Below are 57,671 nucleotides of genomic sequence, written 5' to 3' on the forward strand. Positions count from 1 at the left end.
ATACTTTATTAGGGATCTGAATACTCAGATCCCTTTTTTATTTCAACGTGAAATCAAATGCTTAGCCATCAAGATATGTCGAAAATTACATTCGAGAGCAGGTATATCCTCATTAAAAACAATAGGTTAGTAGGTCTACTGTAATTAATGGTGTGAGGTGTAGTACCAATTGTCTGCGTATTTTATTATTTGAGTTACATCTTCTTCATCTAAATCCGCATAGCTCCTTGGGTCGCCGCCGTCAGGGACATATAAAAAACCAGAATAGTTGTCCAATATCCCTCTAAAGGTGTAGAAGAAAACGTATTTCGAACCGTCGATATCTTGAACCACAATCTCATTTCCGCCCATTGATATTTTTGAATACTCAGAGCCTAGTGCTATTAACGATGAATTATGTTGTACATTAGAGACAAGCTCGCCAGAGTAAACCCTTGCGACGACTTCTTGACGTTGAGATTCATATAAGTGGAAATCTGCATTTATCCAGAGCTTCGTAAACGGAACAAACTCTAGTACAGCAAGGGCAACCAATTGGACTGCTAAGGGAATTGTTGCCAACCACCTAATTTCTTTGAACTTAAAAAGACATGAAATGCTAAAACCGAGTCCCGTTAAAAAGACAATAAATACCACAAGCATCAACGGCATCATCAAGAAAGGAGTTATCCAATCAATGATTGACCATTGAAATGCCATTATTAATATAGCGAATGCCGACACCCCGACAGCTAGCTTAGCTCTGTTCTCTATTCCTTTAATCATTGACTTCCTTATTGTAAGTTTTTAATTTTGCTCGCGACTGTAAAGTCTAGAATATCTTCTATTGTATATTTCTTATCTGTAATGCCAAGCTTTTGAGCTGGTGTTGTTGCTTCCTGATACAGTCCTTTGTTTTTAAGTGACTTTTCGTCGGTCAATACGTAGTTGTTGTAGACCCTCAATATCTCAATAATCATAACCGCCCATTTAGGGTTGTATGAAGCGTAGCCATTCCATCGTTTACTGTTTGTGGCTGATGTTATTGGTCGCTCGAACATATTGATTCGGCGGCGTATCATTTGAAAGTAGTTATCAACTCCATATGTAGATACATCTAACAAATTCTCAGATAGCGTTTGGCTAACAGATATAGCGCCATGAAAGCCTACTAATGGTTTTACTTGAACAGAATGTCTAGATTTAGGAAATGGATGAACTAACCACTCTGATTTAGCCGATCCTGATTCAATAGTACGTTTGTGCATCTCGGCAGCCCAATATTGTTGCGATATTTGAGCTAGTTTTTCTCTATCAACTTTGGCCCTCTTTATGTCGCTCATAGTAATCCCATGCTTAAGAAGAACTTGTTCTGACCAGGCACGCTTGTCTTGCATTTGGCTGGCATTGTTCCTTTCTGCTTTTACAAGCACAGGGTAGAGTTTGCTGGCCGCAATCTGTTCTTTCATCACTAACCCAATACCAAGTTCAAAGCCTTCGTCGGCATCTGCGAATAAACGAGTGTAACGCGCCTCATTTACGTACTGTTTTATCACTTCAAGGTGTGCCATGAGAGAATAAGTTTGTTGCACTAGTAAATTTTTATTTGGTGCTTTCAGAGGCAGGGTATCATCAACGTCATCAGTTTCGACTTCTTGATTGGATAGAACGTACTGACCATACCTTCTCTTGTGTTCAGGCTTCTTAAGATCACTACATCTGCTAATGTCTCTTTTAATTACTTCCCAGTCTGAGGTGGTGTCGAAGTTAACTGTACTAGCAAATACAAATCGAGTTTTATTGTCTACCGTTGAAGTATTTACCAGTTTCGTAGGGCGACTGTCCTTCTTATCACTCCAGTTAGACAGGTAGTGCTGCCTGTCCATACTAACTTCTAGGGTTTTGCCTTTTAAAGCCTGAATGTTGTTCTGTATGTGCCAACGGTCAAACTCAACACACTGGTTAAAGAAAAACTCGATACGGTGGTAAATTAAAGTGATAGGCACATCCAAAATTTCTTCCATTCTGTTGACGATACCTTTGTTAATAAGCATTCTGAACAATATTCCATTGATATCAGCTCTCTTTTGACCATACTCAGCGTTCAACGGTACGTTGAAAGGATTGTGACAGGCATTGCATTCAATCCTTTGGGCTTCTCGATACTTCAATGACTCTACTGTTGACGGTACTGTGCCTCTTAAGGTGTAACGCTTAGGCTTATCTAACCAATTTACCACCGCATTTCGACATGGCCTAGTTCGTCGTCGTGATGTTTCAAGTTTCTTATCAGGGCAACAAATCTCTTTATTGGAAAATATTTGCTTTTGCCTATTTGACTCTTCAACGAAAGCTTTGTTGTTTATCAGTTTTGTACTTGTGCCGCAGATGATGCAAGTTAACACGCGACCTATCTTTGTTTTAGTAAACCTATAATCATTACCTAACCCTCGCATTATAGAGCCATCAGCTTTGCGTTTGGGATTAAGTGCGGCTACACCATAGTTTCGGCAGTTTGGGTTCTTACAGTAGTTAAGCTGAATAGCTTTACCAGTGATAGGATCTTTGTAGGCTCTTGGGATTGGAAAGGCTGTAGGCTCGACACGTTCATTTTGATGCGGTGTCTTCGCAAGTGGTTTGTCACTCGAATAATGAAACTTCAGGTACAGCTCCGCTGTAATAAAGGCATCTATTGCGGCACCGTGTGATTTTCTTTCAGTAATGTCTATACCATAACGTATGCAAGCATTATCTAATTTGACCCATTTCCCATAGTTTTCCCTATTGGCAAAATCCCTCATCAAGCAAGATACGTCGTAATCTCTATTGAAGACAATATCTAGTCCACATCGATCAATTTCTGATTGCAGGAAATCAACATCAAATTCTGAATTGTAAAAGGAAAGTCGTGCACCATCTATGAACTCTAGAAATTCTTCAGCTATTTGGCAGAACGTTGGCTTATCAAGCAAAAATGAATCTTCAATTTGGTGTACCGCGTGGGCTTCCGACGTACTCTTCTTACCTTCAGGGTTTTAGAAGTAGTGGAAGATGCTGCCTGTGATATCGCCATCAATTATTTCTACGGCAGCAAGGTTAACAATGCGATGCTTGCCCTTGCGTGGAGACAAGCCAGTTGTCTCTGTATCTATTATTACTACTCTGTCCATTGATCCCCCTAGCGATCAATTCTAGTAATAATTAGAAAAATTTCAATTAACTACTTAAGCTATTGAATATATAGAAAATACATCTGCTCGCGAATGTTTTTTTTGCGTAAGTTTTAATGTTAACCCTATGATTTTATGTACATAAATAAAAAGGGATCTACATATGTAGATCCCTAATAAAGTATCAGCCCAATGTTACATCGGCTTTTTTGTGTCTGGAATTTTGCGGTAGTTAGATCTGCGTTGCATTACGCTGGCGTAACACTTCAAATAAACAAATCCCCGTCGCAACTGACACATTTAAGCTAGATACCGTACCAGCCATTGGGATTTTAACTAATAAATCACAATGCTCACGAGTTAAGCGGCGCATACCATCCCCTTCTGCACCCATAACAATCGCCATTGGCCCTGTTAGATTTGCATCGAATAACTCAGTATCTGTTTCACCTGCAGTGCCGACAACCCAAACACCTGCGTCTTTAATTTCGCGTAATGTGCGTGCCAGATTAGTGACTTGTACCAGTGGTACTGTTTCTGCCGCACCACATGCTACTTTACGCGCTGTACCATTGAGTTTTGCTGATTTATCTTTAGGAACGATAATCGCGTGCACGCCTGCAGCATCAGCACTACGTAAACACGCCCCTAAGTTATGCGGATCAGTTATGCCATCAAGTACCAGTAAGAAAGGCGTTTCCTCACGGGCAATGATCTCATCTAGATCTTTCTCGTTATACATACGGGCTGCTTTTACATTGGCAATAATGCCTTGGTGCTGCTCACCGTCGGCTTTATTATCAAGCGCTTTACGCTGCATAAATTGTACAGAAATACCGAATTTACGTGCTTCATCAATAATCGGGTTTAAACGTTTATCTTCACGTCCTTTTAAAGCATAAATTTCTAAAAAGCGCTCTGGCTCTTTTGCTAAAATTGCTTCAACTGAGTGAAAACCAAAAATTAATTCATTACTCACGTATTATTTGCTCCTCGGCTATTACGTTTACGGGCATTCTTACCCGGTCTTTTTGCCTTTTTGGTGGCTTTCTTCTTGCTCTTCTTGTTGCCGGCTTTTACAGCATCGGCTTGTTTACCATTAGGTTTTTTACGCCCTTTAGAATGAGAAGACTTGCCACGTTTTTCGTTGTCTTTATCGCCTGACTTAGCCTCAAAACTGCCTGACTGCGGTTTTTTGCCAGGGATTTTACCGGCCTTAAGCTGGGCACGAACACTTGGTTTTGCAGGGGCACTACGACCACGACGACGCGCATAACGGTCTTGTTGCGCTTCACCTGCTAACACTAAGTTTATGCGTCGCTCATCAAGACTTACAGATGAAACCTGAACCGTTACTTTATCGCCTAAACGATAAACGGTATGTGTTTGTTCACCAATCAAGCAATGCTTAGCTCCATCATAATGGAAATATTCATTGCCTAAATTAGTTACATGGATCATGCCGTCGATTTGTAAGTCGTCTAAACGTACAAATAAACCAAAGTTAGTTACCGATGAGATCACCCCACCAAATTCGTCACCAACATGGTCTTGCATAAATTCACATTTCAGCCAATCTGCGACTTCGCGTGTCGCATCATCAGCACGGCGTTCAGTGGTTGAACACTGCTCACCTAAAATATCAACTTCGTCATCAGTGTAGGCGTACTCACCGGATGTTTGCTGACCTTGCGCTTTAAGCACGGCTTTAATTGCACGGTGCACCACTAAATCAGGGTAACGACGAATAGGCGACGTAAAGTGGGCATAGGCTGGCAAAGCCAAACCAAAGTGACCAATGTTATCTGGCTGATACACCGCTTGCTTCATCGAACGAAGCAACATGGTTTGAATAAGCTCAGCTTCAGGACGGTCGCCTAATTTTGCTAACACCTGAGTGATTTCTTTTGGTGTTGGCTCATCAGAAATCGCGGTTTCAATACCAAGCTCTGATAAAAAGTTTCTGAAGAAACCAAGCTTTTCACCATCCGGCTCATCATGCACACGATAAAGCGCACTTGCTTCGTGTTTTTCTAATAAACGGGCAGCTGATACGTTCGCAAGAATCATGCACTCTTCGATAAGCTTGTGTGCATCATTGCGAACCACTGGCACGATTGATTCAATCTTACGGTGTGCATTAAACACAAAACGCGTTTCTAACGTTTCAAATTCAATCGCACCACGTTCTTGGCGTGCTGCTTTTAGTGCCATATACATCTGATGCAAGTCAGTTAAATGCGGCACCATCTCGGCATATTCTTCACGCAGCTTTTCATCGCCTTGTAAAATCGCATTCACTTTAGTGTAGGTAAAACGAGCGTGTGAATTCATCACCGCTTCGTAAAATTTGTACCCAGACAATTTACCCGCATCTGACACTGTCATCTCAGCGACCATACATAAGCGGTCAACTTTCGGGTTTAGTGAGCATAAGCCATTGGATAACACTTTTGGCAGCATCGGAATAACTTGCTCAGGGAAGTACACTGAATTACCGCGTTCAATCGCTTCTTTATTCAGAGGCGTATTCATACCTACATAATGCGACACATCAGCAATAGCGACCCATAAACGCCAACCACCCGATGGTTTACGCTCACAATAAACGGCATCGTCAAAGTCACGGGCATCTTCACCGTCAATAGTCACCAGCGGTAAGTCACGTAAATCAACACGACCTAGCTTTGCTTGTTCATCAACAAACTCACCTAAATGAGCAACTTGCTTCTCAACCGCTTCTGGCCACACATGGGGAATATCGTGATTGCGTAGTGCAACTTCAATTTCCATACCCGGTGCTAAATGTTCACCCAGTACCTCGGTTACTTTACCTACCGCATTCATATGTCGGCTAGGGTTTTGGGTAATTTGCACCTGCACCATTTGATTGTGGCGCGCGCCATTTTCACTACCCGGTAGTATCATAATGTCTTGCGTTATGCGTGGGTCTTCCGCCACTACAACAGCAATACCATGCTCAACAAAATAGCGACCAACAATCGGTGCTCGTTCATTGGTTAATACCTTAATGATACGTGCTTCGCATTTGCCACTAGCGCCTTTACGATTGCCTTTTGCAAGCACAATGTCACCGTGTAACACCATATTCATTTGGTGCTTCGCGATAAACCAATCTTTACTCTCACCTTCAACTTCTAAAAAGCCGAATCCGTCACGATGACCAATGACCTTACCTTTAACGAGGCCAGATTCATCGATCAATGCGTAGCATTTAAACTTATTGAAATACAGTTGACCATCGCGCTCCATAGCACGTAAACGACGTTTGAACGCTATTTGGCGCTCTGTATCGTTCACATGTAATTCGTCACAAAGTTGTGTGAAGTTTGCTGGTTTGGCGCGAGATTCTAAGTGAGTAAGTATAAACTCACGGCTAGGGACGGGGTTTTCGTACTTTTCTTGTTCTCGACTGAGATTGGGATCCTGTTTTGACATTCACTATCTTGTTAGTTGGTTATGTTGTTATTTTAACCCATAACCTAACAATGAGACAGGCAAAAGCTATGAAACTTTTAAGAAATTGATTAATTCTGGCAAAAAGTGAGGCGTTGATATTCTTTGCAACAAACACTCTGTGTTAATATTTTCGGAAAATAACAACAAGCTAACAAATCTATATGGATATTAACTTAACCCATTACCTTTCGACTATGGCCTATAACAGCGCCTACATTGGCCTGTTCATTGCTATCATAGCCCTTGCAAAACTGTCGTATAACTTAGCAACGCCTTACAACACCACCAGTCAGTTAACCGATAATGCCAACAGTGCTTTAGGTTTATCGATAGGCGGTTATTTAGGAGCTATCACCATTATTTACGGCTTTGTTTTAGCTGGGCCTAGTAAAGGGCTTGTTAGCGACTTGATGAATGTTTCACTGTACAGCGTGTTAGGTATGGTACTACTGACCTGCTCACGTATTTTAAATGACAAATTACTGCTGCGCTTGTTCTGCAACCAAGAGCAATTAATTAACCAACAAAACGAGGCCGTTGGCTTAGTACAAGCAGCTAACTATATGGCAGCAGCACTTATCATTGGTGGCGCATTAACCGGCGAAGGCACCTGGTTATCAGCCATTGTGTTCTACTTTTTAGGGCAACTGATGCTGATCATTTTTGCCAAAGGCTATGATCACCTTACTGCATTCAACCTTCACGAGCAGCTAGAAAAAGGCAATAAAGCCGTTGCACTTAGCTTTTCAGGCACCATGTTGGCATTAGCTATTATCTTATGTCATGCGCTTATTGGTGGCTTTCATAGTTGGCAACAAAGCTTAAGCTTATTCTTTATTGACGCATTATTTGGCTTTTTAATTTTACCAATTGTGCGTTACCTCGTTGATAAAATTATTTTTAGTAAAATTTCTCTCGACCAAGCAATGCACGATAAAAACACCGCTGTTGCGGTTATCGAAAGCAGCATTGCCATTTGTGTTGCTGTTATCATCACTATCGCTATTTAAGCTTATATATGGAGTAATGGATGAACATCTATAAGCTTTTTATTATTGCTGCCATCTCGTTTTTGGCTTGCATAATAATACGTGCAGATCTACAAGCGCCACTTATCAGTGGCCAATATGGCAACTTTAAAGACTACGACGGACAAGATAAAGCCTACCTATTTAATGTGCCAGAAGATGGCCAGATGATGCGCTTAGAAATTAAAGGCAGACTGCCTTTAAATTCGTGGAAAGCCATTGACCTTGAAGTATTTGACCCTGATGGCAACTATTTATTTAGTTACGCAGATGAGCTATGGGCTGAAACCGGACGCGATTCAGAAGGAAAATGGACTGAATACCGTGATTATACTTATCACGATGTCCACTTCCCCAAGAAGGGGCAATATAGCGCCTACGTTAGTAGTACGTTTGGCCCAAATAAGCGTGCCGAACATTTTAGTTATACGTTTCGAATTATCCCAATCAAAGGGAATAGTAAAATACTTATTCCGCTAATGTGGATGTCAGGCATTATTGCTGGCTTATGCCTTTTTGTGATTTTGAATCGCTTAGAGGAAGGTAAAAATAAATCAGATATTTCTTTTCAACCTATCACCAAAAAAGGCTTACAGGCAAAGCAAGCGATGGAAACAACATTTCCTGTTTGGCCTATAGCCCTGCTGTTTTTTGTGCCTGTGCTACTTGTATCTCTGTTCGCCTATGGCAAAGATGATGATGAAGCTGACTGGCAAGTTTACGCCTATGGACACAGTAATATCTATGTAGATAAACAGCTTCGAGAGCAAAGTATTGGTAGTGCTGGTTTTCGTTCACGAGGCGGCCCGGGTGGTAAGTAAATCAATTCGCGAAAGCCACATTTTACTGTTTAGTATTTTTGTCGCTGGCCTTTGCTCTATTATCTATGAGCTGCTGATCGCAACAACGGGTGCCTACTTTTTGGGTGATAGCATCACCCAATTTTCTCTGACGATTGGCGTCTATATGGCGGCAATGGGCATAGGCTCTTATTTTTCGCGTTTTGTGCCCGATAAACCACTGCTAGCTTATTTTATAGGTTTTGAGTTAGCGCTTGCACTACTTGGTGGTTTGAGCGTGCCCTTGTTGTACTTCTCGTATGCCTATGGCTTACCACTACAAGCAATTAGTATTTTACTCACCACGCTAATAGGGATTTTGATTGGCTTAGAAATTCCGCTGTTAAGTCGCCTAATGGAAAAACATTATGCGCTAAAAGCAAACCTCGCCAATGTGTTATCTATTGACTACTTTGGTGCCCTGCTCGCGACTTTACTGTTTCCTTTTCTATTTTTACCTTGGCTTGGGGTTTTTAAAACGGCCCTAAGCTTTGGCTTAATGAATCTAAGTATTGCGCTGCTATTGCTTTGGTACTTTATCGACCATATCAGCCCAAACCGTCGAAAAGTACTGAGGCTCACACTTGTTTTAGTTAGCTTAATATTGGTGCTTTGCTTATTTGCTAGTAAACAGCTCACGTATCTTTGGCAAAGCCAAATTTACGATGATCGTGTTGTACATTCAGAGCAAACCCCCTATCAGCAAATCGTACTCACTCGTCATAAAGATGATATTCGCCTTTATTTAAACGGTGGCTTACAGTTTTCATCGATTGATGAATATCGCTATCACGAAGCGCTTATTCACCCAGCCATGGTGCGCCATGGCAATGCAAAACGAATTCTAATTTTAGGTGGTGGCGATGGCTTAGCAGCCAGAGAGCTTTTGAAATACCCGCAATTAGAGTCTATTACCCTGGTTGATTTAGACCCTGCTGTCGCTAGGCTTGCGCAAACTAATCACAACCTCACAACACTTAACAAGCACTCACTGAGTGATCCTAAAGTGACAATTATTCATCAAGATGCCTATGTGTTTGTTGAGCAAAGCGAACAACTGTTCGATATTATTTTTATTGATTTACCCGATCCAAAAGCAATCAACCTTGCACGGCTTTACAGTCAGCAATTTTATCAACTAGTAAAAACACGACTGCCAAATAACGGAATTGTGGTCACCCAAGCCACCAGTCCATTTTTTGCAAAACAGGCATTTTGGTCTATCAACAACACGCTCAGTGCAGCAGGCTTTGCTCATACTTTGCCTTATCATTTGAATGTGCCCTCTTTTGGTGAGTGGGGCTTTGTTATGGCTTGCAACTTAATGTGTAGCAACCACCAGTTATTGCCTGTTAACACCCGCTATTATCGCCCTGAAAATGACGCACAACTGTTTATTTTCACGCCAGACATTAGCGCTAACAACGAAAAAGTATCGACGCTTGATGAGCCAAATGTGCTGCACTATTACTTACAAGGGTGGAAATATTGGAACTAAACGAATGGATTAGCCCATTTGGGGAGTTTACAAAGTAAAGGATTACCGTTACAAAGAGAGTTAATAACAACAATAACAAGGTTTGTAATGCAGGCGCACAAACAGAGCCTAATATACTTACATATTGCAGTGCTACTCTTTGGTGGTACTGCATTATTTGCCAAGCTAGTCAGCCTAAGTGCATTAGATATTACCGTTTACCGAACAGCCATTGCGGGCTGTGCACTACTGCTGTTACTCACAATCCAAAAGAAAGCGATTAAGCTTCACTCACGTCGTGATTATTTCATCGCCTTGTTACTTGGTGTCATTGTTGGAATACATTGGCTTACCTACTTCGCAGGTATGCAATTGGCAGGTATTGCAGTCGGTATGATTGCCTTTTTTACTTACCCTGTTATCACGGTATTTTTAGAGCCTTTATTTCATGGCAGTAAACCACAGCTTAAAGATATTTTTAGCGCCTTGGTGGTAATGCTAGGGATTTACTTACTCATTCCAGATGCCAGCTTAGGTAATGATGTCACACTCGGTATTGCTATTGGTATTTTGTCAGCGTTCTTTTTTGCTTTTCGAAATATCGTTCACAAGCGTTACTTTAGCCAGTATGGCGGCCCACAAACCATGCTTTATCAAACCTGGATCGCCTGCATTATGCTGTGCGCCTTTGTCGAAGTACCGCCATTACAAGTTGATACAATAAATTGGCTGCTATTAATTACCGTAGGGGTTATTTTTACAGCAGCACCGCATTCACTGTTTGCAGCAAGCCTAAAAAACTTATCAGCCTCAACCGCTGGTTTGATATCGTGTTTGCAGCCTTTATACGGTACGTTTTTCGCTTTTTTAATTTTGCATGAGCAACCTTCAATTAGCACTCTTATTGGTGGCGCGTTAGTAATTAGTGCCGCTTTTTATGAAACATGGTCAGTGACTCGTAGGTATAAGCAATGATGAAAGTATTCGCTCACAGAGGTGCCAGTGGTACCTATCCAGAAAATACCAAGAGCGCCATTATCGCCGCTGTTGATTTGGCAGTAGATGGTATCGAAATTGATGTGCAAAGCTGTCTTGATGATTACATGATTATTCATGACACCTGGCTTGATCGTACAACCTCTGGGCGCGGCAAGGTAAACGCCTGCTCAAAAGAAAAAATTCAGCAATACGATGCAGGCAATGGCGAAGTCGTACCGACTTTACAGCAGGCAATCGATTGGGTTGATGATAAAACACTGCTCAATTTAGAACTTAAACATACTTTTTCGCTAGATAAATTTGTTGAGCTTATTGAGTCAAATGTCAGTGCAGGAAAGATATCTAGAGATAACCTGTTAGTCTCTTCATTCGATCATCACCAACTAATGTGGCTCAAGCAAAAACTGCCATGGGTAAAGATTGGCGCACTCACAGCTTCTATTCCAATTAATTACAGCGAGTTTGCGCAAAAACTGCATGCCTACAGCATTCATGTAGATAAAAACTTTATAAACCATGAGTTTGTTGCTGATGCAAAACAACGCGGCCTTCAAGTTTATGCTTACACGGTCGATAAAGTGGAAGATATCGAATTAATGCTAGAGTATGGCGTAGATGGTATTTTTACTAATTTTCCGTGTCATACACAAATGACACTGCAGTCACTGTAACTCAACAAAACTAAGCTATACTGTTGAATTATGTGAAATTGAATAATAAAAAAATACGCCAAAATGAATCAACACAACACCTTAATGAGTAGCTATATGCGCATTTATAATTTTATCGAACAAACATTCTTTTACACTCTTACACGTAAGATTGTCGGTAATTTAGGTTTTGTGTTTGCGTTTCAAGCTATCACATTAATCTGGCTTTATAGCAGCCTGTCAGAGCAACAAGCTGGTATGGGACTATTTTGGTTAATGACCTTTGTTATCGTCGCCAGCTTTATTTTTACTGTTTTCTACATGCGCTTTTTGATTGTGCGCCCCGTGCAAGCAATGCGCGACACACTTGAGCAAATCAATCGCCATGATGCTGATTTATCAGCCAAGCTACCGCATTTTACCTACGATGAATTTCGAGATTTAAGTGAGCAGTACAATACCTTTACCGTTCACCTAGCAAAACTATTAGCCACTACGTACCAAAGTGCACAAGCCAGTGCTGATAGTAGCTTAAAGATGACTCATTCTATGCAGCAAACCGCACAGATGAGCCACCAGCAAATAAAATTCAGTCAAACCATTACCGATTCAAGTAATCAAATTACTTCAAGCCTAGAGAATATCTCAGCGAATACAGACAGCGTACATCAAGTAAATAATGAACACTTGAGCTTTGTGCAGCACTCGGCTACTGAGTTATCGGCACTGGTTAAAAAGGTCGCGATGATAAGCCAAATTTTGGGTAACTTCTCAGCAACTGTGTCTGGTCTGAAAGAAAACAGCGAGAACATTCGCGCCATTTTGAAAATGGTCGAAGAATTTTCGGATCAAACCAATTTACTTGCCCTCAATGCTGCAATTGAGGCGGCACGTGCCGGTGAAGCTGGCCGAGGTTTTGCTGTGGTTGCCGATGAAGTCAGATCGCTCTCAGTTAAAGTAAACGATGCAACTCGCCAGATCAGTGATTTTATTAATCAAATGAACACGCTCGTTAGCGAAACCAATAAAGAATCTGAGCAACTCATTAGCCACTCGAGTGAGGCTGAAACGGCAATTAGCAATACCTCAACAGGCTTTAGCAATATGCTTGGTGAATTTGAGCAAAACCAACAACAGCTGCAGCAGATTGTCAGCGCGGTGCATTTACTAGAGCAAACCCAAACCCACACTCATCAAACGGTAGAGCAAATTGTGGCTTTGGGCGAGCAAGCTAAACAGCAAATTGATGAATCACTCGCTGATTGCCAGCAATCACACAAACTGAGCCAACAAACCCAAGAGCAATTAAAACGCTTTGTGTAAAAATTGACTTAATTCATTTAGTTACAGTACTGTATAAGAAAACATCTAAAGGGAATTTAAATGAAAAATGTTTTCTTTGCAGTACTCACGCTATGCACGCTTTTTATTACTTATAAAGTCGTTAACTTGCTTGAGAGTAACAGTACACACAATGTTATGGCTGTAGAAACAGCTGAAGAAACCGCACCCCTTACTATTGAGTCATCAGCGCTTCAAACAAAAATAAACCCGCAATCATCACAAGAGACTGATTCTCCAAGTTATAGCAATACATTTGCCAATACAAACGCCTCTAAAGATTCAATAAGCTCATTTGATGAACTCGTAACAAACACAGAAAACGGTCAAAAAGTGTTTAATACACAGCCATTAAACGAAATCGGATTTACACAAATTCAAGATTATGTTTCTAAGTTAGCGAATGGCTTAACTGATACCAACAAAGCGCAAATTAGAGAACTAGTTTACGATGAAACAGTGAAATACCAAGAAGAACACGCAGACATTACTGTTTATGATATGCAATGCTCAAATCAACTATGCGGCATTATTCTGCAAAGCAATAATACAGATGCCATTAGCCAGAGCCTTGATGATTTAATCAGCAACAACACTATGAAGCAAAACACTAGAGGTGGATTATCGCGTGCATTTTCTGAAAACAACGTCGAGTATGGCTTACTAATCGCTGTTATTACTGACGAAGGAATTACCCTACAATAAGTGAATATTTTTCAGGGCCTACCTCAAACTATGTTAAAGTAGCCGCTTCTTGGCTACTTTTTTATTGACCGTGACAACACCCGCTATTGATTATGAACAACTCGCGCTGCAAATAAAGCAATGGGGTAAAGACCTTGGCTTTGCAGAAGTCGGGATCACTGATATTGACCTAACGAAACACGAAGCGCAGCTACAACGCTGGTTAGATTTAGGCTATCACGGTGAGATGGAATACATGGCAGCCCATGGTATGAAGCGAGCGCGCCCCGCTGAGTTGGTACCTGGTACGCAGCGAGTCATCTCAGTAAAAATGAATTACCTACCGCCTGATGCAAGTTTTGCTAAAAACCTTAAACAAACCGACAAAGCGTACATCAGTCGCTATGCATTAGGTCGTGATTATCACAAGTTAATTCGTAACCGTTTGAAAAAGTTAGGCCAACAAATAGAACAGCATATCGGCCAACTCGGCTTTCGTCCTTTTGTTGACTCAGCCCCTGTGCTTGAAAGACAACTAGCCGAAAAGGCAGGCTTAGGTTGGCGTGGAAAACATAGTTTATTAATCAATAAAGAAGCGGGCTCTTGGTTTTTCTTAGGTGAGTTATTTGTTGATATACCGCTGCCTATTGATGAAGAAAATAGTTTTGAAGGCTGTGGTAAATGCGTTGCCTGTATGACGCTGTGCCCAACTGGTGCAATTGTCGAACCTTATGTCGTTGATGCCCGTAAGTGTATTTCTTACCTAACGATTGAGTTACAAGGCGCGATCCCAGAAGAATATCGTCCGCTGCTAGGCAATCGTGTCTATGGCTGTGATGATTGCCAGTTAGTGTGTCCATGGAATCGCTATGGTCAGATCACTGATGAAGCTGACTTTCACCCAAGAACACAGCTTAAAGAACAAGACTTACTGGTTTTATTTGCATGGGATGAAGCGACATTTCTTAAAAATACCGAAGGCAGCCCTATTCGCCGCATCGGTCATGAGCGTTGGTTAAGGAACCTCGCTGTCGGATTAGGTAACGCTGATTACAATGAGCTGATAATCGATGCTTTAGAGCAAAGATTAACAACCGCTAGCGCTTTGGTTGCTGAGCATATTGAGTGGGCGCTTGTTCAACAAAAAAATAAGCGCCAGTTAAAACTTCGTAAAACTGAGCGCTTAATTCGTATTGTTGAAAAAGGCCTCCCCAGAGATGCTTAATGCATAATAAAAACGATGTACCTATTGCTTTAATAATTGCGATAGGTCATTTTCAATTTCTTTGAAGGCCGCTTTAACCCCTTTTACAGACTCTTCTCGAGCTACTGAGTTTTGAATGGTTTCATCGACCTTTTGATAGATAAACACCTCTTGGTCTTCATCTAAGCCCATGGTCGGTATGCGCCTTTCTAAGTCTTCTTGAAGCTGCTTAAAAATTGCTTCGTTATTGATACGGTTTTCATTTAAAAGCTCAATTAAACCAGTAAATTTACTATGTACCTTACCGACGGCATCATTCAATTGTTGTTGCTGCTGAAGAAGCTCTTTTTTTGTGAGAATCGCTTTAAGCTGCTGCTCTGTAACACTGACTAAAAAGCAAATATGGTCTCGAATTCGGCCATGCTTATCTGGGTCTTGTCCCGGCATGTTTAAGATAAGCAAACTAATCATTTCATAGTTTACTAAAATCCGATTTGAGAACTCGTGCAAACGTCCTTTACTTTTGAGCATTTCAAACAGCTCGATCACTATGGGTGAACACACTCCCGACACAGAGAAATGTAACACTTCACCATCTAGCCTAAATTCCACGTTACTTTGTAAATCAAACGCACCTAAACAGTTTAAAAAGGCTTTACCGAGATCTTGCTCATTATCAATCGAACCAATATGTTCGATGTAATTAACGATTTGCCCCATTTCACTGCTGTTTGCCATGGCGTTAAACGCCGTTGAAGTCGCATCTTCAACCTGTTGCTCTAACGACTCTTTTTCAATGAGTACTTGATTCAAATGTTGTAATTTCAGTCTCAGTTCTTCATGGCTAAATGGCTTAACAATGTAGTCTTCTGCACCGACAGAGTAGCCTTCCATACGCTCTTCAACCGTGCCCCTCGCTGAGACAAACATCACTATAATTTTTTGTGTGATTGGGTTTTCTTTGAGTTTACGGCATACATCATAACCACTCATTTGTGGCATGCTCACATCGAGTAAAATCACCTGAGGATCAAACTCTTCAACGACTTCTAAACATTCTGGGCCGCTATTAACCATTTTCAGCTCAAAATCGAGATCTTCTAAGATCTCTTCAATAATTTCTAGATTAAATGGTTCATCATCAACCGCTAAAATACGCTTCAAGGCCATGATTGCTTCTTCCGTTTTATCAATTTATCGATATAGACTGTTGTTCATTTGCCAAGTGTTGTGGCAAGTCTATTTCTAGGGGCAGTCGAACCAAAATAGTCGCGCCCCCGTATTCATTGTTGCTTGCCATAATGGTGCCTTGATGCAAGGACACGAATTCACGACAAATCGCCAGACCAAGCCCGGTGCCTCCCGCACCACTGTTGGTTTTACTACTTTGCTCAAACTTAGCAAAAATCTTTTCAAGTTCTTGTTCAGGGATCCCTATTCCGCGGTCAATAACAGCGATTTCGGCCATCTCCTCATGCACCGCTAAACTAATATCAATCTCGCTATTCGGCTCACTAAATTTCAGTGCATTTCCGAGTAAGTTGCGCATGATTTGGTTTATTTGCTCTTCGTCACACTCAAGCACAATGCCTTGCTCAAAGCCTATTGGCCGAATCGCAATATTTCGCTCAAGCGCTGTGCCCGACACATCATCAATACTGGTTTTTATAATATTGCTTAAATTATGTTTGTGTGGATTGAATGGGAATTTCCCGACATCGAGCTTTGATAAATCAAGCAAGTTATTTAGCAGCGACAATAAGCGCTCACCACTTTGCTCAATTCTAGATAAGTATTTATTTAACTTATCTTTACTTAAATCGTCATTGGCAACCTTCTCAAGCCCAAAGCGAGCAAAACTTAAGATAGAATGCATAGGGGTTCTAAGTTCGTGAGACATGTTTGCTAAAAACTCAGATTTACTGTGATTTGCAGCTTCTGCAACATTTTTAGCGTGCTCTAACTGGGCAGTACGGGCTTTTACTTCTTCTTCAAGCATGTCTTTTGCTTCAAGCAGCAAGTCTTCTTTCTCTTTTAAATGAGTCACATTTTTAAAGATAACCGCTAACGCTATTTCGCCATGATGATCGATTTCATTAAACGAACCAACAAGAGGTACCTCTGTGCCATTTTTCTTAAGTAGTCGTAAATCACAACTAAATTGACGATTTTTACTTAAGGTTGCGATTTTATCTTTGATTCGCTCAGTTGATGCCACATCAAAGAACTCATAGACCGAGCAGTTTTCAAACTCTTTGAGCGGTTTTTCAAACAGCTGTTCACAGGCATCGTTCGTTTCAATTACCTTGCCACAGCGTTCAAATAAAATAATAGCATCTGGGGTATGTTTAAAGATAACCCGAAGTAAGCTGTCTTTTTCAATGAGTGCATCAACGGTATTTTGTAAACGCTCCACTAATTCACTGTTATGGCGTCTTAAGAGCTCTGTCTGCCACAGTTTATGCACTGATTGTAGTAAGCTATTATCATCAACCGGTTTGATGAGCACATCTTCCACCCCTTGCCGAATAGCGGCCACCATGGAGACTTGATCAGGCTTAGAAGTATAAAGTAAACAGCGACTATTCGGCTGGCGTGTTTTGAGCTTGTTGAAAAGCGCAAGTCCAGTACCGTCTTCAAAAGTAAAATCGCTTATCAGTAAATCAATATTTTGCTCTTTGATAACATCCAATGCTGACGCCGTACTATCAGCCGTGAAGGTTTTAATATGTGCACCTTTGAGATTCAGGGCTATTTGCGCCAAACGTTCAGCACAATGATCAACGAGTAACACGGTAGGAAGTTGAAGAATATTATCGCTGTCGAGCTCAAGCACCCCTTCCAATAAAGAGCTAATTTCTTTATTGGCAAAGAAAGGGTAAATGACCACAGCATTAGGTAACAGGCGATTTACTTCACTAAAATGCTCAAGTAAATCGCTTCGTTGTGCTTTAGGAGCCAAAAGCAAGAAATGCTCTTGAGAAAATACCTCCATAAGCTTTTTAATAATACTGGTTGGCACACCATGAGAAGCTGCAACAAGATCAAAGTCTTGCTCTAAAACAGCATCATCAACCATCGCAAAATGTAATAGCTCTACTCTGCAGCCAATCAGCTCCAGCAGCACCTTTACCCGCATGGCTAAAACACTATTGCTATCAACAATTAATATTCTTCGCACCGTTGACTAGACCCGCTTAATAATAAATACCTATTTTAGCGTAGTCTAAAATCACAGTGGGTCACAATTTGTACCGCATTTTTTATTAGTTTTTTAACGTATTAACGGTCTAATCGCTTGCCTAAAATAGTGAGGCTATAAGCTTTATCATCCATAATCGCAATATCCGGAAGCTCTCCCCAGACCTTGTAATCAAAGCGATTAAACAGTTTTATGCTCGGTAGGTTATGGCTGAAAATAAAAGCTAATAACACCTTGATATCAAGTGTTTTTGCATGCTGCTCTGAAAATGTAAGCAATTGTTTACCAAGCCCTTGTCCTTGAGCCTGTTGAGTGATGTAAATGCTTATTTCAACGGTACCATCGTAAGCAGGACGCCCATAAAACGACTTATAACTCAGCCAAGCAAGCACTTTACCTTGTTGCTCAAAAACAAAGATAGGTCTTTTCTGTGTATGGCTATCAAACCACACTTGCCTATCTGCAACCGACACCTCTTCGGTATCTGCGGTTACCATACGCCCAGGGATAGTCTCGTTATAAATAGCGACTATGTCAGTTAAATCGTTTTGAGTTGCTTTGCGAATCGTCATAAATAGCTGAAATTAAATGATCACTTTGCTGCATATTAGCGTATATTCATCACAAATAACTAGCGGGAAATAACTATGTATAAATATGCTTTGTTACTTGCAGCAGGCCTACTAACAACAAACCTTGCAGCACAAACCACAGAAGCGACACCGGCAGCTAAAGCAAGCAGTCAATGCGATGATTTCACCAATGTCACAATGAGAAAATTACGCTCGAAAGAGTCAATCAACTTATGTGAATTTAAAGATAAGCCGCTATTAATTGTTAATACCGCCAGTAACTGTGGTTTTACACCGCAATTTGAAGGCTTAGAAGCCCTTCATAAAGAATACAAAGACCGTGGTTTAGTCGTATTAGGGTTTCCTTCAGATGATTTTTTTCAAGAAGAAGACGATGAAAAAGACACTGCTAAAGTATGCTTCATCAATTATGGTGTAACCTTTGATATGTTTGCCACAAGCGCCGTTCGAGGTAGTGATGTGAACCCAATATTTAAGCACTTAAACGAAGTAACCAGTTCACCTAACTGGAACTTTTACAAATACTTAGTGTCTGCTGACCGTAAGACAGTACAACGCTTCAACAGTAAAACTAAGCCAGAATCGCAAACATTACGCGATGCAATTGAAGCTGAGCTGACTGCAAAATAAATTTAATTTTTCGTTCGGTAAATATTGAACTAGACTAGTAATTTAATACTAAAACACACATTAGGGAGATGTTATGGCAGTAGCCAGTGCAAGACACATTCTCGTAGACAGTGAAGCTCACTGTTTGGATTTAAAACAGCAAATTGAGCAAGGAGCTGACTTTGCAGAGCTTGCTCGTGCTCATTCTAATTGCCCATCAGGTCAAGATGGTGGTGCATTAGGTGAGTTTGGCCCTGGCATGATGGTTCCAGAGTTCGACAAAGTCGTTTTCTCTGCGCCAATTAACCAAGTACAAGGCCCGGTACAAACTCAGTTTGGTTATCATCTTCTTGAAGTAACAAGCCGTACTGATTAATTTCACAATTGAATTCAAAAAGCCGCTTAACAGCGGCTTTTTTTTGCAAAGGATACCATCATGCAATTACTAGGCTCTACCACTTCACCTTTTGTGCGCCGTATTCGGATTTGGGCGGCACTTAATTACCTACCTATTGATTTTATTAATTTGGATATTTTCTCTGAGCAAGACAGACAAACCATGATTGCTCATAACCCTGCCAGAAAAATTCCTGTATTAATCGACCATGATTTTACCTTGTGTGATTCCAACTCAATTATTCGCTATTTGCTTGAACAAGCAGACCAGCCATTACTTAGCTGGCAGCAAGAGAACTATTTAACCATTATCAATGCCTGTAATGATTCATTAGTAGAAATTCTACTTTGCCAGCGCTCGGGGTTTGATACCAACACCGACAAACTGTTTTTTAATTTACAGAATGAACGAATTGCTGAAACATTAGCCTATTTAAATAGTCATTTATTGGAGCCAGTATTTAAAAGCTGTGAATACCTCAACATCAGTTTATACTGCTTGCTAGATTGGATCCGCTTCCGCGAATTAACTGATTTTAGCCAACTAAATAACTTAGTTGATTTTTATCACAAATTCGCCGATAAAGCGGCGGTACAACAAACAGATCCACGAAAATAAAGATAAGGGTTACGCAAATGAGCGATATCGAAATTGAATCAGAATTAGTTAGCTTTGTAGAAAAAGTTCGTTTGAACGAATCTATGTGGGCACTCGGTGCCGAAGATGGTGGTTTTGTTGTCTGTGAATCAAACCAATTTAGCGACACTGATGTGCTACTGCTATGGGGCACTGAAGACGCTGCAAAAGCACAATGTAAAGACGAGTGGCAAGACTACACGCCCGTTGAAATTGGCCTAGACGAGTTCCTTGATGAATGGGTTGAAGACCTAAACGAAGATGATGCGCTTGTAGGTTTAAACTGGAACGATGATCAAGTTTGCGTTGAAATCGAACCGGTTGGTCTAGCTAAAGCACTGTGCGATTAATAGCAATCCTAAGGCTTACAATGACACTGCCGCTTTTATGGCAGTGTCGTTAAGCTGGAAACTTGATACTTATATTGATTTTAACAATAGAACCACTATTACTTGCAATCAATGCCTTGCCTAAATCGCTTTTAATTCCAACTGAAACTCGCATCTTGAGGTGGTTTGGGTATATCAGTTATACTCTTCGACACATCTTTATTATCAAGGTATTAGGTTGAAGTCCCATCTTGGTCGTAGGCCCTTTTCGGCCATGGAATTACATACCCTGTATAATGGTTACATCTATGGTGATCAGCGTTTAGCACGTGAGCAAGCTAAGCATTGGCACTTTTGGCTGCCTTTATTTGCTTATTATACTGGTGCCTACAGCGATGAAATTGGCCACTTAACCCTAGATAACATCGTCACCCTTGACGGTATTCGCTGCTTTGATTTTCATACGCATGGCAAGATAAAACCCCGCTATGTGCCAATCCATAATGCATTACTCGATGCTGGACTTGATCAATACTTAGGCTATTTAAATGAGCAAAATCAACAACGACTAATGTTTGATTTACCTGCAAAATCAGGTCGCTATAGCGAAAAAGTACGCATTTGGTTTTCTGGTGAAGGTGAACGTGCTGGTTACTTACAAAAATGCGCTATTCCTAATGTCGATCAACAAGGTATGAAAACCGCAATTAGTAGCTTACGGCTCAACTTCGAACAACAAGTGCGTATTCATGCACTGCAAGCAAATAGCAAAGACGCCTTTAACTACTTACTTGGTTTTAAAGATTTCAACGAACAGCGCTTTACTGATTTGCCACTATTAAATGCCGTGCTACAAAACGTCCGACAAATAAACCCACACCTGCATTGGCAACGTTTCATCGACCGCCATAATTAACTGACAAACTTTGTTACTAACTATTTATTACTGTTCAAATTAAAACCTGATAGCATGGTGATTCGCCCCTCATAGCAGGTGCCTTTCTAACAACAAAAAATCAGGGATACTTATGTTCTTAAAAAGCCTATTAACGGTAAGTGTTGCACTTGCTGTTAGCTCTGCCCATGCCAATGAATATGTTATCGAAAAGCTTGCCAAGCCTAGCTCACAACAAGTAGAACTTACGCTTGATCCTGCAAAAGACAATTTTTCTGGTCATACCGAAATTGCTTTAGAGGTTTTAAAAGCAACGAATTATATCGAATTAAACGGTATTGATTATGCGGTTAGCATGGCGAAAATTTTAGGTGCAGAAAACTGTGACCTAAGTGCTGAAATGCTAAAAACAGGCAAAGTTAAATTCGCTTGTGAAGAAAAAATTCAGCCAGGCAAATACACTTTAAAAGTTGATTTTACAGCCCCTTATAACCGTCAAAGTGTTGGTTTATATAAAACTTTAGATCAAGGTACGCCTTATCTTTTCACACAATTTGAAATGAGCGATGCGCGTCGTGCATTCCCGGTTTTTGACGAGCCTAGTTATAAAATTCCATTTCAGCTAACTATTACAGCGCCAACATCACAAAAAGTGTATGCCAATACACCGGTTTTAAAAACCAAAGTTGATGGCGATATGACAACGCACTTTTTTGACAAAACGCCTCCTATTCCTTCTTACTTAGTCGCCATGGCTGTAGGCCCGTTTGAAGAGCTTGAAATTAAAGGCATGCCAATTCCTGGCCGCGTTCTGACTCCACAAGGCAAAATCCATCTTGCTGACTACGCAAAAGAAAATATGCCGCGTGTGTTAAAAGCACTAGAAGATTACTTTGGCATTCCTTACGTTTACAAAAAACTAGACTCAGTTGCTGTACCAGAGTTCCCATTTGGCGCGATGGAAAACGCAGGCTTAGTGACTTACCGTGAAGACATTTTATTGGTAGACCTAGCAACAGCAACGCGCAGCAAAAAAGAGCGAAATGTATCAATCATTGCCCATGAATTAGCTCACCAATGGTACGGTAACCTAGTGACCATGAAATGGTGGAATGACTTATGGTTAAACGAAGCATTCGCAAGCTGGATGGCAGCGAAAATCACTGCACAAATCAACCCAGAGTTTGAGTCGCACTTAGACTTGCCGCAAAACCATGTAATGGCACTGGATGCGCGTTTAAGTACTAAACCTATTCGTAAACCAATCAAAACTGAAGCTGACATCATGGACGGCCTTGGCCTTGCCTACAGTAAAGGGAGTGCGGTTTTATCTATGGTTGAAAACTGGATTGGCGAAGAGGCATTCCAGCAAGGTATTCGTGCTTACTTGAAGAAATTCTCGTATAAAAATGCAGAAGCCGCTGATCTATGGCAAGCACTAGGCGAAGCGTCTAATAAAGATGTGGCAAGCGTATTAAAATCATTTATCGAACAATCATCTTTCCCACTTATCAAAGTAACGCAAGATGGTAAGAAAATTAATATCAGTCAAAGCCGCTTTGTAAATGCTGGCGTTGATGCACCTGCACAACTGTGGAATGTTCCGGTTGCAATTAAGTATGGTGCGGGCGACAAAGTTAAAACCGCAAGTGTTCTGCTTAACAAAGAAACACAGCAATTGACTCTCGACTTTGAACCTGAGTGGATCTACCCAGATCAAGGTGCCATGGGTTATTACCGCTGGGTATTAAATGATGCACAGTTCAATGCTCTATTAGAGAATGCAGCAGATAAGCTAACGGTGCGTGAGCGCTTAGCGCTACTTTCTGCGGTTGATTCATTACTTGACGCGGGTGTTATCTCTGCGGCTCACTTAATGCAAACTTTAGAAGCCTTTGTGAGTGATGCTCACCCATTAGTAGCAAACACAGCATTAGGTTACCTAGCTTCTCAAAAACGTGTATTCGAAGACGACAGCAACCGTGATTTATGGCCTAAGTTTATCCGTAACAGCATTGCTCCTGCCGCTAAGCAATATGGTTTAACAGCAAAAGCAGGTGAAGACGCGGCGGTATCGCAATTACGTGCGCAAGTTATTGCTCGTTTAGGCTTTGATGGCCATGACCAAAAAGTCATTGATACAGCAAAAGCACAAGCGGCACTGTACTTAAACAACCCTGAAAATGTTGACCCATATTTAGCCTCAACATACTTAAACCTTGCGGCTTACCATGGCGATGCGAAGTTACTTGAAAAGTACAAGCAAACCTTTAAAACAACCAAAGATCCACAAGTTCGTACTAAGATGCTGGCAGCGATGGGTTACTTTGGTAAACCTGAGTTACAAAACGCGGTCCTAGAATACAGCTTAACAGATAACGTAACAGCCTCTGATATGCGTACGTTATTAGGTGGTTTAGGCTATGGTAAAGAGCGTGAAGCACTGTTTATTGAGTGGATTTATAACAATTACGATGCGATCACTAAGAACTTACCGCCGTTCTTTGTACCAAACTTACCGTTCTTCACGACGGCAAGCTGTGATGCGAAAAGCTTAGAGAAAACCAAAACCTTCTTCAACGATAAAATCACTGAAGTACCTGGTTATGCACGCTCTCTTAGTAAGCTTGAAGAAAGCATCAATGATTGTATTGCTCTGAAAAATCGTGAATTAAACTCGGTAAATAGCTTCCTTAAACGCTAATTTAAGCAAATACGAAAAGGGCCACAATGTGGCCCTTTTTTATTGCGCTAAAATAGCGGTTAATTTAGATATAAATTGTTCAGCAGCGTCAGATGACATGACTTTAAATGCGATACCATAATGAATGGGCTGTGCACTTTTATAAATGCGAGTTGGAAAACGGGTCATTTCACTACTGTGAAAGTAGTCTTTGATACGCGTAATGCCCTCAATTGACTCGAAATCAGCACTGAATACTTCAAATATAGGTCTAATAACAATTTTTGCTTGGCCACTTTGCTCATGAACATAAAATGCTTCTTTTGAGCTAGCTGGCATAAATTCGTTAATATTCTTAATCTTAAAGGTACTGCGGCAGCCCGCTTTTACCAGCTGTACACTCAGTTGTTCGGCAGAAAAAGACAAAGGCGTTCCTTACAAATAGCATGGATAGTTTAACCACAGTACAGTAATCAGGCTGAAATCGTTACTCATTTATTTATTACATACAAATGCCAGTTTGCTCTGTTTGTAATTTAACCGTGAAATTGAACCATCACAAAAGCGTCTCAAATCAAGCCACTGTGACACCACTTCTGGCTCTGACAAACTGCGCTTATGAACTCGGTTATTAACCGCATAGGCCACAGTATCTTTATCAATTAAAGCAAAGTCTTGCACCGACTCAGGTAATCTAAATAAATCACTAACGTCCTCTGTTTGCGGCATAAAGCGCGCAACCCAGTGTTGGTTATCTTTGTTATAACTAAATAAATAACTGTTTGTGTGCTTATCAAAAATTAAAGTACGGCCAATATCCCCAGCAATAATACGCGGTTTAGCAGCTGCAACACGAGTGTATTGCAATGTATGCGGCTCACCTAAGATAAACATGATGAGATCTTCATCAGCGCCCCAAGCATGGTAGCCAACCGGCTCAATCCATTCAAAAATTCGGCTCGCAGCTGGCTCTTCTGCTAATGGATACTGCCATAACTTTTGCTTGCCATCTGCTTCGACCACGATTGCAGACAAGGCTTGCTGATTTGGTATAAGCGTTGGCGAGTATTCACTGACGGGCGTGTTGGTGATATTCACGCTGCTCTTAGATGCGAAGTCATAAAACGCAATATCGGTTTGTGACTGGCCATTTTCTCCAACAACCTCATGGGTGTAGTAAAGCCCAGCATCAACTAAAAACGGTTGATTATTATACGTTTTATCATCGGTTACTCGCGACACCTGCATACCATATGGAGTGTCTAAGTCGGCAAGTAATATTTCGCTTTTAGGCATCGCTGCATGTGCGTGACTGGTAAAAAATGTCCCTGCTGCGACGAAAAGTAAAGACGAAATCAATTTCATGTTGTTCTCTCGTTTTAATTTTTATCAGCCCATGATAGCGTTAATTAATCCGCCAGTCACTTGACCTTACCATGCTCGACCTTTATAACTAGGACGTGTTCGTTTTTTATCAGTTTCTACTGATTGATTTTATGCACGATAATACCAAACGCGTTAAGGTACTGACCATTAAGCACAACAATGGTTAACTATTTAAGCCGATAGGTATCAACAATAACGAGAATAATTATGTCAGCTAAACACCCTATCATCGCTATTACCGGTTCATCTGGGGCGGGGACTACCACAACCACCAATGCAATTAAGCACATATTTAGAAGCTTAAGCATTGATGCAGCCTTCATCGAAGGCGATAGCTTTCATCGTTATACACGTCCAGAAATGGATAAAAAGGTCCGTGAAGCACAACAAGAAGGCAAGCATATTAGCTACTTTGGCCGAGAAGCTAACGATTTTGGCGCTCTTGAGGAGCTTTTTTACCAATATGGTGAAACCGGGCAAGGTAAAATCAGACGCTACTTACATACTTTCGACGAAGCAGTTCCTTATAACCAATTACCGGGAACCTTTACACCTTGGCAAGATTTAGAATCAAATACAGATATCTTGTTCTATGAAGGTCTTCATGGTGGTGCTGTCGATGAGAATCATGATGTTGCAAAGCATGTCGATTTATTGATTGGCATGGTGCCTATTATCAACCTTGAGTGGATCCAAAAGCTCATTCGCGATACCTCGGAACGAGGCCACTCTCGTGAGGCGGTAATGGGCTCTATTGTACGTTCGATGGACGACTACATAAATCATATTACTCCTCAGTTTTCACGTACTCATATCAACTTCCAGCGAGTGCCTACCGTTGATACCTCAAACCCATTCAGCGCAAAAGACATTCCATCGCTAGACGAAAGCTTTGTTGTTATTCGCTTTCGTGGCATAGATGACGTCGATTTTCCGTACTATTTAAGCATGATTGAAGGCAGCTTTATGTCTCGTATCAATACGCTTGTGGTGCCTGGAGGCAAAATGGGCTTAGCAATGGAGCTTGTGCTAACCCCGTTGATCAAAGATATTATTTTGAAAAAACGCGCTCTTGAAAATTTAGCCCCGGTTGACTTGCCGATTTAACTCACTCGGGTACACTGCTGACTCTGGTAAAACAATGGAGTCGTCGGCTTGAAAGAAACATTACGTGTTATTGTTGGTTCAAAGAACCCCGTTAAAATTAACGCGGCTAAACATGTCTTTAGTCTTTATTTCCCAAACCATACGATAGAATGCAAAGGTGAACATGCGCCATCTGGCGTGCCTGATCAACCGCTAGGTGAAGATGAAACCCGCATCGGTGCTGAAAATCGTGTTAAGTATTGCCAAGATCACTTTGACGCCGACTTTTATGCAGCAATGGAAGGTGGCGCAGAACAATTTAGTTATGGCGCAGCAACCTTTGCCTTTGTGGTGATTGCAAACAAGCAACAATTTAGCGTTGGTCGCAGTAGCAACCTGCCATTACCGCAACCTTTTTACGATGCATTGCTGGCAGGTAAAGAGTTGGGTGATGTCATGGATGAGGCATTCAATACTGTTAATATCAAACAACAAGGTGGTGCTATTGGCTTATTGACCAATCACCTTGCTACGCGTGAAAGCACTTATGTACAAGCGCTGACACTGGCCATGGCGCCATTTTTACACCCAACCCTATTCAATCAGTAATTAGGATAACCATGAAGTATAGCCACGTATTATTCGATGCAGATGAAACGCTTTTTAGCTTTAATGCATTTGAAGGTTTAAAAGTGATGTTTGCACATTACGGCGTCGAATTTACTGAGTCAGATTATCATCATTACCAAGCAACTAATAAGCCGCTGTGGGTTGCATATCAAAAGCACGAAATTACTGCCAGTGAACTACAGATAACTCGCTTTACCGAGTGGGCAAATAAACTCGATGTACCAGCAAAAGCACTTAACGATGGCTTTTTAGACGCTATGGCCTCTATTTGTGTGCCACTGCCTGGTGCAGTTGAATTACTCACAAAATTGAAGCCACACGCCAAGCTAGGCATTATTACCAATGGGTTTGCTAAGTTACAACAAAAGCGCTTAGAGCACACCGGTTTACAGGATATGTTCGATTGGCTTGTTATTTCAGAGTTAGTCGGTAAAGCAAAGCCTGCCCCAGAGATTTTTCAGCACACATTCCAATTAATGGGCAATCCGCCAAAAGAGCAGATTTTAATGGTGGGTGATACCGCTGCCAGTGATATTTTAGGTGGTCACAATGTGGGTATCGACACGTGTTGGTTACAACACCCGGAAGTTGAGCTACCAGAGAATATTAAACCTACATATCAAATCAATCAGTTGGTCGAGCTTGAAGCTATTCTAGGCTTATAATTCTTGATAATAGTTTGGCAAAAAAATGACGCTTAAAGCGTCATTTTTTGTAACTGTAATATGCTTGCGATTAAGCTGCCGCTACTTCTAAGCCTGGTGCTGGCATAGTCACTGGGGTATCGAAAGTTGCCCATTCCCATGCTGACTCAGTCGCCATAATTTTACGAAGTAGTTTATTGTTTAAATCATGGCCTGATTTATAAGCCGTGATTTTACCTAGAATGTTGTGGCCAGTCATAAACATATCGCCCACACAGTCTAAGATCTTGTGTTTAACAAACTCATCGCTATAACGTAAGCCGTTTGGATTCAGTACTTTAAACTCATCCAATACAACTGCGTTATCCATGCTACCACCTAATGCTAGGTTGTTAGCGTGCATATACTCGATATCTTTCATAAAGCCGAAAGTACGTGCGCGGCTGATTTCTTCAGTGAAGCTTTGTGCCGTGATATCTAAACCGATACGTTGGCGGCTTTCATTGATTGCTGGGTGATCAAACGCAATTTCAAAATCGATGTGGAAACCATCGTATGGTTCGATCTCAGCCCATTTATCGCCTTCTTCAATACGTACTTTTTCTTTAATACGAATAAAGCGTTTAGCTGCATTTACTTCTTTAATGCCGCCTTTTTGTAACAAATAGATGAATGGTAATGCACTACCATCCATGATTGGTACTTCTGAGCTATCTAATTCAACAATTAGATTATCAATACCCATTGCCGCTACCGCCGCAATAAGGTGCTCAGTCGTTGATAAACGAACGCCATCTTTGTTTGTTAAACAGGTACACAGTTGCGTATCACCAACGGCTTCTGGTGTTGTTTCAAAATCAACAACCGGATCAAGGTCTACGCGACGAAATACTATCCCAGTATTTGCGCTCGCAGGTCGGAGAGTAATAGTGACCTTCTCACCTTTATGAAGTCCAATTCCTATGGCTTTGACTACTTCTGCAATCGTACGCTGTTTAATCATAGGTTCGCTCACTTATAGTTACAGTTAGACGGCGAATTGTATCATAAATACATCCAGCTGCCAATTTGTTTATTTATCGAACAAAATTACCAACAAAAACTGTCTTAGTCAGCTTGCTTTCTTAGGAAAGCAGGAATGTCGAAGTAATCGCCACCCTCTGATTTATCAGACTTTTTGCTGCTCTCAGTGCTGCTAGATACTGAGCTGCTCGCTGTACTTTGTTGTACTGGCTCTTGCTTTTCAGACGCAGATGACATGCTTACGTCATCGCTGCTGCCTTGACTTGCAAAGCTTGGTACATACATGCTGCTAGTCGTTTGGTTCATTGAGCTGTGTACATCAGAACCTGATGCTTTCTTAAAGCCATTATCAACAATACCAAACTGTGGACGACGATCGCCGCCTAAACCTGTTGCAACAACCGTTACACGTAACTCGTCGCTCATTTCAGGGTCAATTACCGCACCTACAACCACTGTTGCGTTTTCTGACGCAAGTGCTTTAACGTGGTTACCAACAATTTCAAATTCTTCAATCGCAATATCCATACCTGCAGTGATATTAACTAGGATACCTTTAGCACCTGTTAAATCAACATCTTCAAGTAATGGGCTTGAAATAGCCGCTTCGGCTGCTTCTTGCGCGCGGTCTGGACCAGACGCTGATGCTGTTCCCATCATCGCAGTGCCCATCGCTGACATTACTGTACGTACGTCTGCGAAATCCACGTTGATTAGACCAGAACGTGTAATTAGCTCTGCAATACCTTGTACCGCACCAAATAACACGTCATTCGCTTTTGCGAAGGCATCTAATAGTGTAGTCCCTTTGCCTAAAACTTTAAGCAATTTATTGTTCGGAATTGTAATAAGTGAGTCTACAGTTTCTGACAATTCATTAATGCCTTGTTCAGCAGCTGCAGCACGCTTTTTACCTTCGAAGTCAAATGGGCGTGTTACAACAGCAACCGTTAAAATACCTAACTCTTTAGCAATTTTAGCAACCACTGGTGCAGCACCGGTACCCGTACCACCGCCCATACCTGCAGCGATGAACACCATGTCAGCGCCTTCAAGGCTGGCACGGATAGTATCAGCGTCTTCTTCAGCAGAGTTACGACCCACTTCAGGGTTTGCACCCGCACCTAGACCAGAGGTGATTTGTGTACCTAGCTGTACTGTCACATCAGCCGACGAATTACGTAATGCTTGTGCATCTGTATTCGCGGCAATGAAACGTACGCCTTCAATTTGTTGTTTTACCATGTGCTCAACAGCGTTACCGCCGCCACCGCCCACGCCAATTACTTTAATGACAGCTTCTTCGCTGTGCTGTTCCATCATATCAAACATGTTTACTCTCCGACTTGAGTCTTAAAACTCACCTTGGAACCATTTAGTAATACGGTTCCACCAATTATTATCACCTTCCGCTTTCGACTTTTGTGCATTCATCGATTGCATTGTACGGCCGTATTGTAACAAACCAACCGCGGTCGCGTACGAAGGATCATCTACATAATCTGTCAAACCAACAATCCCGATTGGTTTGCCAATTCTGACCGGCATTTGGAAAATGTCTTCTGCCACTTCCATTGCACCCGTCATTTTTGCTGTTCCGCCAGTAATGACGAGACCTGCAGCAATTTGGTCTTCAAAACCTGAGCGGCGTATTTCTTCCATCGCCAACTCAAATAATTCTCTAAAACGTGGCTCCACAACCTCAGATAAGGTATGACGCGACATAATGCGCGCAGGACGACCACCCACACTCGGCACTTCAATCGTGTCTTCGTTGCTTGCCATTTGGCTACTAGCACACGCATATTGTACTTTGAGTGACTCAGCATGTGATATAGGTGTTCTAAATATTTTTGCAATATCACCAGTCACTTGGTTACCAGCTACCGGAATAACGGCTGAGTGACGAAGCGCACCATTAATATAAATGGTGATATCCATAGTGCCGCCACCAATATCTAACACAGCCACACCCAGTTCTTTTTCATCATCTGTAAGGACTGAATAACATGATGCCAGTGCTGTAAAGATCAACTGATCGACTTCGAGACCACAACGCTCAACGCACTTTTCGATATTCTTTGCCATATCATTTGAGCAAGTAATGATGTGCGCGCGAGCTTCCATACGAACACCGCTCATTCCAAGTGGGTTTTTAATCCCCTCTTGCATATCAATGCTGTACTCTTGTGGCAGTGCATGCAGCATTTTGCGCTCTGCTGAAATTGGCACAGAGCGAGCAATGTGAATCACATTTTCGATATCTTCATCAGTTACTTCAGTGTTGTTAATCGCAACGACACCGCTTTCGTTTTGGCACTGGATGTGTTTTCCAGAAATACCTAAATAAACAGAGCTGATACGGCAATCAGCCATCAACTCTGCTTCGTCTATTGCGCGACGAATCGATTCAGAAACAAGGTTAAGGTCGTTAACGCCGCCTTTATCCATACCATGCGATACTTGGCTGCCAACACCCACAATGCTTAGTTTGTTATCTGCGGTGATTTCACCAACGGTGGCCACAACTTTCGATGTGCCAACGTCTAATCCAATCACTAGGTTTCTTTCTGCTGACTTGGTCATGCCTTACTCTTATTTTCTAATTGTTCTTCTTGCACTGGCTTCCAGCTCACCGCAAGACCGGTATCATACCGTAAATCAACAACATCGATTTGTGCATCTGCACGTTGTTCCATGCGCGGATACACGTCAATAAAACGTTGTACACGCTTTGCTTTTTCTTTGCGGCCTAAGTTCAGGCGAATGCCGTTATCAAGCCATAACTGCCACGAAAAACGCTCTGATAGCGCTAAACTTGTCAGCTCTAAATTATTCACTTTAAGCATTTCTTGAAATTGACGAAATGCAGTCCACGCTTCGATTTCACTGCCTTCAGGGCCGTAAAGCTGCGGCAAAGTAGTAGGTAATTTTTCACTACTGGCCTGAAACACTTCGCCTGCTTGGTTTAGCAGTAAATCACTGTTCCAGTGCGCTACAGCTTGGTGTTCAACAACATAGACCTGTAAGGTATCTGGCCATTGTTTTCTGACCGAGGCTGTTGCCACCCAAGGTAAGCTTTGCACTAAGCGTTGCACATGTTTTACGTCTAATTCAAAAAAACTCGATAAGTCGGCTTTTTTTATTGCACCAATAATTGCTTTTTCATCAGTATATTGGGGCTGACCAAGTACTGATAAATGCTTTATTTGTGCGTCTTTATTTTCGACCAACCAATCAGAGACGCCCGTGGTGATTTTCACTAATGCAAAAATCACCACTAGAAAAAAGCTCACACCAAAAATCAACGACCAATTTAGCTGTTGTTTTAATTGTTGCGCTTTTTCTAAAAAAGGATGCATATTAAAGTGTTTGCTCCAAAATGCGAACAACTAATTGCTCAAAGCTTGCACCATTTGCTTTTGCCGCCATTGGTACTAAAGACTTTTCTGTCATGCCTGGTACCGTATTTACTTCTAATAAGTAAAAGTTTCCTTGCTGATCACGCATTGCATCAACACGGCCCCAACCACTTGCACCGACTAAATCAAACGCTTTTAATGCCATATCTTGCAACAATTCAGTTTCTTGCGCAGATAAATCTGCTGGGCAATGGTACTGAGTTGTATTTGATTGGTACTTAGCTTGATAGTCATAAAAACCATTCGGCGTCGTCATTTCAATCACTGGCTGAACATCTTGTCCAAGTACCGCAACAGTAAATTCACGGCCAGTGATCCACTGCTCTACAAGCACTTGGCTATCAAACTTAAATGCAGCATTTAATGCAGCATCGAGTTGCTCTGCGCTACTTGCTTCTGCCATACCAATGCTTGAGCCTTCATGTGACGGTTTGACCATCACTTTGCCAAATTCATTAATAATCGCTTGGCTATCAAATTCATAACGGCTATCAACAACGGTATAAGGCGAGGTGCTTAGGCCCATCGCTTTGAACAAGTGTTTACAACGCACTTTGTCCATCGCAAGTGCAGAGCCAAGTACATCACTACCGGTATAAGGAATACCCATAAATTCAAGCGCACCTTGAATGGTGCCATCTTCACCACCACGACCATGAAGGGCAATGAATACACGTTCAATGTTTAAATCTTTTAATTGCCATAACGGCTGATCTTTTGGATCAAAAGCAATGGCGTCAACGCCAACACTTTGCAAAGCGTTCAATACGGCTTGGCCAGATTTAAGAGAAACTTCTCGTTCGGCAGATGTGCCACCAAAAAGTACCGCTACTTTGCCAAATTTGTCGCTTAACTGGCTCATACATTTACCTGCTTTAGTTGTTCAATAGACAAGTTGGTTGCTGCTAACTTTTTCACTAACTGGCCTATGTTACCAGCGCCTTGTGTTAAAACTAAATCATTATCTTGCATAATATCAGCAAGGACACCGGCAAGCTCAGAGCTACTAGCAACATGCAGTGGCTCTTTGCCACGCTGGCGTAAACTACGACATAAACTCTTACTATCTGCACCCACAATTGGCTCTTCGCCCGCTGAGTACACATCAAGGAGTAATAGCTGATCAACATCAGCAAGCACTTTGACAAAATCTTCGTACAAGTCGCGAGTACGACTATAACGGTGTGGCTGATAAACCATCACTAAACGTTTATCTGGCCAACCCTCACGAACCGCAGCAATTGTCGCTGCAACTTCAGATGGATGATGGCCATAGTCATCAACTAACATCACATTGCCACGCTCATTTTCAAACGTACCGTAATGCTGAAAACGGCGTCCTACACCTTCAAACTTTGCAAGAGCCTCTAAAATTGCATGGTTCGCAATGTTTTGATCTTTAGCCACTGCAATCGCCGCAGTCGCGTTAAGCGCGTTGTGTTTGCCCGGCATATTAAGCGTGACAGCCAAGCTTTCACCTTGCTTATTCACTACACTAAATGAGCAGGTATTCGCTGTTTGGCTAAAATCAAGCATACGGTAATCAGCTTCGGCCGATTCACCATAGGTAATAACAGGGCGTCCAAAACGCGGGATCAGCTCTGCCGCAACTTCAGAATCAATACACACCACTGCTAAACCATAAAACGGTAAGTTATGAATGAAATCAACATAGGTGTCTTTCATTTTTTCTAAGCTACCGCCGTACGTATCCATGTGATCTTCTTCGATATTCGTGATCACCGATACCATAGGCTGTAAATGTAAGAATGACGCATCACTCTCATCAGCTTCTGCAATTAAAAAGTCACTTTTACCAACCTTGGCATTACTTCCTGCACTATTTAACAAGCCACCAATAATAAATGTTGGATCAAGGCCAGCTTGCGCATAAATGCTCGCGATTAAACTCGTGGTTGTGGTTTTACCATGAGTGCCTGCTACCGCAATACCGTGGCGAAAACGCATTAGTTCAGCCAGCATCTCAGCACGGCGAACAATAGGAATACGCGCCGCTTTAGCCGCTTTAATCTCAGGGTTTTGCTCATTTATAGCACTTGATACCACCACAACGCTGGCATCTTTTACATTGTTTTCATCATGACCAATAAATACTTCTGCACCCACTTGAATTAAGCGCTCAGTCATTGCACTGTGCGCAATATCTGAGCCTGTGATGCGGTAGCCTTCAAAAGCAAGTACTTCGGCAATTCCACCCATGCCTGCACCACCAATCCCAACAAAGTGGATGGTGTCGATACGACGCATCGCAGGACGAGTGTTGTTTTCTTTCATCGTGCTTTCTTTCACTACTAATCTCTTCTATCTGCTAGTTGCTCACAGCGTTTTGCTACATTGGCTGTGGCATCTAAAATAGCAAGTTGTTTTGCTTTACTTGCCATTGTTGAAATTTTTTCTGGTGCGTTTACGTAGGGTGTTAATAACTCAACGACCGCTGTTTTGTTGAACTCGCTTTGCTGCATAATCAGCGCGGCCTGTTCTGTCACTAAATATTTTGCATTGGCAGTTTGATGGTCGTCGACAGCATGTGGGAAAGGCACAAATAATGCCATTCGACCCGCTGCGGCAATCTCACTGACCGTTAACGCACCAGCGCGGCAAATTACCAAATCGGCCCATTGATATGCACTATCCATATCATCAATGAATTCAGCAACTTTGCTATTTTCAGCTAATCCTAACTGTTGATAGCTCGCAGTCACATTCGGTTCATTATTTTTACCTGTTTGGTGCCATATATTAAGCGTTGTTAGCGCTGAAAGTTCACTGAATACAGCAGGTAAAGTCTCATTAAGTACCTGCGCACCAAGTGAACCACCCACTACAAGCACATTGATCGGTGTCGTTGTTTGCTTGGCGGTGACATTTGCAACACTGGCTCTGACCGGATTACCCACCACTTCACATTGTTCTTTTGCAAAAGCCGATGGAAAAGCGGCTAACACTTTATTGGCAAACTTTGCTAACCAGCGGTTACTCATACCTGCAACCGCATTTTGCTCATGAATAACCAAAGGAATACCTAAGCTCTTTGCTGCAATCCCCGTAGGCCCGGTCACATAGCCACCCATAGCAAGAACAACATCAGGCTTTTGTGCTTTTAAAATTTTACGTGCTTGAAAAATCGCATTCATCACCATAAATGGCGCTTTAATCAAGCGTTTAATTCCATTACCACGCACACCTTTCACATTGATAAAATCAATCTCAATGTTGTGTTTAGGAACCACAGTGGCTTCCATTCTATCTGGCGTACCAATCCAGCTAACTTGCCAGCCTTGTTGCTTTAAAAAGTCAGCAACAGCAATACCTGGGAAAATATGGCCACCGGTACCACCTGCAACTACCAGTAATTTTTTACTCATCGCTTACCTCCACGAGAGGTAGCCTGCTTAGTCGCCATTTTTGTCTCAAAATCTATTCGCAAAAGTACACCTGTTGCTATGGTCATAATTAATAAGCTTGAACCACCGTACGAAATAAACGGTAGCGTTAAGCCTTTTGTTGGTAAAATACCTGCACTTGCGCCAATATTTACCATGGTTTGAAACGCAAACCAGATACCAATAGCAAAGGCAAAATAGCCTTCGTACTCTTTGCCACATTTAAGCGCTTTTTGACCAATCAGCAAGGCTCTGAATACAAACACACCGAGTACCATCAAGATACTCACTACGCCAAAAAAGCCGAGCTCTTCACCAATCACAGCAAAGATAAAATCATTATGTGCTTCTGGTAGATATTGCAGTTTTTGTACGCTATTACCTAAGCCTTGACCAAACCAGCCACCTTGGCTGTATGCCATTAGCGATTGTACTAACTGATAACCTTTACCGAATGGATCTTCCCATGGCTCTAAAAAGCCTGTAACACGAGCCATACGGTATGGTTCAGCAATAATCAAAACCACAACGGCTGCTATACCCGTTAAGATAAGACCAAAAAACTGCCATAACTTAGCGCCGGCTAAAAACAGTAAGCCTACAGTAGTCACAAACAACACCACCACGGTGCCTAAGTCTGGTTGCATTAAAATCAAAAACGCATACACACCAAACACAGCTAATGGCTTAAAGAAACCTTTTAAGTTCTCTTGCACTTCTTCACGTTTACGCACTAAGTAACCAGCAATGTAACTAAAGAAATACAACTTCGCAGCCTCGGCTACCTGAAAACCAACTGGGCCGATTGGTATCCAACGCTTTGCGCCATTCACTTCACGGCCAACAATCAGCACCAAAACGAGTAAACCTAAACCCAGTAATAATAAATAAGCGTTACTGCGTTTCCACCAATCCATAGGCACATTAGTGGCAATCCAAAACAAGAAAAAGCCCATGATTAAAAACATGCTATGACGAATAATAATGTGGTACGGATTATCAAAAATTCGCTCGGCAGTTGGCATTGACGCACTGGTTACCATCACAAAACCAACACCTATCAACATAAACATGCAATACAGCAACGGCACATCATAAAGTTGTGGCGATTGCTTTGGTGTTAATGCTTCACGGATGTCAGCAAATGCGATCATACTGCCTCCGCCAATACGCACTGCGCAAAGTCATCGCCACGTTGCATATAGTTGTTATACATATCGATGCTGGCACAAGCAGGTGCTAATAAAACGATATCGCCGCTGCTGCTTAGCTGTTTAGCTAACTGCACAGCTTCAAGCATGTTGGTGGTTAGGTGGCCTTTTTCGGTTAATGCCACAAGTGCTTTAGCATCCTTACCAAAACAAATAAGCGCTTTCACTTTGTCATTTAAATAAGGCTTCAAGGCATCTAAATATGCCCCTTTTGCATCACCACCGGCAATCACAACTAGTTGCTTTGCTTGATCAGCTAAGCTTTCAATCGCAGCGATAGTCGCACCAACATTGGTCGCCTTTGAATCGTTAAAGTATTTCACTTCATTAATTTCGGCGACAAACTGGCAACGATGGGCAAGTCCAGTAAATGTACTAAACGCTTGCTGATAATGCGCTGTAGAGATGCTAAACGGGCTCAATAACGCCATCACCGCGAGCGCATTTTGTTGGTTGTGCGAGCCAACAACTTGCAAACAGCTTGCAGGCAACACAGGTTTACCGTGTGCTGCAAAGTATTGCTCACCGTGATGTTCAACCAAGGCAAAATCTGCATTGGCAAGTGCAAAGCTCACTTGAGGTTGCTTTGCAGTGTGCGTTGCCACATCAATGGCATTGACTACCGCAAGTTCAGAGCCGTTATAAATACTTTGCTTAGAGTCAATGTATGCTTGGTAGCTTGGGTAACGATCAAGGTGATCTTCACTCACATTCAAGACACAGGCACTTTTTGCTTTTAAGCTGTGCGTGGTATCAAGTTGAAAACTCGACAGCTCAAGTACATACACATCGTAGTCTTGCGAGAGTAAATCAAGCACCGCAGTACCAATGTTGCCACCAAGGCCAACTTTATAACCAGCCGCTTTAAGCACTTCAAACGCCAATGTAACCACTGTCGACTTACCATTTGAGCCAGTCACCGCGACAATCGGCTTATCCGTCAATCGAGCAAAAAGCTCAACATCACCAATCACTTCAACACCAGCATCAATTGCCTTTGCTACAGCGGGTGTAGCGAGGCTTAAACCTGGGCTGATGATAATAATGTCATTGCTGGCTAAGTCTGCCTGCTCTAAGTCACCAAAGTGAGTCGTTAACTCACTGGCATGCTCATTTAGCCAATCAGCACCCGGCGGCGCTGTGCGGCTATCAACAACAATTGGCTTAATATTCTGAGACAATAAAAAACGCACAATGCCCAGACCGGTTACACCGAGTCCGAGCACTGAAATTTGTTTGTTTTTAATCTCGTTAATTACTGTCATTTACCTGATCTTTAATGTCGCAAGGCCAGCAAGTACTAGCACGATTGAAATAATCCAAAAGCGCACAATAACGCGCGGCTCAGGCCAACCCTTTAATTCATAATGGTGGTGAATAGGCGCCATTCTAAAAATACGTTGACCACGTAATTTGTATGAACCTACTTGTAAAATCACCGATAATGCTTCCATTACAAACACACCACCCATGATGATAAGTACCAGTTCTTGGCGAACCAGCACCGCAATAATACCCAAAGCACCACCCAGTGCTAATGAGCCTACATCACCCATAAATACCTGTGCTGGGTAGGTGTTAAACCATAAGAAACCAAGTCCAGCCCCGACAATCGCAGTACACACAACCACAAGCTCACTGGCGAGCGGTAAATGCGGAATATGTAGGTAGCTTGAGAAATTAACGTTACCAGTTAAGTAAGCAATAATGGCAAGTGCTGCCGCTACTAAAATGGTTGGCACAATCGCTAAACCATCAAGGCCATCTGTCAGGTTTACCGCGTTCGACGTACCTACAATTACAAAGTAAGTCATCACGATATAAAACAAGCCAAGTTGTGGTAACACGTCTTTGAAAAACGGCACAACTAATGAGGTTTCGCTGCCTTGCTGCGAGGTAAAATAAAGCGCACTGGCAACCACTAACGCAATCACTGATTGCCAAAAGTATTTCCACTTCGCAATTAAGCCTTTAGGGTCTTTGCGGATCACTTTACGGTAGTCATCAATAAAGCCAACCACACCTAACGAGCCCACTACAAATAAGGTTGCCCAAACATATTTATTTGAAAGGTCTGCCCACAGTAAAGTGCTAGTAAAAATCGCCGCTAAAATCAAAATGCCGCCCATAGTTGGGGTGCCTTTTTTAGATAGGTGAGACTCTGGGCCATCGTGACGAACCACCTGACCAATCTGCATTTTTTGTAATGCACGAATTAGCTTAGGACCAAAATAAAGTGAGATAAGCAGTGCTGTTAAAATACCTAAAATCGCGCGCAGCGTAAGGTAAGAAAAAACATTAAAGCCACTGTAATACTGTGTTAAATACTCTGCCAGCCAAACTAACATGACGATACTCCATTGTTGCCATCTTGCTGGCTATTTACTAAATCTTCGACCACTAGCTCCATACGAGAACTGCGCGAACCTTTGACAACAACCGTGGTTTTTTGCATCGATTGGGCAAGCACACTTTGTAATTGTTGTAATAATTGTTCACGACTTGAGAAGTGGCGGTTTGGCTTTTCAAATACATCACTGGCTGATTTACTTAATACGCCTAAGCTATAAAGCTCATCAATGCCTTTTTGCTGTGCATACTCACCGACTTGTTGATGATAAAAGCGCGCTTCTTCGCCAAGCTCTCCCATATCACCTAACGCAAAAATACGACGACCCGGCATATCACTTAATAAATCAATTGCTGCTTTAACCGATTGCACATTCGCATTATAGGTATCATCAATCACCGTCAAGGTATCTGATACTTTAAGGACGTTAACGCGGCCTTTAACTTCGCCCATGGTCGCCAGCGCTGATGCAACGCTTTCAAGGCTTACACCCAACTCAGTGGTTAAGGCAGTTGCAATTAACGCATTAGCAATATTATGTTTGCCCGGTAATGCGAGCGTAACAGGTACTTTTTTATCTTTATTACAAAGCATGAAAGAAGCGCGCGCTTGTTCATCAAGCACCACATCTTCCGCCCAATAATCTAATTGTTGGCTAGTAGAAAAGCGTTTTACATTGCGTTCAGTTAATTTATCAAGCCAAAAATCGGCAAAGTCGCTGTCGCAATTGACGATAGCAACCCCATTAGGCTTTAAGCCGTCATAGATTTCGCCTTTTGCCGTTGCAACACCTTGTAATGAGCCAAAGCCTTCTAAGTGAGAAGCCGCAACATTACATACCACAGCAACATCAGGTTTTGTCATTGCAACGGTGTAAGCTATTTCACCAATGTGGTTTGCACCTAACTCAATCACCGCATATTGGTGTTGTGGTTCAAGGCGTAATAATGTCAGCGGTACACCAATGTCATTATTAAAGTTACCTTTTGTTGCCAGTACTTCGCCGTGACCAGATAAAATCGCCGCACACATTTCTTTAACGGTCGTTTTACCAACGCTACCTGTGATAGCAATTGTTTTTGGTGCGACCTGTGCCATCACAGCGGCGCCAATTTGGCCAAGCGCAATACGTGTGTCACTGACCACAAACTGCACAATATCGACATTAACAGGACGCGCTACAATGGCAGCTATCGCCCCTTTTTCTTTTGCTTGCGCAACAAATTTATGCCCGTCAAAATTAGGCCCTTGTAGCGCTAAAAACACTTCACCGTCGCACAACGTGCGGGTGTCAGTGTTAATATTTTTTACCGTTTGATTACCACCTTGGTAATCGGTTGCTAGAACATTTGCTAGCCAATCAAAATCCATAGGGATCATAACTGCGCCCCTTGCGATTTTTCTTTTAATTGTTGTTGTACATATTGACGATCGCAGAAGTCGATTCGTTGGTCGCCAATGATTTGATAGTCTTCGTGGCCTTTACCTGCAATAAGAATGACATCATCAGCCCCCGCTTGTGCGATGGCATAGCTAATAGCTTGTGCGCGGTCTGCTTCACAATGTGCTCGTTCAGGCTGTTCAAGCCCTGCAACTACATCTGCGATAATAGCGTCTGGGTCTTCACTTCTCGGGTTATCACTGGTGATAATAATACGGTCTGCATTACCTTCAGCAGCTTTTGCCATCATCGGGCGCTTGCCTTTATCTCGGTCGCCACCACAGCCAAACACACAGCTCACGCCACCGGGAACATGTTTTTGCAATGCTTGTAATGCCAGTGCTAATGCATCAGGAGTGTGGGCATAGTCAACAATACAAGTCGGTTGACCTGGCGCACTAAATGCCTGCATACGCCCTGCTACAGGCTGTAATGTTTTACACCCTTCAACAAGTAAACTAAGTGGGTAACCCATACCTAATAAAGTGGCCATTGCAGCGGCTAAGTTATAGAGGTTAAATTCACCAAATAGCGTACTGTTAACTTCAGCTTGTCCCCAGCTAGTATCGAACTTCGCCGAAATACCGGCGTTATCATAGGTTACATCACTGAAATAAACAAAACGTGCGTTTTCAGGTGGTAAATTTTTATGCCCATAACAAATCAGGTTATTAAAGTCGTATTTATCTAACCACGCTTCAACTTGCGCATCGTCTTGATTAAGCACTACAAGCTCAGGCATATGGTCACGCATTAACATCAACTTCGCATCACCATAGGCATCCATCGTGCCATGATAATCTAAGTGATCGCGTGAAAGATTAGTAAACACTGCAGCTTTAAATTTACACTGTTCAACACGTTGCTGTACTAAGCCATGAGATGAAACTTCCATAGCCACAACATCATTCTGCTCTGCAACAAGCTCAGATAAAATACGTTGTAAATCAACACTCGATGGTGTGGTGTTTGCCAGCTCGGTCAGGTTATCAGGATGCCCATAACCAAGCGTACCAATCACAGCTGCACGTTTATGACAGTGCTGCGCTAAGTGCGCGATCATCGCTGTGATAGTCGATTTACCATTGGTGCCTGTCACACCCACTAAATCCAGCTGCTTTGATGGCTGTTGGTAAAAAGCAGCTGCAAGTGCAGGCAGCTTTTTCGCTAAATCGGTTACTAGATAAAGTGGTTCAAAATCACTTTCGAACTCACATAAACGGTCGGCAATGACTGCCACCGCACCATTTTCAATGGCTTTTTCAATAAACTGTCCGCCATCGAGTTGATGGCCTTTTATGGCAACAAACACATCGCCAGCTTTGACATCTCGGCTATCAAGACGTAGTTGATTGACCACTAAACTATTGGCCTCAACATCAATATGATTAAGAATCGGTTTTAAATCACGCATCGTTATCTTTGCCTTCTACGTACGCAACCGCATCTTTGTCCGGTGCAACGTTGAGAATTCTTAAGGCATTGGAGACAATCTCTGCAAATGCAGGACCTGCCGTCGCACCGCCGTAATAAACATCTCCACCCGGTTCGTTAATCATTACTACTACCGCTAAACGTGGGTTACTCGCTGGTGCAAGGCCAGCAATATAGCCGACGTACTCGTCACCGTAACCACCTACCGCGGCTTTTTTAGAAGTACCTGTTTTTGCTGCTGCGCGATAGCCATCAACATGAACCTTTTGTGCGGTACCGCCTTTCTCAAACACGCTTTCCATCATGTGAACAACAGCTTCAACGTCTTTTTGCTGAAAAACTCGCTCACCTTCAGGAATTGACTCTTGTTTAAGTACCGTAAGCGGACGCATCACGCCACCTGAACCTAACATCGCATAAAAGCGCGCCATTTGTGCGGTGCTTACAGCGAGGTTATAGCCAAATGATAATGCGGCAATTTCATGATCTGACCAGCGGCGATTTGGATAAAATAAACCACTGCTTTCACCAACCATGCCCGTGCCACTGTCGCTGCCAAATCCGACTTTTTCATACAGGCTAACAAAGTAGTCTTTTGGTAGTTCTTGACTCACCTTTGTTACACCCATATTACTTGAATACTTTAAGATTTCTCTTAACGTCATCTTGCCGTGATTACGGGTATCTTGTACTAGGCTTCCGCCAACGCGCATCCAGCCAGGAGAAGTATCAACGATTGAATCCGGTTGAATTGTGCCGTAGTCTAAACCAGCTAAAATGGCTAGCGGCTTAACAGTTGAGCCAGGCTCAAACAAATCGGTAATTGCACGGTTGCGACGCTTATGTGGAGCTGCATCTGATAAGTTATTTGGGTTAAACGACGGGCTGTTCACCATGGCTAACACTTCGCCGGTTTTAACATCTACAACCATAGCCGAGCCTGAGGTCGCTTTGTACGATAAAACGGCTGATTTTACCGCTTTGTAGGCAATTGCTTGAATACGCTGGTCGATGCTTAAATGAATGTTCTCTGGTTCTACACGCTCACGTTCATCGAGCACTTCGACTTCACGGCCTTGCGCATCTTTACGAATAGTACGTTGCCCTTCAACACCGGTTAACGATTTTTCATACAGCTTTTCAATCCCTTCGATACCATGACCATCAATGTTGGTGAAACCAATAACATGAGCTGTCACTTCACCAGCTGGGTAATAACGTTTTGACTCATCCAGCAAATGAATACCTGGTAAACGAAGGTCACCAATATAGTTAGCAACGGCAGGGGTAACCTGACGTTTTAGATACACAAAACGACGTTTTGGGTTATCACGTAGGCGAGAGTTAATTTTACTAGGTTCAATACGTAATACATCAGCAAGCTCACGCCAACGAATATCATTGCTGTAATAAGCAGCAATACGTTTATCTAATTCAACTGTGTTTTCTGCAAGTGCTTGTTGGTCTTCGCCGTTTTTGCGAGCTTGACGAAGAACTTTACTGATCAGTGATTTATGTAGCGCTTTAGGATCAGCATACACACTCACTACAGGCACACTCACTGCCAATTCTTTGCCATTGCGATCGAAGATCATGCCACGCTGCACATGTTGTTTTTCAACTCGTACAGTACGTTTATCACTTTCTGAACGGGCTTTGTCCGGTTCAATCACTTGTAAAAAAGCGGCACGCGCAACCAGCGTCATAAAGACTAAAAACACCACAGAGCACACAAGCAAAAAGCGCCATGTGATTAAGGTATTAGTTGGCTTTTTCCCTCTGCTTCTCATCGCAGTATTACCACCTGTTCGTCTTGGCTGGTTGGCCGTTTCATTTCTAATTGCATGGTTGCTACTTCTTCAATGCGCGCATGCTGCGAATAAAACTCTTCTTCTACGAGCAAGTAACGCCACTCTAAATCGAGCTCATCGCGTTCTTGCAATAATTTGTCTTGTGTTATCAGCTGCTGACGCGCTAAATGCGTCACCTGAACCACACTCAAGCTTGATGCGAGGATCACAACCAACAAGGCCAAGGTCAGCTTATTAGCTCCTAGGCCTTTAAAAATCTCGATAAATAAATTGGGTTGGCGATGTGTCGCTTTAGCTTTCATTACAACCTCTGAGCTACCCTTAACACTGAGCTACGTGAACGCGGGTTCGCTTCAATTTCCGCCTTACTTGGCTTAATGGCTTTACCCACTGCCTTTAACGTCAGGTTTTTGTTTATTTGTGCGTCCGTCAAAGGCAGACCTCTGGGTATCGCCTCTCCCTTACTCTGTTTTTTAATAAACTGCTTAACAATGCGATCTTCTAACGAGTGGAACGAAATAACCACTAAACGTCCACCAGGTTTTAACACCTCAACAGCGGCTTGCAGTGCAGTTTGAATTTCTTCAAGCTCACTGTTGATATAAATACGGATCGCTTGGAATGTTCGTGTAGCTGGGTGTTTATGTTTATCTTTCACTGGCACCGCTTCATCGACTAAGTCAGCAAGCTGCTTAGTGCTGATGATCGGTGTATGCTCACGTGTTTCAATAATTTTATGAGCAATACGACGACCAAATTTTTCTTCGCCGTAGGTTTTAATCACATGAGTAATATCTTCAAGTTCAGCTTCTGCTAGCCATTGTGCCGCACTGCGACCACTGGTTGGGTCCATACGCATATCAAGCGGGCCATCTTTCATAAAACTAAAGCCACGCTCAGCATCATCAAGCTGTGGTGAAGAAACGCCGATATCTAACAGAATACCGTCAACCTTGCCGATTAAATCGTTATCTTCGGCAACCGTTTTAAGATTTGAAAAGCGAGTGTGAGCAATCGAAAAACGTGCATCATCAGCAAATTTTTCGGCAGCTTTAATAGCTTGTGGGTCTTGGTCAATCGCTTGTAAGCGACCTTGCTCACTTAATCGCGCAAGAATTTGTCCAGAGTGTCCACCGCGACCAAATGTGCCATCCATGTAAATGCCTTCGGGTTTTATATCCAAAGCATCTATGGTTTCGTCCATCAGTACAGAGACATGTTCAAATTGCGCTGTCATTAGCTATTTTTTGCCTTTTTATTATTGTGGTTAGAGTGAAAAGTTATCAAATTCAGGATTCGCCTCAAAATCGCCTAGGCGTTCAATTTCAGTATCTTGGCGCATTTGTTCATGCCAACGATCTTCATCCCAAATTTCAAACTTGTTCATCAAGCCAACCAACATGATTTTTTTTCCAAGTTCTGCATGTGCGCGTAACGACGGCGCCAGCAAAATTCGGCCATTTTTATCTAGTTGATACTCTGTAGCGTTACCGAGCAACATACGTTGCATACGGCGAGCGCGTGGATTCATGTTCGAAATTTTTAATAATCGTTCTTCAATTTCGAGCCATTCTGCTAACGGATATAACCACAAACACGGTTCGTTTAAGGCTACAGTGCAAATAACCGTTCCCTGATCTTCAGACAAGATCGCATCTCGGTACTTTGTAGGTACCGCAAAGCGTCCTTTATCATCCAAACTCAGAGAGCTCGCACCCCGAAACATAGCTTGCCTTAAAAATTAGGTTATTAATCGTTAATGATTATTTCCGATCCAGTTTGATCCACTAAAAACCACTTTTTACCACAGTGCTCCAGTTTAGGGCTTGACAAGCCTTTTTGTCAAGTAAGCAGATCATCATAAGCGCCTTGTGAAGCCAGAAAAAATAAGGGCTCGGGCAAAGCCTATGAATTACGTGGGAAAAAGTGGTAAACATCGAAAAAAAATTTTTTTCCTATTTTCTTGGCTATGTATTAGGGAAAAATGGTTAATGAATGACCAATGAATAATTACAAAAATTTCTTATTCTGTAATTTTTACTTAATCACCCTGCAAGAGTTACGAGCATTCTCCAACCAACGGCTGATTTAAAAACATAACGCATTGAAAAAATTAACTTTTACTATTTGGTATGAAGGTTGCGACAGGTTAACTACCAATTAAATGGCAATTTTTAAGGAATGATTATGACTACCGCAACTTCAAAATCGAACTCAAGCGCAGCAACTAATGGCAGTGCACACTCGAACGCGGCTCAAGTAGAGGCGCCATTCACAGAAAAAGCAACAGAAGCAGCACACCACGCTGTAGATGCATTATCATCGCGTGCAGCAAGTGCTGAGCACAGTGTTCGTCAAGGTGCATCGAGCTCAGCTCAAACGCTTTCTGAAAAGCAAGCTATAGCACGCGCTAAAATTAATGAGTACAGTGGTAAAACTCGTAAGCTTGCATCAGAGAACCCACTTGCGACAGCAGGTATTGCATTTGCAGCAGGCATGCTAGTAACCGCACTTATTCGTCGTAAGTAATCGTTATGCAATCTTCTCAATCTACAGATGAGAAAACGCAAGATGCCAATGATCAGCCGTTAAACGCTGATCAGTGGCAAGATCATCTTGCCAAATTATCTGACTATGCCAAACAGCTTTATATTGACTACCGCAAGCAAACGGGGCTTTGCAAACAGCTTGCCGCAGCGGAGTGGCGCTTATCAACACGCTCACTCGCCTTAACGATTATCTTACTCGTCTGTTTTGCTGGGGGGTTAGTGCTGCTATGGGCTGGCTTACTTGCCACTGTAGGTATCGCGATATTTAGCTTTAGCCAATCATTGTGGTTATCTGCTGTTTCATTGATTGTTTTGCAATTGCTTTGTCTTACATGGCTTTGGAAAAACATTGGTTATGTCAGCAGTAAAATTGGTTTTGATCATACGCTCAAGAGCGTTCGTCAATTACTGAATATAAATAAGGATGAATGATGTTAATTGATTATTTTATCAATAAGCCACAACACAAAGTCAGTGAGCTTAGTCATCAAATGGATTTACAAGATGAGCTTAAACGCCAGCATCATCAAGCATTTAATTACCGCCTGAAACGTTTTGCTGTCAGTAAGGTGGGTATTGCCAGTGCCTTTACGGCGGGTATGGGCTACGAAGCGCTCAATGATCCACAGCCAAAAAGCAGCAAACTGAAACAAATTGGTCGCTTTAGCTGGTTACTGCGTTTGTTGTGATCTTTATCATGTAAAGTGTGCATTTTACTTCTCTTTTCCAGCCATTTTCATTACTTTAAACACACACTAGCTATTTGTGGAAACCTAAGGTGAAAAAAAGGATTGTATTAACAGGCGGACCTGGTGGTGGTAAAACAACAGCCATCGATTTATTAAGACGTGAGTTTTCAAAACAAATTGTCGTGGTGCCAGAGTCTGCGACCATGCTTTTCAGTGGTGGTATAGAACGAGGCGATTCAGCTCATCTTATCAAAGCCCATCAACAAGCTATCTTCAGCTTACAAAAACACCTTGAACATATTCAGCGAACCATGCACCCAGATCGTTTAATGCTTTGCGATCGTGGTAGCTTAGATGGCCTTGCCTACTGGCCTGGTGAACAAGATGAGTTTTTTCAGTGTTTAAACACCAGCCTAGAAATCGAACTTAACCAGTATGATGCAGTGATCTTTTTTGAAACGGCTGCTAAATCTGGGCAGAGTATTCATTCTAATAACCCAGTCAGAAACGAATCTGATCAACAAGCCATATTGCTTGATGACAAACTACAAGCTGTTTGGTCTCAGCACCCTAACTTTAATTTAGTGAAAAGTTCAGAGTCATTTATTCAAAAGGTGATGTTTGGCATCGACACCATCCGCATGGTCATGGATAGCTATAACTAACAGCTTAATCAAGCCATTAAACTGTTAGTTATCAGGTCTATTAACCACGATTATGTGGTCGAGCGTAGTCTATATCAGGCCCTTTTGGCACAACTTGAGTTGGGTTGATCATGGTGTGGCTAAAATAGTAATGACGTTTTATATGATAAAAATCAACGGTCTTACTTACACCTTCAACTTGATATAACTCACGCAAATAATTGCTGATCGCCGGATAGCTCTCGATAGTACGCAAATTACATTTAAAGTGGCCCACATAAACACTGTCGAAGCGAATTAAAGTAGTAAATAAACGCCAGTCGGCCTCTGTCAGTGTGTCACCCACTAAATAACGATTAGCTGTTAAACGTTGCTCAATCTTATCTAGAGCGGCAAAGAGATTATCAAAGGCTTCTGTATAAGCTTCTTGCGTTGTCGCAAAGCCAGCACGATACACCCCGTTATTAATATTGTGATAAACAAACTCATTAACTTCATCAATTTCAGAGCGCAACGATTGCGGATAAAAGTCGCGTTCATTACCTGTAAAGCCATTAAACGCGCTATTAAACATTCTGATAATTTCAGCAGATTCGTTACTAACAATACGCTGCGTTTTTTTATCCCAAAGCACGGGAACCGTAACACGACCTGAATAATCTGCTTTGTTACGCGTATAAATTTGATGCATAAAGTCGCTATCGAAAAGTGCATCACCTGTGCTGTGATTATCTTTATCAAAGGTCCAGCCATGCTCCAACATGTCAGGGCTTACAACCGACACACTAATATAATCTTCAAGGCCTTTTAAATGGCGAAAAATCAAAGTGCGATGAGCCCAAGGGCAAGCTAAAGAGACATAAAGATGGTAACGATCTTTTTCAGCTTTGAAGCCCGCATCACCGCTTTGCCCTGCACTGCCATCTGCGCTAACCCAGTTACGTAACTGGGCTGCCTCACGTTTGAACTCACCTTGATTGTTATCGGTGTCGTACCATTTATCTTGCCATTGGCCATTTACTAGTAATCCCACAATAACCTCCTATAGTGTGCCAAATTTACCTAGCTGATAGTCACGTACAGCTTGCTGTAACTCAGCTTGGGTTGTCATTACAAACGGGCCCATATGAGCGATTGGTTGCTTAAGCGGCTCACCGGCTAAAATCAAAACGCCAGCCCCCGTTTGCGAGTTAAACTCAATGTCACTGTCAGGCTCTAAAATCAATAAGCTACCCGCTTTAACTGGGCCGCCTTGCTCAGTATGAATTTCTCCAGTATGGATATAAATCATCACCTTCGTTTGTGTAAGCGGTGTATGGTAAAACTGCGTACCAGCCGGTAAAGTCACATCAGCAAGCATGCCGTCAGCGGCGAGGTCTTGTAAGCTAGACACCTGCTCTTCTCCGGCAAATTGCCAGCTTCCTGCCAACGCTTTAAGCTCAACACCCTGCTCATTTTGACTCGTTGGCGCTGGCGCTTCAGTGGTATCTTGATATCGCGGCGCTCTTAGCTTCTCGGCACTTGGCATATTGAGCCAAATTTGAAAGCCGTGCATGCCTTCTTTGGCATCTGCTAATGGCATTTCACTGTGGATCACACCAAAACCGGTACTCATCCACTGCACATCACCAGCGCGAATCGCTTTTTTGTTACCCATTTGATCTTGGTGTTCAAAGCCACCTTTAATAATGTACGTAAAGGTTTCAATACCACGGTGAGGATGCGCAGGAAAGCCGCCCATAAAATCACTGTGATCATCAGACTTCAGCTCATCGATCATTAAAAAAGGGTCTAAATACTTGCCATCAAAGCCTGGAATACGGCTGATGTTTACACCATCACCATCTTGTGTGGCATGGCTATTTAATTGTTGAATCACTTTCATAACTTTACTCCCGTAAATTGTATGAAATGATTGTAGGCGCTAATTTAACTAACAACCATGAGTAAAATTCGCACTAATCATTCTATTTATGAGAATGCTCATTTTGTTGCCTGGTTAACCTATCAGCGACTGTTGCCCCGCGATCTCCCACTTCTTTGTCAGGGCCTATGGTGCTATCGACTAAGGTTTGTTGCTCGGCACTGGCATTAATGGCCGCACCAAAAATAATGATGTATGCGCTGATATAAAGCCACATCAACATGATCACCACACCCCCTAACGATCCATAGGTTTCGTTATAACTTGCAAATTGTGATACATAATATGAAAAACCGATTGATGCGATGATCCACAGTAAGGTGGCAAGCATTGAGCCAGGGGTGATCCAGCGCCATTTGGCAGGCGTTCTGTGAGGCGCATAACGATATAAAAATGCTAAAGCGCAATTAAAAATAATGGCTAATAGTGGCCAAGTAATAAGCTGAATCATTAAATCGATAAGCTCAGTTAAACCAACTAAATTAAGCACTATTGGCAAAATACCAATGATCAATAACGCCACCAGCGCAACCACAATAGCACCTAACGAAAATAAAAAACGCACCACTAATGCCATAAAAAACTGGCGCTTATTGCGCTGATGATAAGTAATGTTGCAGGCAGTGATCAGTGCTTGGCAGCCTTTACTACTACTCCAAACTGTTAATAACAAGGTCCCTATGGCGCTGACACTTAATACCTTTTGTGATTGCTGAGTGATGCCACTCACTTGCAGCAAAATAATGTCGCGGCTACTTGCAGGTAAAATGGCAATCACTTTATCGAGTTGATCATAAATATCGGTTGGCGAAGCAAAATAAGCATACACAGAGACTATGGCCGCCAGCGCAGGGAAAATCGCCAACAAGGCATAAAACGCCACACCTGCCGCCACGAAAGATAAATTGTCTTGTGATAGGTTGTGATAAACCCGCTTACTGATATCCCACCAACCGCGAATTGGGATCTCCATCGGTGAGCGAGCGTGGTAACCACGATTGTCCTTACTCATAAACGACCTAAATAATTGCCTTTAACACTCTCAAGCTGCAAACAACTTGCCAGTAATAATGGCGTCTGAATTGCATTAAGCTACGCTTATAAAAACACTACAAAGATCCATGGAGCGGTGCGATGAGTTATTACTTACTTATTAAAAATCAATTGGCTAGTTTGTTCAGCCCCACCATTTGGGTAACATCGCAAGCAATCCCTGCGAGCTTATCTTGGCAAGACTTAAATTCTCAAATTACGCAGTTTTTACATACTGCATGGCAAATGTTACCAGCACTGACACTCGGTATTGCGGCCATCATCATTTGCTACTTATTAGCTCGTCCTTTATCGTATTTATTAATAAAGCCGCTTGGCTTTGTCAGTGAAAGTAAACTTTTACATGTAGTGACGAGGCGCTTTTTTAGCATCATTATCATCTTGTTTGGGGTGTACTTATTTTTGCGTCTTGCAGGGCTTACCAGTTTTGCTGTAGCGATTATGAGTGGGACTGGTTTAGTTGGGCTTATTTTAGGCTTTGCTTTTCGCGATATCGCTGAAAACTTTATTTCAAGCATGCTGCTCAGTGTGCAGCGCCCTTTTCGTATTGACGATGTGATTGAAGTTGATGGTCGTTTAGGGGTGGTTAAAAAGGTTACGGCTCGCGCCACCACCTTGGTGGATTTTGATGGCAATCACATTCAAATTCCTAATGCGACCGTGTATAAAAACGTCATTAAAAACCTCACTGCAAACCCGAAAATGCGGGGTCACTTTAATGTTGGCATTGGCTACGATAATGACATTCGCTACGCCCAACAATTAGCAATGAAGGTGGTTAATCAAAACCCTGCTGTTATTAATGATCCCCCAAGCCAAGTGTTAATTGATTCTTTAGGCTCAGCGACTTTAAATCTAACCATTTATTTTTGGGTTAATAGCCGCGAACACAGCACTGTCAAAGTCGCTTCACAATTAATGCGAGAATTGGTCAATACCTATTTAGCAGAGCAAATCAGCATGCCTGATGATGCTCGCGAGCGAATTATTTTAAATAGCGAGAACGATAATGAGCAGCCAAACAATAATGCAAGCGCAGAGCCAAAAACAGCAAAATCACTCGACGACCACAGCCTTGATGACGTTAGCAGTGATGCCGATGATATTCGCGAACAAGCGGATCAATCTCGCGACCCTGAACAGGGTAGCAATATAATTTAAAGTACTTGAGAGCTAGGCTTCATCATTGGGTTTATCTTGCATAGCACGCTTAAACCCTTTGACTGACGTCCCTAAATCTCCACCAATTCGAGATAATTTTTTTGTGCCAAATAACAGCACCACAATTGCGGCAATAATGGCTAATTGCCAAACACTAATTCCTGCCATAACAACCTCTTTTTTTAAAAAAAATAAAAGCGCCTTTGCAGGCGCTTGAACAACACTAACAACTGGGAATACAAAGATTAAAAGCTAGCACGTACACCTAATGCGACTTGAGTACCAAAACGCTCAAGGTAACTCACTTGGTCAGTACGCTTGGTGTAACCCCAATAACGCTCATTCGTTAAGTTCGTTGCTTCGGCAAACACTGTGAATTGGTCACTGATGTTATAGCTCATGCTGGCATCTAACTGACCATAATCAGAGATCCAATATGGACCGCCCCATGCATCAGGATCCGACAAGAATTTGCTACGCCAGTTATACGCTAAACGTGCTTGGAAACCATATTGCTCATAGTAAACCACGGCGTTATATGAGTTTTTCGACATGCCTCTAAATGGCAAACCTGACTCTTTGAGCTCTGGCTCATCGTAGCTACTGTCAACATAAGTGTAGTTAAGCTGAAAGCCTAGGCCATTGAAAGGTTCTGGTAATAAGTTTTCAAGCGACTGCTGATAAGCAAACTCAGCACCTTTGATCGTTGCACCGTACTTACTCTTACCAGGGTAAGATGCAAAGTAACGCACACCTTCAATTTCAACTGGGCTTTCTACGTAATCGATAAATGATTTCAGGTCTTTGACAAACACCCCACCACTTAACGAGCTACTGTCTTCAAAGTACCACTCTAAAGTCATATCAGCTTGATTAGCTTCTTCTGGTGTTAACGATGAATCGCCCATCGAAAGTTGTGGTAACCCTTCACGATACGTATCAAAATTTGGCGCAAGCCACGGACGTAAGTAGCTTAAAGATGGGCGGCTAATCACTTGTGCCGCAGAGAAGCGGTAAATTAAATCATCGGTAATACTAAGCTTAAAGTTCATGCTTGGTAAAATGTTGCTGTAATCCCCTTTAAATGATTGCTCAACAGTTTCGCGCCAACCATTTTCAAGTGGTTTACCATCTTCTTGTAAGTCAATTAACGATAGATCATAAACCGACCCTTTAGAGCTCACTTCTGTTTGCGAGCCGCGAATACCAACGTTTAACATATACGGCATATTTGCAAGACTGCTTTCGAGCGTCACTTGCGCATATGCGGTAAGGATTTCTTCGGTTACCTCATAAGTACCCGATGAATTTAGCGATGCAACAATGCTCTTATCGGTCGCTTCTGCATTTATTGAACGATAATAAGCAAGTAACTTATCGTAATCGAAACTTGGCCACGGCTCTGGTGTAATGCTACTTTCGCCTTCTAAGAAGTTATCGAAATTCGCCTCAACAAACACATCACTTGGGATTTCAAAGAGGTTAAAGTCACCCACATTCACTACTGTGCTGTCATCAAATTCATAGCCATCGCGCTCTAAATACTGACCACCATTACTGAATTGGCTGGCATTTTTTGATGCATATTCAAGCTGACTTTTAGTTTGTTCAAGGTAAGTTAAACCAAAATCAACACGGGTCACTAAATCGCTTTCAGGCACAAACGTACCGGTAAACTTAAAGTCATTAACCGTGTCTTCAACCCCAATACCTGTATTACGGCTATAGTGAGCACCGTATGATTGATCCGCAGTTAAGCCCGGCGATAAGGTCACATCTGGCAGCATATTACCTGTGGTGTAATCAATCCCAATTGAGTCTATAAAACCACGCGCAACAATAAAGCGGTTATCACCCCCATTTTCGTTTTTCGCTTTTGAATGGGCAACATCCACAGCCAGTGTTAGGCCATCCATTGGATACCATTTGGCATTAAGGGCAAACTGATAAGTATCGGTTTTACGTGGGTTGGTTAAGTTGAGTAGCTCCACCATGGTGTTACCGGTTTGCGTCATTGATACTACGCGACCTGAGTCATCAAATTCTGCATCGGTAAACACTGGCGTGCCTGGCGTCCAGCTTTCATCATAGTTAACAAAACCGATTTGATAACGATGACCATCGGTGTTGTAACGTGAATAAAGAGCATCAAAGTTAATGTCTAGGGTATCTGTTGGGCGCCATTGCATCGCTAACGTCGCACCGACGCGTTCACGCACATCCTGCGCGTTGGCAAAATACATGTAACTCGGGATTTTTGAGGCAAATATTTCACTTTGCCCATCAATTTCTCCGTTGCCGTTCATGTCGACTGGCACACCTGCGCTGTCTGCCCCCCAACCTTCTTCTTCGTCAAAAAAACCGCTTGCCGAGTATGTGTCTGCACGTAAGGTTTTCTTAGAATACGCACCCGAGAAAAGCACACCAAAAGTATCATCATTAAAGTTGTCACCGATGATGAATGAAGCATGCGGGTGTACATCGCCTGTTCGAGATTCATAAATCCCTTTTGCTGAAGCGCTCAAGGTAAAGCCATCTTGGTCTAGTGGTTTACGCGTTTCGATATCAACTACCGCACCAATGCCCCCTTCAATTAAGCGTGCTTCTGGTGACTTATACACTTGTAGTGCCCCCACTAACTCTGAAGCAATCGTATCAAAGTTAAAGTCGCGGCCTGAGTTTTCAGAAGCCAGTTTACGACCATTCAACGTGGTAATGTTGTAGCCGCCACCTAAACCACGGACTAAAATATTTTGCCCCTCACCGCCATTACGAGTAATGGTGATGCCCGGAATACGCTGCAATGCTTCCGCTAAGTTTTCATCGGGGAACTTACCGATGTCATCAGCGACAACGACATCAACAACCGTCGTTGCTTCTTTCTTTCGAAAGTTTGATTCTTTAATACTGCTACGGATCCCTGTAACTTCAATAACCTCAACATCCTCTTCGGCCTTACTATCGTTTTCTTGTTGCTGGGCCGTCGCAGCGAAACTGACTGATGAGGCCAAAATCGAGCTTATCAGCACGCTCAAATATGTTTTTCTAGTTGTTGTTGCCATGATGATTTCCTGTTTTTAAATGTTCAGATTTTTTCACCATAAAAATGGTAATGAGTAAGGCCTTATATTTAATCTATAACAAAATGAAACAAACTAGCAACAATTAATTACCTAATGAAACTTTCGATAGTTACGAATTAAGTTTCAAAAACAGCAAAAATGGCTTCGCATGCCTTTAAAGATGGGGAGTTAATTTCGAAAGTTACGATAATGATTTTTTCTGAAGATTTTCTTTTCGGTGGGGAGATTCGGTTTTTACGAACAATAAAAAAGGCGGCAAAAGCCACCTTTCAATAGTTCTATTTAACTAGAGAGTTAAACGGTAATCACTTCGATACCTAAGCTCGTTAATGATTCAACGAACTCTGCTGGCATATTTTTGTCGGTGACCAGCACATCGATTGATTTAAGCGGCAATACATTATACAAAGCACGCTTACCAAATTTACTTGAATCAGTGACTGCAATGACTTTATCTGCGCGGGTGCACATGGTGCGATTCAGCATTGCCTCGGGCTCATAATGAGTGGTGATCCCTGCTTCTGAGTCGATACCATCAACCCCTAAAATAACCTTTTTAAAGTTATATTTACTAAGTGCTTGCTCGACTTCATTTGAGTAAAAAGACATTGATTTCTTTCGCAATTGCCCACCCAGCATAAACACATTTGCATCTTCAATATCTGCCAGTACATGGGCAATATTAAGGCCGTTTGTCATCACAGTAAGGCCCTGCTTATTGGTTAATGCTTTGGCAACTTCTTCTGTGGTGGTACCAGAATCAATAATTAAAGAGTCGCCATCATCAACCAAACTTGCCACAGCTTTCGCTAATAACACTTTCACTGCGTAGTTTTCGTTATGCTTATCTTTTACCGAAAGCTCTTTTGCCAGTTTATCGCAGGCAATTGCCCCACCACGTGAACGGACAACTAAGCCTCGTTTACCGAGCTCGTTAAGATCATGGCGAATGCTAACCTCCGAAATATCAAAGGTCTTTGCAAGATCTTTAACATTTACTTTGCCATTTTCCTCAGTCATCAGGACGATTTTTTGTCTTCTTTCTATTGTGGTTAGCATAGCTGGCCTGTTGTTTTAATAGCTGCTTTCAAATTTGTAGTTCAATATTACACAATTTACAGTTTCAAAGCCAAATTTAGTTTCGAAATAAAATAAAACTTTCAAAACTTACGAATTTTGTTTTATGATTATTTCACAACAAACTTCTTTGGTGACAAAAATGACAACACAAAGCTCACTGTTAGAGCAAACAGAACACACCAATCGCACGCAATTACTGCCTATGATGATTATAGGTGGCTTGTTTTTCTTATTTGGTTTTATAACCTGGCTTAACGGCTCCTTGATCCCATTTTTACAAATGGTCTGCGATCTCAACCATATTGAAGCTTACATGGTGACACTGGTGTTTTATATCGCCTATACCGTGATGGCACTGCCAAGCGCTAAGATTTTGCAAATATTCAGCTATAAGCATGGTATGTCGTTTGGTTTAGGTATCATGGCATTTGGTGCACTGTTGTTTATTCCTGCGACACAAATTCAGGCTTACTGGTTGTTTTTGGTTGCCTTATTTACTTTAGGTAGCGGCCTTACCTTATTACAAACCGCTGCGAATCCTTACATCGTGCTTATTGGCTCTAAAGACACAGCAGCCGTGCGCATTAGCATTATGGGTATTCTCAATAAGAGTGCTGGTGTGGTGGCTCCATTGCTCTTCTCAGCGATCGTATTTAGCGACATTGCCAACTTTAGCCCAGAAGCTCTGGCTCAATTAAACAGCATTCAAAAGCAATTACAGTTACAAGAACTGGCTAATCGTTTAATTACTCCTTACCTTTTAATGGCAATCGCATTAGCAATATTAGCGGCGTTAATCATGCTGGCTCCGCTACCAGATATTGAGCAACCAAAAACCAGCAACAACAGCGAGAGTAAATCAGTCCTGCAATTTCCACACTTAGTTTTAGGCGTGATAGCCCTATTCTTTTACATAGGTGCAGAAGTCATTGCCGGCGACACTATTGGCCTTTACGGCAAAGAACAAGGGGTATTGCAGTTCGCAGAACTCACCTCTTACACCATGGGCTTTATGGTGCTAGGTTATGTTTTAGGTATCGTATTAATTCCTCGCTTTTTTAGTCAGCAACAGGCGCTGATATTTTCTGCGTTAAGTGGTTGTGTGTTTTCACTTGGTATCATTTTGATTGAACCGCAACAAACTGCGATTGCAAACGTAGTGCTCTTTTGGCTTGCTGATAACAGTTTTCCAGATACCGTGTTATTTGTTGCATTACTTGGCTTATCGAATGCGCTGGTATGGCCGACCATTTGGCCTATGGCCCTTGCAAATCTTGGCGATAAAACCCAAACCGGCGCGGCATTACTGATTATGGGGATTTCAGGTGGCGCGCTATTGCCTTTGGTATACGGTGTATTTGCAGAATATACGGGCAATGCACAACAAGCTTACTATCTGTTGATCCCTTGCTATGCGTTTATTCTTTATTACGCACTGATTGGTCACAAAC

The 57,671-nt window shown here is 42.1% G+C and carries 53 protein-coding genes and 1 pseudogene (1 of these 54 running past the window's edge); 23 read left to right on the top strand and 31 right to left on the bottom strand.

Annotated elements, in window-relative coordinates; genetic code table 11:
- Positions 1-144: 144 nt before the first annotated feature.
- The 4 genes and pseudogenes from NH153_RS07645 to rnr all read right to left on the bottom strand — a co-directional run bounded on the left by NH153_RS07645 (position 145) and on the right by rnr (position 6,608).
- Positions 145-765: a hypothetical protein gene (locus NH153_RS07645; protein WP_058584966.1), complete on the bottom strand. Its 621-nt coding sequence runs from the start codon at positions 763-765 to the stop codon at positions 145-147.
- Positions 766-773: 8 nt separating this feature from the next.
- Positions 774-3,149 (bottom strand): annotated as a pseudogene (locus tag NH153_RS07650) (exonuclease domain-containing protein).
- A 232-nt stretch (positions 3,150-3,381) separates the two neighbouring features.
- A complete protein-coding gene (rlmB, locus tag NH153_RS07655) occupies positions 3,382-4,128 on the bottom strand; it encodes a 23S rRNA (guanosine(2251)-2'-O)-methyltransferase RlmB (protein ID WP_063702555.1) in 747 nt (248 codons plus the stop codon).
- Positions 4,125-6,608 carry a ribonuclease R gene (gene rnr / locus NH153_RS07660; RefSeq protein ID WP_063702557.1) on the bottom strand — a complete coding sequence of 828 codons (2,484 nt, stop codon included), beginning with the start codon at positions 6,606-6,608 and terminating at the stop codon, positions 4,125-4,127. The genes rlmB and rnr overlap by 4 nt, the downstream gene beginning before the upstream one ends.
- 182 nt (positions 6,609-6,790) lie before the next feature.
- Here rnr and NH153_RS07665 point away from each other — a divergent pair, with 182 nt between their 5' ends.
- The 8 genes from NH153_RS07665 (at position 6,791) to queG (ending at position 14,872) form a co-directional block, all read left to right on the top strand.
- The gene (locus tag NH153_RS07665; RefSeq protein ID WP_063702559.1) at positions 6,791-7,639 is read left to right on the top strand and encodes a DUF350 domain-containing protein; all 849 of its coding nucleotides are present in this window, start codon (positions 6,791-6,793) and stop codon (positions 7,637-7,639) included.
- 20 nt (positions 7,640-7,659) lie between these two features.
- Positions 7,660-8,478: a hypothetical protein gene (locus NH153_RS07670; protein WP_063702562.1), complete on the top strand. Its 819-nt coding sequence runs from the start codon at positions 7,660-7,662 to the stop codon at positions 8,476-8,478.
- Entirely contained in the window at positions 8,468-9,994 is a 1,527-nt protein-coding gene (locus NH153_RS07675) for a polyamine aminopropyltransferase (protein WP_233999177.1), read from the top strand. The genes NH153_RS07670 and NH153_RS07675 overlap by 11 nt, the downstream gene beginning before the upstream one ends.
- 87 nt (positions 9,995-10,081) lie before the next feature.
- The gene (locus NH153_RS07680) at positions 10,082-10,948 is read left to right on the top strand and encodes a DMT family transporter (RefSeq protein WP_063702564.1); all 867 of its coding nucleotides are present in this window, start codon (positions 10,082-10,084) and stop codon (positions 10,946-10,948) included.
- The gene (locus tag NH153_RS07685) at positions 10,945-11,643 is read left to right on the top strand and encodes a glycerophosphodiester phosphodiesterase (protein ID WP_063702566.1); all 699 of its coding nucleotides are present in this window, start codon (positions 10,945-10,947) and stop codon (positions 11,641-11,643) included. Before NH153_RS07680 ends, NH153_RS07685 begins: the two co-directional genes overlap by 4 nt.
- A gap of 84 nt (positions 11,644-11,727) precedes the next feature.
- Positions 11,728-12,945 (top strand): methyl-accepting chemotaxis protein, encoded by a 1,218-nt coding sequence (locus NH153_RS07690; RefSeq protein WP_063702568.1) that lies wholly within the window; start codon positions 11,728-11,730, stop codon positions 12,943-12,945.
- A 60-nt stretch (positions 12,946-13,005) separates the two neighbouring features.
- The gene (locus NH153_RS07695; RefSeq protein WP_063702570.1) at positions 13,006-13,668 is read left to right on the top strand and encodes a hypothetical protein; all 663 of its coding nucleotides are present in this window, start codon (positions 13,006-13,008) and stop codon (positions 13,666-13,668) included.
- 70 nt (positions 13,669-13,738) lie between these two features.
- Positions 13,739-14,872 (top strand): tRNA epoxyqueuosine(34) reductase QueG, encoded by a 1,134-nt coding sequence (gene queG, locus NH153_RS07700; RefSeq protein WP_063702881.1) that lies wholly within the window; start codon positions 13,739-13,741, stop codon positions 14,870-14,872.
- Positions 14,873-14,893: 21 nt separating this feature from the next.
- Here the strand turns inward: queG and NH153_RS07705 are convergent, their stop codons facing one another.
- The 3 genes from NH153_RS07705 to NH153_RS07715 form a co-directional block, all read right to left on the bottom strand.
- Positions 14,894-16,021, bottom strand: coding sequence for a response regulator (locus NH153_RS07705; RefSeq protein WP_063702572.1), 1,128 nt, complete (start codon positions 16,019-16,021; stop codon positions 14,894-14,896).
- Positions 16,022-16,040: 19 nt separating this feature from the next.
- On the bottom strand, positions 16,041-17,990 hold the full coding sequence (locus NH153_RS07710) for a sensor histidine kinase (protein WP_063702574.1): 1,950 nt from the start codon (positions 17,988-17,990) through the stop codon (positions 16,041-16,043).
- A 143-nt stretch (positions 17,991-18,133) separates the two neighbouring features.
- The gene (locus tag NH153_RS07715; RefSeq protein ID WP_063702576.1) at positions 18,134-18,625 is read right to left on the bottom strand and encodes a GNAT family N-acetyltransferase; all 492 of its coding nucleotides are present in this window, start codon (positions 18,623-18,625) and stop codon (positions 18,134-18,136) included.
- 75 nt (positions 18,626-18,700) lie between these two features.
- Here NH153_RS07715 and NH153_RS07720 point away from each other — a divergent pair, with 75 nt between their 5' ends.
- The 6 genes from NH153_RS07720 (at position 18,701) to NH153_RS07745 (ending at position 24,216) form a co-directional block, all read left to right on the top strand.
- A complete protein-coding gene (locus NH153_RS07720; protein ID WP_063702578.1) occupies positions 18,701-19,276 on the top strand; it encodes a glutathione peroxidase in 576 nt (191 codons plus the stop codon).
- A gap of 73 nt (positions 19,277-19,349) precedes the next feature.
- The gene (locus NH153_RS07725; protein WP_054552716.1) at positions 19,350-19,631 is read left to right on the top strand and encodes a peptidylprolyl isomerase; all 282 of its coding nucleotides are present in this window, start codon (positions 19,350-19,352) and stop codon (positions 19,629-19,631) included.
- Between the two features lie 60 nt (positions 19,632-19,691).
- Positions 19,692-20,270 (top strand): glutathione S-transferase family protein, encoded by a 579-nt coding sequence (locus NH153_RS07730; RefSeq protein WP_063702580.1) that lies wholly within the window; start codon positions 19,692-19,694, stop codon positions 20,268-20,270.
- A 17-nt stretch (positions 20,271-20,287) separates the two neighbouring features.
- Positions 20,288-20,638 (top strand): DUF2750 domain-containing protein, encoded by a 351-nt coding sequence (locus tag NH153_RS07735; protein WP_054552718.1) that lies wholly within the window; start codon positions 20,288-20,290, stop codon positions 20,636-20,638.
- 217 nt (positions 20,639-20,855) lie between these two features.
- A complete protein-coding gene (locus NH153_RS07740; RefSeq protein WP_063702582.1) occupies positions 20,856-21,533 on the top strand; it encodes a site-specific integrase in 678 nt (225 codons plus the stop codon).
- A gap of 112 nt (positions 21,534-21,645) precedes the next feature.
- Positions 21,646-24,216, top strand: a complete 2,571-nt coding sequence (locus tag NH153_RS07745) for a M1 family metallopeptidase (RefSeq protein ID WP_063702584.1) — start codon at positions 21,646-21,648, stop codon at positions 24,214-24,216.
- A 39-nt stretch (positions 24,217-24,255) separates the two neighbouring features.
- Here NH153_RS07745 and NH153_RS07750 read toward each other — a convergent pair whose 3' ends face one another.
- Together NH153_RS07750 and NH153_RS07755 are read right to left on the bottom strand one after the other, a co-directional pair.
- Positions 24,256-24,621 (bottom strand): hypothetical protein, encoded by a 366-nt coding sequence (locus NH153_RS07750; protein ID WP_063702586.1) that lies wholly within the window; start codon positions 24,619-24,621, stop codon positions 24,256-24,258.
- A gap of 69 nt (positions 24,622-24,690) precedes the next feature.
- Positions 24,691-25,560 carry a hypothetical protein gene (locus NH153_RS07755; protein WP_063702588.1) on the bottom strand — a complete coding sequence of 290 codons (870 nt, stop codon included), beginning with the start codon at positions 25,558-25,560 and terminating at the stop codon, positions 24,691-24,693.
- 228 nt (positions 25,561-25,788) lie between these two features.
- Between NH153_RS07755 and NH153_RS07760 the strand changes: the two genes are divergently transcribed.
- The 3 genes from NH153_RS07760 to yjjG are packed head-to-tail and all read left to right on the top strand — an operon-like array spanning position 25,789 to position 27,962.
- Complete coding sequence (locus NH153_RS07760; RefSeq protein WP_054561042.1) at positions 25,789-26,688, top strand: phosphoribulokinase; 900 nt, start codon at positions 25,789-25,791, stop codon at positions 26,686-26,688.
- A gap of 48 nt (positions 26,689-26,736) precedes the next feature.
- Complete coding sequence (gene yjjX / locus NH153_RS07765; protein ID WP_063702590.1) at positions 26,737-27,276, top strand: inosine/xanthosine triphosphatase; 540 nt, start codon at positions 26,737-26,739, stop codon at positions 27,274-27,276.
- Between the two features lie 11 nt (positions 27,277-27,287).
- Entirely contained in the window at positions 27,288-27,962 is a 675-nt protein-coding gene (gene yjjG, locus NH153_RS07770; RefSeq protein WP_063702591.1) for a pyrimidine 5'-nucleotidase, read from the top strand.
- 70 nt (positions 27,963-28,032) lie between these two features.
- Here the strand turns inward: yjjG and lpxC are convergent, their stop codons facing one another.
- From lpxC to mraZ, 16 genes are all read right to left on the bottom strand, one after another.
- A complete protein-coding gene (gene lpxC, locus NH153_RS07775) occupies positions 28,033-28,944 on the bottom strand; it encodes a UDP-3-O-acyl-N-acetylglucosamine deacetylase (RefSeq protein ID WP_063702592.1) in 912 nt (303 codons plus the stop codon).
- Positions 28,945-29,048: 104 nt separating this feature from the next.
- A complete protein-coding gene (gene ftsZ / locus NH153_RS07780; protein ID WP_063702594.1) occupies positions 29,049-30,296 on the bottom strand; it encodes a cell division protein FtsZ in 1,248 nt (415 codons plus the stop codon).
- A 21-nt stretch (positions 30,297-30,317) separates the two neighbouring features.
- Positions 30,318-31,550 (bottom strand): cell division protein FtsA, encoded by a 1,233-nt coding sequence (gene ftsA, locus NH153_RS07785; protein ID WP_063702596.1) that lies wholly within the window; start codon positions 31,548-31,550, stop codon positions 30,318-30,320.
- Positions 31,547-32,326 (bottom strand): cell division protein FtsQ/DivIB, encoded by a 780-nt coding sequence (locus NH153_RS07790; protein ID WP_063702598.1) that lies wholly within the window; start codon positions 32,324-32,326, stop codon positions 31,547-31,549. The genes ftsA and NH153_RS07790 overlap by 4 nt, the downstream gene beginning before the upstream one ends.
- Before the next feature lies 1 nt (position 32,327).
- The gene (locus NH153_RS07795) at positions 32,328-33,248 is read right to left on the bottom strand and encodes a D-alanine--D-alanine ligase (protein ID WP_063702600.1); all 921 of its coding nucleotides are present in this window, start codon (positions 33,246-33,248) and stop codon (positions 32,328-32,330) included.
- Complete coding sequence (gene murC, locus NH153_RS07800; RefSeq protein ID WP_370626057.1) at positions 33,245-34,681, bottom strand: UDP-N-acetylmuramate--L-alanine ligase; 1,437 nt, start codon at positions 34,679-34,681, stop codon at positions 33,245-33,247. The genes NH153_RS07795 and murC overlap by 4 nt, the downstream gene beginning before the upstream one ends.
- A gap of 17 nt (positions 34,682-34,698) precedes the next feature.
- Positions 34,699-35,772 (bottom strand): undecaprenyldiphospho-muramoylpentapeptide beta-N-acetylglucosaminyltransferase, encoded by a 1,074-nt coding sequence (gene murG / locus NH153_RS07805; RefSeq protein ID WP_063702604.1) that lies wholly within the window; start codon positions 35,770-35,772, stop codon positions 34,699-34,701.
- Complete coding sequence (ftsW, locus tag NH153_RS07810; RefSeq protein WP_063702606.1) at positions 35,769-36,944, bottom strand: cell division protein FtsW; 1,176 nt, start codon at positions 36,942-36,944, stop codon at positions 35,769-35,771. Before ftsW ends, murG begins: the two co-directional genes overlap by 4 nt.
- Entirely contained in the window at positions 36,941-38,266 is a 1,326-nt protein-coding gene (gene murD, locus NH153_RS07815; protein ID WP_063702608.1) for a UDP-N-acetylmuramoyl-L-alanine--D-glutamate ligase, read from the bottom strand. The genes ftsW and murD overlap by 4 nt, the downstream gene beginning before the upstream one ends.
- Complete coding sequence (gene mraY, locus NH153_RS07820) at positions 38,267-39,349, bottom strand: phospho-N-acetylmuramoyl-pentapeptide-transferase (RefSeq protein WP_063702610.1); 1,083 nt, start codon at positions 39,347-39,349, stop codon at positions 38,267-38,269.
- Positions 39,343-40,731 carry a UDP-N-acetylmuramoyl-tripeptide--D-alanyl-D-alanine ligase gene (locus NH153_RS07825; protein WP_063702612.1) on the bottom strand — a complete coding sequence of 463 codons (1,389 nt, stop codon included), beginning with the start codon at positions 40,729-40,731 and terminating at the stop codon, positions 39,343-39,345. The genes mraY and NH153_RS07825 overlap by 7 nt, the downstream gene beginning before the upstream one ends.
- Positions 40,728-42,206: a UDP-N-acetylmuramoyl-L-alanyl-D-glutamate--2,6-diaminopimelate ligase gene (gene murE / locus NH153_RS07830; RefSeq protein WP_063702614.1), complete on the bottom strand. Its 1,479-nt coding sequence runs from the start codon at positions 42,204-42,206 to the stop codon at positions 40,728-40,730. The genes NH153_RS07825 and murE overlap by 4 nt, the downstream gene beginning before the upstream one ends.
- On the bottom strand, positions 42,199-44,016 hold the full coding sequence (locus NH153_RS07835; RefSeq protein WP_063702616.1) for a penicillin-binding transpeptidase domain-containing protein: 1,818 nt from the start codon (positions 44,014-44,016) through the stop codon (positions 42,199-42,201). Before NH153_RS07835 ends, murE begins: the two co-directional genes overlap by 8 nt.
- On the bottom strand, positions 44,013-44,339 hold the full coding sequence (ftsL, locus tag NH153_RS07840) for a cell division protein FtsL (RefSeq protein ID WP_063702618.1): 327 nt from the start codon (positions 44,337-44,339) through the stop codon (positions 44,013-44,015). Before ftsL ends, NH153_RS07835 begins: the two co-directional genes overlap by 4 nt.
- Complete coding sequence (rsmH, locus tag NH153_RS07845) at positions 44,339-45,274, bottom strand: 16S rRNA (cytosine(1402)-N(4))-methyltransferase RsmH (protein WP_063702620.1); 936 nt, start codon at positions 45,272-45,274, stop codon at positions 44,339-44,341. The genes ftsL and rsmH overlap by 1 nt, the downstream gene beginning before the upstream one ends.
- A gap of 30 nt (positions 45,275-45,304) precedes the next feature.
- Positions 45,305-45,763 (bottom strand): division/cell wall cluster transcriptional repressor MraZ, encoded by a 459-nt coding sequence (gene mraZ, locus NH153_RS07850; protein WP_054552739.1) that lies wholly within the window; start codon positions 45,761-45,763, stop codon positions 45,305-45,307.
- 461 nt (positions 45,764-46,224) lie between these two features.
- Here mraZ and NH153_RS07855 point away from each other — a divergent pair, with 461 nt between their 5' ends.
- The 4 genes from NH153_RS07855 (at position 46,225) to NH153_RS07870 (ending at position 47,940) form a co-directional block, all read left to right on the top strand.
- On the top strand, positions 46,225-46,566 hold the full coding sequence (locus NH153_RS07855; protein WP_063702622.1) for a hypothetical protein: 342 nt from the start codon (positions 46,225-46,227) through the stop codon (positions 46,564-46,566).
- A gap of 5 nt (positions 46,567-46,571) precedes the next feature.
- Entirely contained in the window at positions 46,572-47,018 is a 447-nt protein-coding gene (locus tag NH153_RS07860; RefSeq protein ID WP_063702624.1) for a hypothetical protein, read from the top strand.
- Complete coding sequence (locus NH153_RS07865; RefSeq protein ID WP_370625246.1) at positions 47,015-47,275, top strand: hypothetical protein; 261 nt, start codon at positions 47,015-47,017, stop codon at positions 47,273-47,275. The genes NH153_RS07860 and NH153_RS07865 overlap by 4 nt, the downstream gene beginning before the upstream one ends.
- A gap of 89 nt (positions 47,276-47,364) precedes the next feature.
- Positions 47,365-47,940 carry an AAA family ATPase gene (locus NH153_RS07870; RefSeq protein WP_240494361.1) on the top strand — a complete coding sequence of 192 codons (576 nt, stop codon included), beginning with the start codon at positions 47,365-47,367 and terminating at the stop codon, positions 47,938-47,940.
- A gap of 40 nt (positions 47,941-47,980) precedes the next feature.
- Here NH153_RS07870 and NH153_RS07875 read toward each other — a convergent pair whose 3' ends face one another.
- From NH153_RS07875 to NH153_RS07885, 3 genes are all read right to left on the bottom strand, one after another.
- Positions 47,981-48,952, bottom strand: a complete 972-nt coding sequence (locus tag NH153_RS07875; protein ID WP_063702630.1) for a glutathione S-transferase family protein — start codon at positions 48,950-48,952, stop codon at positions 47,981-47,983.
- Between the two features lie 9 nt (positions 48,953-48,961).
- Positions 48,962-49,804 (bottom strand): pirin family protein, encoded by an 843-nt coding sequence (locus tag NH153_RS07880; RefSeq protein ID WP_063702632.1) that lies wholly within the window; start codon positions 49,802-49,804, stop codon positions 48,962-48,964.
- A gap of 82 nt (positions 49,805-49,886) precedes the next feature.
- Positions 49,887-50,855: a YihY/virulence factor BrkB family protein gene (locus NH153_RS07885; protein WP_063702634.1), complete on the bottom strand. Its 969-nt coding sequence runs from the start codon at positions 50,853-50,855 to the stop codon at positions 49,887-49,889.
- 122 nt (positions 50,856-50,977) lie between these two features.
- Here NH153_RS07885 and NH153_RS07890 point away from each other — a divergent pair, with 122 nt between their 5' ends.
- Positions 50,978-52,057: a mechanosensitive ion channel family protein gene (locus tag NH153_RS07890; protein ID WP_063702636.1), complete on the top strand. Its 1,080-nt coding sequence runs from the start codon at positions 50,978-50,980 to the stop codon at positions 52,055-52,057.
- A gap of 12 nt (positions 52,058-52,069) precedes the next feature.
- Here the strand turns inward: NH153_RS07890 and tatA are convergent, their stop codons facing one another.
- The 3 genes from tatA to agaR form a co-directional block, all read right to left on the bottom strand.
- Positions 52,070-52,225, bottom strand: a complete 156-nt coding sequence (tatA, locus tag NH153_RS07895) for a twin-arginine translocase TatA/TatE family subunit (protein WP_082401550.1) — start codon at positions 52,223-52,225, stop codon at positions 52,070-52,072.
- Between the two features lie 77 nt (positions 52,226-52,302).
- A complete protein-coding gene (locus NH153_RS07900; RefSeq protein WP_063702638.1) occupies positions 52,303-55,119 on the bottom strand; it encodes a TonB-dependent receptor in 2,817 nt (938 codons plus the stop codon).
- 315 nt (positions 55,120-55,434) lie between these two features.
- Positions 55,435-56,199: a transcriptional repressor AgaR gene (gene agaR / locus NH153_RS07905; RefSeq protein WP_054561067.1), complete on the bottom strand. Its 765-nt coding sequence runs from the start codon at positions 56,197-56,199 to the stop codon at positions 55,435-55,437.
- A gap of 160 nt (positions 56,200-56,359) precedes the next feature.
- Between agaR and NH153_RS07910 the strand changes: the two genes are divergently transcribed.
- Positions 56,360-57,671, top strand: the 5' portion of a protein-coding gene (locus NH153_RS07910) for a sugar MFS transporter (protein ID WP_063702640.1). Its footprint extends 20 nt past the window's final position; 1,312 of the gene's 1,332 nt are visible here — the first part of the coding sequence; its start codon is at positions 56,360-56,362; its stop codon lies off the right edge, out of view.

This window comes from Pseudoalteromonas gelatinilytica, assembly GCF_001641615.1.
GTDB lineage: Bacteria > Pseudomonadota > Gammaproteobacteria > Enterobacterales > Alteromonadaceae > Pseudoalteromonas > Pseudoalteromonas gelatinilytica.

Bases quoted from the DNA above. Each gene is read 5' to 3' on its own strand.
- NH153_RS07745 (WP_063702584.1), top strand. From the start codon at position 21,646: ATGTTCTTAAAAAGCCTATTAACGGTAAGTGTTGCACTTGCTGTTAGC.
- rnr (WP_063702557.1), bottom strand. From the start codon at position 6,608: ATGTCAAAACAGGATCCCAATCTCAGTCGAGAACAAGAAAAGTACGAA.
- NH153_RS07885 (WP_063702634.1), bottom strand. From the start codon at position 50,855: ATGAGTAAGGACAATCGTGGTTACCACGCTCGCTCACCGATGGAGATC.
- NH153_RS07825 (WP_063702612.1), bottom strand. From the start codon at position 40,731: ATGATCCCTATGGATTTTGATTGGCTAGCAAATGTTCTAGCAACCGAT.
- NH153_RS07670 (WP_063702562.1), top strand. From the start codon at position 7,660: ATGAACATCTATAAGCTTTTTATTATTGCTGCCATCTCGTTTTTGGCT.
- NH153_RS07795 (WP_063702600.1), bottom strand. From the start codon at position 33,248: ATGAGCCAGTTAAGCGACAAATTTGGCAAAGTAGCGGTACTTTTTGGT.
- murG (WP_063702604.1), bottom strand. From the start codon at position 35,772: ATGAGTAAAAAATTACTGGTAGTTGCAGGTGGTACCGGTGGCCATATT.
- lpxC (WP_063702592.1), bottom strand. From the start codon at position 28,944: ATGATTAAACAGCGTACGATTGCAGAAGTAGTCAAAGCCATAGGAATT.
- yjjG (WP_063702591.1), top strand. From the start codon at position 27,288: ATGAAGTATAGCCACGTATTATTCGATGCAGATGAAACGCTTTTTAGC.
- murD (WP_063702608.1), bottom strand. From the start codon at position 38,266: ATGACAGTAATTAACGAGATTAAAAACAAACAAATTTCAGTGCTCGGA.
- NH153_RS07760 (WP_054561042.1), top strand. From the start codon at position 25,789: ATGTCAGCTAAACACCCTATCATCGCTATTACCGGTTCATCTGGGGCG.
- mraZ (WP_054552739.1), bottom strand. From the start codon at position 45,763: ATGTTTCGGGGTGCGAGCTCTCTGAGTTTGGATGATAAAGGACGCTTT.
- NH153_RS07695 (WP_063702570.1), top strand. From the start codon at position 13,006: ATGAAAAATGTTTTCTTTGCAGTACTCACGCTATGCACGCTTTTTATT.
- NH153_RS07665 (WP_063702559.1), top strand. From the start codon at position 6,791: ATGGATATTAACTTAACCCATTACCTTTCGACTATGGCCTATAACAGC.
- NH153_RS07755 (WP_063702588.1), bottom strand. From the start codon at position 25,560: ATGAAATTGATTTCGTCTTTACTTTTCGTCGCAGCAGGGACATTTTTT.
- NH153_RS07790 (WP_063702598.1), bottom strand. From the start codon at position 32,326: ATGCATCCTTTTTTAGAAAAAGCGCAACAATTAAAACAACAGCTAAAT.
- NH153_RS07735 (WP_054552718.1), top strand. From the start codon at position 20,288: ATGAGCGATATCGAAATTGAATCAGAATTAGTTAGCTTTGTAGAAAAA.
- murE (WP_063702614.1), bottom strand. From the start codon at position 42,206: ATGCGTGATTTAAAACCGATTCTTAATCATATTGATGTTGAGGCCAAT.
- NH153_RS07890 (WP_063702636.1), top strand. From the start codon at position 50,978: ATGAGTTATTACTTACTTATTAAAAATCAATTGGCTAGTTTGTTCAGC.
- murC (WP_370626057.1), bottom strand. From the start codon at position 34,681: ATGAAAGAAAACAACACTCGTCCTGCGATGCGTCGTATCGACACCATC.
- NH153_RS07860 (WP_063702624.1), top strand. From the start codon at position 46,572: ATGCAATCTTCTCAATCTACAGATGAGAAAACGCAAGATGCCAATGAT.
- NH153_RS07855 (WP_063702622.1), top strand. From the start codon at position 46,225: ATGACTACCGCAACTTCAAAATCGAACTCAAGCGCAGCAACTAATGGC.
- NH153_RS07880 (WP_063702632.1), bottom strand. From the start codon at position 49,804: ATGAAAGTGATTCAACAATTAAATAGCCATGCCACACAAGATGGTGAT.
- NH153_RS07685 (WP_063702566.1), top strand. From the start codon at position 10,945: ATGATGAAAGTATTCGCTCACAGAGGTGCCAGTGGTACCTATCCAGAA.
- NH153_RS07730 (WP_063702580.1), top strand. From the start codon at position 19,692: ATGCAATTACTAGGCTCTACCACTTCACCTTTTGTGCGCCGTATTCGG.
- tatA (WP_082401550.1), bottom strand. From the start codon at position 52,225: ATGGCAGGAATTAGTGTTTGGCAATTAGCCATTATTGCCGCAATTGTG.
- NH153_RS07720 (WP_063702578.1), top strand. From the start codon at position 18,701: ATGTATAAATATGCTTTGTTACTTGCAGCAGGCCTACTAACAACAAAC.
- NH153_RS07710 (WP_063702574.1), bottom strand. From the start codon at position 17,990: ATGCGGGTAAAGGTGCTGCTGGAGCTGATTGGCTGCAGAGTAGAGCTA.
- ftsL (WP_063702618.1), bottom strand. From the start codon at position 44,339: ATGAAAGCTAAAGCGACACATCGCCAACCCAATTTATTTATCGAGATT.
- NH153_RS07715 (WP_063702576.1), bottom strand. From the start codon at position 18,625: ATGACGATTCGCAAAGCAACTCAAAACGATTTAACTGACATAGTCGCT.
- NH153_RS07835 (WP_063702616.1), bottom strand. From the start codon at position 44,016: ATGAGAAGCAGAGGGAAAAAGCCAACTAATACCTTAATCACATGGCGC.
- NH153_RS07725 (WP_054552716.1), top strand. From the start codon at position 19,350: ATGGCAGTAGCCAGTGCAAGACACATTCTCGTAGACAGTGAAGCTCAC.
- rsmH (WP_063702620.1), bottom strand. From the start codon at position 45,274: ATGACAGCGCAATTTGAACATGTCTCTGTACTGATGGACGAAACCATA.
- mraY (WP_063702610.1), bottom strand. From the start codon at position 39,349: ATGTTAGTTTGGCTGGCAGAGTATTTAACACAGTATTACAGTGGCTTT.
- ftsW (WP_063702606.1), bottom strand. From the start codon at position 36,944: ATGATCGCATTTGCTGACATCCGTGAAGCATTAACACCAAAGCAATCG.
- NH153_RS07705 (WP_063702572.1), bottom strand. From the start codon at position 16,021: ATGGCCTTGAAGCGTATTTTAGCGGTTGATGATGAACCATTTAATCTA.
- NH153_RS07645 (WP_058584966.1), bottom strand. From the start codon at position 765: ATGATTAAAGGAATAGAGAACAGAGCTAAGCTAGCTGTCGGGGTGTCG.
- agaR (WP_054561067.1), bottom strand. From the start codon at position 56,199: ATGCTAACCACAATAGAAAGAAGACAAAAAATCGTCCTGATGACTGAG.
- NH153_RS07900 (WP_063702638.1), bottom strand. From the start codon at position 55,119: ATGGCAACAACAACTAGAAAAACATATTTGAGCGTGCTGATAAGCTCG.
- NH153_RS07680 (WP_063702564.1), top strand. From the start codon at position 10,082: ATGCAGGCGCACAAACAGAGCCTAATATACTTACATATTGCAGTGCTA.
- NH153_RS07690 (WP_063702568.1), top strand. From the start codon at position 11,728: ATGAGTAGCTATATGCGCATTTATAATTTTATCGAACAAACATTCTTT.
- ftsZ (WP_063702594.1), bottom strand. From the start codon at position 30,296: ATGTTTGATATGATGGAACAGCACAGCGAAGAAGCTGTCATTAAAGTA.
- ftsA (WP_063702596.1), bottom strand. From the start codon at position 31,550: ATGACCAAGTCAGCAGAAAGAAACCTAGTGATTGGATTAGACGTTGGC.
- NH153_RS07865 (WP_370625246.1), top strand. From the start codon at position 47,015: ATGATGTTAATTGATTATTTTATCAATAAGCCACAACACAAAGTCAGT.